This window comes from Brevibacterium sp. ZH18 (assembly GCF_022748595.1).
Classification (GTDB): Bacteria; Actinomycetota; Actinomycetes; order Actinomycetales; family Brevibacteriaceae; genus Brevibacterium.
Window position 1 is genome coordinate 57,672 of sequence record NZ_JALDSX010000010.1, and the last position, 42,481, is coordinate 100,152.

At 64.5% G+C, this 42,481-nt stretch carries 35 protein-coding genes and 3 tRNA genes (1 of these 38 running past the window's edge); 19 read left to right on the forward strand and 19 right to left on the reverse strand.

The window, feature by feature from the left end; translation table 11 throughout:
• Both MPN20_RS06040 and MPN20_RS06045 read left to right on the forward strand, forming a co-directional pair.
• Positions 1–2,108, forward strand: the 3' portion of a protein-coding gene (locus MPN20_RS06040; protein ID WP_242780508.1) for a pyruvate dehydrogenase. 259 nt of this gene lie to the left of the window's left edge; the window shows 2,108 of its 2,367 coding nt (coding positions 260–2,367); its start codon lies off the left edge, out of view; the stop codon is at positions 2,106–2,108.
• A 123-nt stretch (positions 2,109–2,231) separates the two neighbouring features.
• On the forward strand, positions 2,232–3,182 hold the full coding sequence (locus tag MPN20_RS06045) for an aldo/keto reductase (RefSeq protein WP_242780510.1): 951 nt from the start codon (positions 2,232–2,234) through the stop codon (positions 3,180–3,182).
• 48 nt (positions 3,183–3,230) lie between these two features.
• Here the strand turns inward: MPN20_RS06045 and MPN20_RS06050 are convergent, their stop codons facing one another.
• Complete coding sequence (locus MPN20_RS06050) at positions 3,231–4,466, reverse strand: threonine/serine exporter family protein (protein WP_242780512.1); 1,236 nt, start codon at positions 4,464–4,466, stop codon at positions 3,231–3,233.
• Positions 4,467–4,718: 252 nt separating this feature from the next.
• Between MPN20_RS06050 and MPN20_RS06055 the strand changes: the two genes are divergently transcribed.
• Complete coding sequence (locus MPN20_RS06055) at positions 4,719–5,018, forward strand: muconolactone Delta-isomerase family protein (protein WP_242780514.1); 300 nt, start codon at positions 4,719–4,721, stop codon at positions 5,016–5,018.
• Between the two features lie 19 nt (positions 5,019–5,037).
• Here the strand turns inward: MPN20_RS06055 and MPN20_RS06060 are convergent, their stop codons facing one another.
• Both MPN20_RS06060 and MPN20_RS06065 read right to left on the reverse strand, forming a co-directional pair.
• The gene (locus MPN20_RS06060; RefSeq protein ID WP_242780516.1) at positions 5,038–6,231 is read right to left on the reverse strand and encodes an MFS transporter; all 1,194 of its coding nucleotides are present in this window, start codon (positions 6,229–6,231) and stop codon (positions 5,038–5,040) included.
• A 274-nt stretch (positions 6,232–6,505) separates the two neighbouring features.
• The gene (locus MPN20_RS06065) at positions 6,506–7,417 is read right to left on the reverse strand and encodes a LysR family transcriptional regulator (RefSeq protein WP_242780517.1); all 912 of its coding nucleotides are present in this window, start codon (positions 7,415–7,417) and stop codon (positions 6,506–6,508) included.
• A 122-nt stretch (positions 7,418–7,539) separates the two neighbouring features.
• Between MPN20_RS06065 and MPN20_RS06070 the strand changes: the two genes are divergently transcribed.
• The 7 genes from MPN20_RS06070 (at position 7,540) to MPN20_RS06100 (ending at position 16,433) form a co-directional block, all read left to right on the forward strand.
• On the forward strand, positions 7,540–9,252 hold the full coding sequence (locus MPN20_RS06070) for an acyl-CoA dehydrogenase family protein (RefSeq protein ID WP_242780519.1): 1,713 nt from the start codon (positions 7,540–7,542) through the stop codon (positions 9,250–9,252).
• Between the two features lie 24 nt (positions 9,253–9,276).
• Positions 9,277–10,503, forward strand: a complete 1,227-nt coding sequence (locus MPN20_RS06075) for a CoA transferase (RefSeq protein WP_242780521.1) — start codon at positions 9,277–9,279, stop codon at positions 10,501–10,503.
• 1 nt (position 10,504) lies between these two features.
• Entirely contained in the window at positions 10,505–11,701 is a 1,197-nt protein-coding gene (locus MPN20_RS06080) for an acyl-CoA dehydrogenase family protein (protein WP_069599533.1), read from the forward strand.
• Between the two features lie 455 nt (positions 11,702–12,156).
• Positions 12,157–13,188: a 2-keto-3-deoxygluconate permease gene (locus MPN20_RS06085; protein ID WP_009881585.1), complete on the forward strand. Its 1,032-nt coding sequence runs from the start codon at positions 12,157–12,159 to the stop codon at positions 13,186–13,188.
• On the forward strand, positions 13,185–14,477 hold the full coding sequence (locus tag MPN20_RS17485; RefSeq protein WP_242780524.1) for a four-carbon acid sugar kinase family protein: 1,293 nt from the start codon (positions 13,185–13,187) through the stop codon (positions 14,475–14,477). The genes MPN20_RS06085 and MPN20_RS17485 overlap by 4 nt, the downstream gene beginning before the upstream one ends.
• Positions 14,474–15,499 carry a 4-hydroxythreonine-4-phosphate dehydrogenase PdxA gene (gene pdxA / locus MPN20_RS06095; protein WP_009881587.1) on the forward strand — a complete coding sequence of 342 codons (1,026 nt, stop codon included), beginning with the start codon at positions 14,474–14,476 and terminating at the stop codon, positions 15,497–15,499. Before MPN20_RS17485 ends, pdxA begins: the two co-directional genes overlap by 4 nt.
• Before the next feature lie 43 nt (positions 15,500–15,542).
• A complete protein-coding gene (locus MPN20_RS06100; protein WP_242780526.1) occupies positions 15,543–16,433 on the forward strand; it encodes a GntR family transcriptional regulator in 891 nt (296 codons plus the stop codon).
• A 34-nt stretch (positions 16,434–16,467) separates the two neighbouring features.
• On the opposite strand, the gene MPN20_RS06105 is transcribed toward MPN20_RS06100, so the two are convergent.
• On the reverse strand, positions 16,468–17,349 hold the full coding sequence (locus MPN20_RS06105) for an oxidoreductase (protein ID WP_242780528.1): 882 nt from the start codon (positions 17,347–17,349) through the stop codon (positions 16,468–16,470).
• Positions 17,350–17,411: 62 nt separating this feature from the next.
• Here MPN20_RS06105 and MPN20_RS06110 point away from each other — a divergent pair, with 62 nt between their 5' ends.
• Positions 17,412–19,133: an ABC transporter ATP-binding protein gene (locus tag MPN20_RS06110; RefSeq protein ID WP_242780530.1), complete on the forward strand. Its 1,722-nt coding sequence runs from the start codon at positions 17,412–17,414 to the stop codon at positions 19,131–19,133.
• The gene (locus MPN20_RS06115) at positions 19,130–20,932 is read left to right on the forward strand and encodes an ABC transporter ATP-binding protein (protein ID WP_242780532.1); all 1,803 of its coding nucleotides are present in this window, start codon (positions 19,130–19,132) and stop codon (positions 20,930–20,932) included. Before MPN20_RS06110 ends, MPN20_RS06115 begins: the two co-directional genes overlap by 4 nt.
• A gap of 25 nt (positions 20,933–20,957) precedes the next feature.
• Here MPN20_RS06115 and MPN20_RS06120 read toward each other — a convergent pair whose 3' ends face one another.
• Positions 20,958–22,223: a C45 family peptidase gene (locus tag MPN20_RS06120; RefSeq protein ID WP_242780534.1), complete on the reverse strand. Its 1,266-nt coding sequence runs from the start codon at positions 22,221–22,223 to the stop codon at positions 20,958–20,960.
• Between the two features lie 110 nt (positions 22,224–22,333).
• Entirely contained in the window at positions 22,334–23,701 is a 1,368-nt protein-coding gene (mgtE, locus tag MPN20_RS06125) for a magnesium transporter (RefSeq protein ID WP_242780535.1), read from the reverse strand.
• Between the two features lie 102 nt (positions 23,702–23,803).
• On the opposite strand from mgtE, the gene MPN20_RS06130 reads away from it, so the two are divergent.
• Positions 23,804–23,974 carry a hypothetical protein gene (locus MPN20_RS06130; RefSeq protein ID WP_242780537.1) on the forward strand — a complete coding sequence of 57 codons (171 nt, stop codon included), beginning with the start codon at positions 23,804–23,806 and terminating at the stop codon, positions 23,972–23,974.
• A gap of 53 nt (positions 23,975–24,027) precedes the next feature.
• Here the strand turns inward: MPN20_RS06130 and MPN20_RS06135 are convergent, their stop codons facing one another.
• Together MPN20_RS06135 and MPN20_RS06140 are read right to left on the reverse strand one after the other, a co-directional pair.
• Complete coding sequence (locus tag MPN20_RS06135) at positions 24,028–24,405, reverse strand: universal stress protein (protein ID WP_242780539.1); 378 nt, start codon at positions 24,403–24,405, stop codon at positions 24,028–24,030.
• 16 nt (positions 24,406–24,421) lie between these two features.
• The gene (locus MPN20_RS06140) at positions 24,422–25,849 is read right to left on the reverse strand and encodes a sugar porter family MFS transporter (protein ID WP_242780541.1); all 1,428 of its coding nucleotides are present in this window, start codon (positions 25,847–25,849) and stop codon (positions 24,422–24,424) included.
• A 92-nt stretch (positions 25,850–25,941) separates the two neighbouring features.
• On the opposite strand from MPN20_RS06140, the gene MPN20_RS06145 reads away from it, so the two are divergent.
• Entirely contained in the window at positions 25,942–26,781 is an 840-nt protein-coding gene (locus MPN20_RS06145) for an isocitrate lyase/phosphoenolpyruvate mutase family protein (RefSeq protein WP_242780543.1), read from the forward strand.
• A 34-nt stretch (positions 26,782–26,815) separates the two neighbouring features.
• On the opposite strand, the gene MPN20_RS06150 is transcribed toward MPN20_RS06145, so the two are convergent.
• From MPN20_RS06150 to MPN20_RS06160, 3 genes are all read right to left on the reverse strand, one after another.
• Entirely contained in the window at positions 26,816–27,313 is a 498-nt protein-coding gene (locus tag MPN20_RS06150) for a hypothetical protein (RefSeq protein ID WP_242780545.1), read from the reverse strand.
• Between the two features lie 155 nt (positions 27,314–27,468).
• The gene (locus tag MPN20_RS06155) at positions 27,469–28,452 is read right to left on the reverse strand and encodes a patatin-like phospholipase family protein (RefSeq protein ID WP_242780547.1); all 984 of its coding nucleotides are present in this window, start codon (positions 28,450–28,452) and stop codon (positions 27,469–27,471) included.
• 115 nt (positions 28,453–28,567) lie between these two features.
• Complete coding sequence (locus MPN20_RS06160) at positions 28,568–29,416, reverse strand: SDR family oxidoreductase (RefSeq protein WP_242780549.1); 849 nt, start codon at positions 29,414–29,416, stop codon at positions 28,568–28,570.
• A gap of 213 nt (positions 29,417–29,629) precedes the next feature.
• Here MPN20_RS06160 and MPN20_RS06165 point away from each other — a divergent pair, with 213 nt between their 5' ends.
• On the forward strand, positions 29,630–30,472 hold the full coding sequence (locus tag MPN20_RS06165; protein ID WP_242780551.1) for a CPBP family intramembrane glutamic endopeptidase: 843 nt from the start codon (positions 29,630–29,632) through the stop codon (positions 30,470–30,472).
• Positions 30,473–30,528: 56 nt separating this feature from the next.
• Here the strand turns inward: MPN20_RS06165 and MPN20_RS06170 are convergent.
• The 3 genes from MPN20_RS06170 to MPN20_RS06180 all read right to left on the reverse strand — a co-directional run bounded on the left by MPN20_RS06170 (position 30,529) and on the right by MPN20_RS06180 (position 30,874).
• Positions 30,529–30,604: transfer RNA gene (locus tag MPN20_RS06170), tRNA-Phe, on the reverse strand.
• A gap of 68 nt (positions 30,605–30,672) precedes the next feature.
• Positions 30,673–30,746: transfer RNA gene (locus MPN20_RS06175), tRNA-Asp, on the reverse strand.
• Positions 30,747–30,801: 55 nt separating this feature from the next.
• Positions 30,802–30,874: transfer RNA gene (locus tag MPN20_RS06180), tRNA-Glu, on the reverse strand.
• Between the two features lie 138 nt (positions 30,875–31,012).
• On the opposite strand from MPN20_RS06180, the gene MPN20_RS06185 reads away from it, so the two are divergent.
• Both MPN20_RS06185 and ybaK read left to right on the forward strand, forming a co-directional pair.
• Positions 31,013–31,360 carry a metallopeptidase family protein gene (locus MPN20_RS06185; RefSeq protein WP_242780553.1) on the forward strand — a complete coding sequence of 116 codons (348 nt, stop codon included), beginning with the start codon at positions 31,013–31,015 and terminating at the stop codon, positions 31,358–31,360.
• Positions 31,361–31,629: 269 nt separating this feature from the next.
• Positions 31,630–32,130: a Cys-tRNA(Pro) deacylase gene (ybaK, locus tag MPN20_RS06190; protein WP_242780555.1), complete on the forward strand. Its 501-nt coding sequence runs from the start codon at positions 31,630–31,632 to the stop codon at positions 32,128–32,130.
• Positions 32,131–32,147: 17 nt separating this feature from the next.
• On the opposite strand, the gene MPN20_RS06195 is transcribed toward ybaK, so the two are convergent.
• Positions 32,148–32,759 (reverse strand): YigZ family protein, encoded by a 612-nt coding sequence (locus MPN20_RS06195; RefSeq protein ID WP_242780557.1) that lies wholly within the window; start codon positions 32,757–32,759, stop codon positions 32,148–32,150.
• 199 nt (positions 32,760–32,958) lie between these two features.
• Here MPN20_RS06195 and MPN20_RS06200 point away from each other — a divergent pair, with 199 nt between their 5' ends.
• Positions 32,959–34,320, forward strand: coding sequence for an aspartate aminotransferase family protein (locus MPN20_RS06200; RefSeq protein WP_242780564.1), 1,362 nt, complete (start codon positions 32,959–32,961; stop codon positions 34,318–34,320).
• Positions 34,321–34,454: 134 nt separating this feature from the next.
• On the opposite strand, the gene MPN20_RS06205 is transcribed toward MPN20_RS06200, so the two are convergent.
• Together MPN20_RS06205 and MPN20_RS06210 are read right to left on the reverse strand one after the other, a co-directional pair.
• On the reverse strand, positions 34,455–36,086 hold the full coding sequence (locus tag MPN20_RS06205) for an amidohydrolase (protein ID WP_242780558.1): 1,632 nt from the start codon (positions 36,084–36,086) through the stop codon (positions 34,455–34,457).
• Between the two features lie 48 nt (positions 36,087–36,134).
• Positions 36,135–37,901: a thiamine pyrophosphate-dependent enzyme gene (locus MPN20_RS06210; protein WP_242780559.1), complete on the reverse strand. Its 1,767-nt coding sequence runs from the start codon at positions 37,899–37,901 to the stop codon at positions 36,135–36,137.
• Between the two features lie 141 nt (positions 37,902–38,042).
• Here MPN20_RS06210 and MPN20_RS06215 point away from each other — a divergent pair, with 141 nt between their 5' ends.
• A complete protein-coding gene (locus MPN20_RS06215; RefSeq protein WP_242780560.1) occupies positions 38,043–40,898 on the forward strand; it encodes a beta-eliminating lyase-related protein in 2,856 nt (951 codons plus the stop codon).
• Between the two features lie 115 nt (positions 40,899–41,013).
• On the opposite strand, the gene MPN20_RS06220 is transcribed toward MPN20_RS06215, so the two are convergent.
• Together MPN20_RS06220 and MPN20_RS06225 are read right to left on the reverse strand one after the other, a co-directional pair.
• Entirely contained in the window at positions 41,014–42,240 is a 1,227-nt protein-coding gene (locus MPN20_RS06220; protein WP_242780561.1) for an acetyl-CoA C-acetyltransferase, read from the reverse strand.
• A gap of 70 nt (positions 42,241–42,310) precedes the next feature.
• Positions 42,311–42,478 carry an acyl-CoA dehydrogenase family protein gene (locus tag MPN20_RS06225; RefSeq protein ID WP_278189704.1) on the reverse strand — a complete coding sequence of 56 codons (168 nt, stop codon included), beginning with the start codon at positions 42,476–42,478 and terminating at the stop codon, positions 42,311–42,313.
• Positions 42,479–42,481 lie beyond the last annotated feature (3 nt).

Here is a 42,481-nt window from a genome sequence, read left to right on the forward strand (position 1 = left end):
AGACCCAGATGACGACGCTGCGGGAGTTCGGCGGCCTCCAGAGCTACCCGAGTCGCACGAAGGACCCGGTTCCGGCCGACTATTCGACAGGCTCAGTGGGCATCGGTGCGACCGCGCCGATCTGGGGCGCCGTGGCCCGCCGCTACGTCGACTCCAGCCTGCGAGACATCGGCACCGGACGCCAGTACTCACTCGTCGGCGATGCTGAACTCGATGAAGGAGCTGTCTGGGAAGCTGTCAACGATCCCGGGGTCAAGCACCTCGGCGAGATCGTATGGATCATCGACCTCAACCGGCAGTCCCTCGACCGCGTCGTCCCCGACATCGCCGCCGGACGGATCGAGGCGACGTTCGATGCTGCCGGGTGGCAGGTCATTACGGTCAGGTTCGGGCGTCTGCTCGAAGACCTCTTCGCCCGTGAGGGTGGGGATGCACTGCGCCAGCGCATCCTCACGATGTCGAACCCTGAGTATCAGCGGATCCTGCGCTGCACTGCAGAGGAGCTGCGCGATCGTCTGCCCGGTGAAGCAGGAAACGACGGCGACGGTGACAACGAGAGCGGTCAAGCACTGAGGGCCCTCATTTCCGACCTCGATGATGCCACGCTCTTGGCTGCGATCAGGAACCTCGGCGGTCATGACATTCCCGCCCTGCTCAAGGCCTTCGCGCAGATCGACGACTCCCGTCCCACGGCGGTCATCGCGTACACGATCAAGGGGTTCGGACTGCCGAGCTCCGGCCATCCGCAGAACCACTCGGCACTCATCGACGCGGACGAATACGCGGCACTGGCCGAACTCAGCGGTCAGGATCCGCAGGCGCCGTGGTCGCGCTTCGATCCCGACACCCCTGCCGGTCGCATCGTGGCCGAGACCGCGCAGCGACTGGCCCGCCCCGAGTTCGCTCCGACTGCTCCGGTCGAGCTGCCTCATGATCTGGAGCGGACGCATAAGGGGACATCGTCCTCGCAGGCGGCGCTGGGTCGGGTCCTCATGGACCTCAGCCGGCAGTCCCCGGAGACAGCCCGCCGGGTCGTGACCGTCAGTCCCGATGTGTCATCGACGACCAACCTCGGCGGGTGGGTCAACAAGGTCGGCGTGTGGAGCGCGGCTGCGGCGCAGAACTGGTTCGCCGACGGTGCGGAGACGATTCTGCAGTGGAACGAGTCGGCGCAGGGCCAGCACATGGAGCTCGGCATCGCCGAGACGAACCTCGTCGGCCTCCTCGGTGAACTGGGCGCGACGTGGAGTCGCTGGGGTGAGCCGCTGTTCCCGATCGGGGTGATGTACGACCCGTTCGTCAATCGTGCGCTCGAACCGTGGACATTCGGCATCTATGCCGGCGGTCAGTCGATCCTCGTCGGGACTCCGTCGGGAGTGACGCTGGCGCCGGAAGGCGGGGCGCACCAGTCGATCACGACACCGTCGACGGGCATCGAAGTGCCGGGGCTGGTCACCTACGAACCGGCATTCGCGCAAGACGTCGAGTGGTCGCTTCTGCATGCGATGTCGCTCATGGGCAGGCCCGGTGGCGAGTCCGCCTATCTGCGCCTGTCCACGCGCGCCGTCGACCAGAGCCTGGCCCGCGTGCCCGCGGATCCTGCCGCCAGGGAACGTCGCCGGCAGCAGGTCATCGCCGGGGCCTACCGGATCAGGACCTCGGCCCGACCGGTCGTGCAGCTCGTGGGAATGGGCGCGCTCATGACCGAGGTGCTCGCGGCCGCCGATCGGCTCGCGGAGATGGGAATCGAGGCCGACGTCGTGTGTGTGACGAGTCCCGGTCTGCTCTACCGTGCGCTGCGAGCCGGTCAGCGCCGTTCGCCAGCGATGGAATCGGTTGGTTCAGTCGGTGCAGTCGGTTCTGCCGCTGGCGGGAGCGCTTGGATCCTTGACCAGGTGTTCCCTGCCTCGAGCGCGGTGCCCATGGTCACGGTCCTCGACGGCCACCCGCACACGCTGTCGTTCCTCGCGACGATCAATCGGGTCGAGCATGTGGCGCTGGGCGTGAGCACTTTCGGGCAGTCGGGTGACATCGACGACGTCTACCGCTATCACGGCATCGACACCGAATCGATCGTCTTCGCCGCCCTCGACGCCGTCCGCAGCTGAGCGGCACCTCCGCAGGTGCGGTGGGCTGAGCGGCGACTCCGCAGCTGAGCGGCGGAAATAATCCTCCCGCGGTCATCGTTGCACCGTGCAGGCAACCCGACCCCGAGCCGATACAGGAGCATCATGACGCAGCAGGTACAGATCCCCGGCACAGACCTCACCATCTTCCCCATCAACCTGGGGACGAACACCTTCGGCTGGACCGCCGACGAAGCCGGATCACACGCTGTGCTCGACGCGTTCGTCGCCGCCGGCGGCAACTTCCTCGACACGGCCGAGTCCTACCCGGCGTGGGTGCCCGGCAATACCGGCCGCGAGTCCGAGACCATCATCGGCACCTGGCTCGCCGCTCGCGGCAACCGCGACAGTGTCGTCATCGCCACGAAGGTCGGTGACCATCCGGAGCACAGGACACAGGACCCCGAATACATCCGCACCGCCATCGATGCCTCCCTCGAGCGTCTGCAGACAGACCATGTCGACCTCTATTACGCGCACCGCGATGATGAGGTGACCCCCATCGCCGAGGTGGCCCGGGTCTTCGATGAGATCGTCCGTGCCGGTAAGGCCAAGCATGTCGCCGTCTCCAACTACTCCAAGGACCGGCTAGCCGAGTGGCTGGCCGTGGCCGAGAAGGAGAACCTGGTGAAGCCCGTAGCGATTCAGCCCCAGTACAGCCTCGTGTTCCGCCGCGACTACGAGACCGAGCTTCAGCCGCTGGCCGATGAGCACAATCTCGGCGTCTTCACCTACTTCAGCCTCGCCGCCGGATTCCTGACCGGAAAATACCGCACCGAGGCCGACCTCGCAGGAGCCAGCCGCGGTGGCATGGTCCAGGGGTACTTCAACGCCGATGGCCTCGAGGCCATCGATGAGCTGGTTGCTGTGGCGAAGGCCCACGATGCGGCACCGGCAACCATTGCGCTCGCCTGGCTGATGGCCAAGGGTACGACCGCACCGATCGTCTCGGCGCGCACACCCGAACAGCTCGAGGCTCTGATGGCGGCCCCGGCCCTCGAACTCAGTCCCGAGGAGCTCTCACGCCTCGATCAGGCCTCGTCTCCCTTCGCCTGAGCAGCGCCGCTGTCGACCCGAGCCATGGTGTCATGCGCCGCTGGTCTGTCAGGCGACGATCTCGTCCTTGGGCTCGACGGTGTGAGCGACCGCTGCACCGATGACCGTGCCGATGGCGATGGAGAAGAACGTCGCGCCCGCAGCGAGCAGGCTGCCGGCAACCCCGCTGCCCTCGCCGAACTCGAGCTGCGAGGCGTTGAGGAGGCCGAACGAACCGGGCGCGACGATGAGGAACGCGGGGACGAAGCTGATGCGCCAGATCGGTCCGCGCGGCAGGCGGGAGAGGATGACGGCCACGAGCGAGGCGGCCAGAGCACCGGCGAGCCCGCCGACGGCGGCGCCGAACTCGGCACCGATTCCCAGCTGAGCCAGTGCGGCTGCAGCGATGGTGATGACGATCGGCACCGTGTGCTCGAGCGGGGTGTAGAGGTAGAGCATCAGTCCGACGGTGGCGGCGAGGACGCCGAGGGCGGAGAGCTGCCAAGCCGAGTCGGTGAGCTGGGAGTTCCGCATCGCCTCGGCGCCGGTGCCGGTGATCGCGGCCGCGCCGGCGACTCCCGCGATGAACATCGCCAGCTGCACCGAAGCCGAGACGAGTCGGGAACTGCCGGCCGAGAGTGCTCCGGCCGAGATCTCCGTCAGTCCGGTGACCACGGCGCTGCCTGGCAGCAGCAGCGCGAGAGTGGCGACGATCGTGCGCAGGGGGCTTTCGAGCCAGTCGAGTCGGTAGCCGATGAGGACGATGAGGGAGACGATGAACGCCGAGCTCACCGGCAGCAGCGGATTGAGATTGGGCCAGCGGCCGTTGATTGCGAGGACACCGGCGACGATGAGTGAGCCGAAGGCGGCGAAGGCCAGGTTGACCAGTCCGGGTTCGAGCAGCAGGCACAGCCCGATGCCGATGGGGACGGCGCCGAGGTGGGAGAGCCAACCGGGCCAGCGCGGCGGTGCGGCGTAGACCTCGGATTCGATCTTCTGTTTGGCGGCAGGCACCGTGAGTCGGCGTGCACGCAGGGCGTCGACGATGTCGAGCAGATTCGCCGTCTGATCGAATCGCAGGTCGGGGCCGATGCGTTCGAACTTTGTGGAATCCCCGGAACCGGACGTGAGGAACAGCCCGCGAGGAAGGGCTGCGACGCGGAGTTTGCTGATGCCGAGGGTGCGTGCGAGACCCGTCAGGGCGTCCTCGACGTCGACGGAGGAGATCCCGCCCGCGAGCAGCCCGGCGCCGATAGTGACCAGAAGCTCTTGGGTGGCAGCTGGTGAATCGGTTGCTTCGTTCACTCACATACCCCCTCGCTCGCGTGCCGGCCGATGGAACCGAAGACTACCAGCCCTCAACTGCTACCTGACGGCAGCCCAGCAACCTGGCGCCAGGTTGCTGGGCCGCCGTCAGGTAGCAGTTGACTAAGTCAGGGAGCGGTCACTGCCCTGGCGCTCAACGACTTGTCGATTGAGCGGACGATATCCTGGCAGCTTCGGTTAAGGGATTAAGGTGGCAGCCAGACCGCCAATTCGATCAACACAGGAGGCACAATGCTGTTTCTGGCACGCATGGACGTCGTATTCCCCGAATCGATGTCGGACGAGACCAAAGCCGACTTCCAGGTCAAGGAGAAGGCATATTCCGGCGATCTCCAGGAGCGCGGGATCATGAAGGGCATCTGGCGGGTCGTGGGGGAGTACTCCAACTACTCGATGTACGAGGTCGATGACCTCGACTACCTGCACTCGGTGTTCCAGGGCTTCCCGATGTTCGCCTACATGAACGTCAAGGTCACACCACTGGCGAAGCACCCCAATGCGACGACGGACGACTTCTTCCGCCAGCTCTGAGCCTCAGCAACTTTGAGCCTCAGCGCCCGCGCCGGGCCCGCGCATCGACGAAGCTGAGCGCCAGAAGTACGAGGCACAGCCCCACCAACGCCGCAGCGGCGACACCGACCGCTGTTCCCAAGGTGCTGGCGGTGGCGAGTGCGCCCATGCCGATTGCGGTCGCGGCCTGCAGGACATAGGCGACCAGGTAGAGCAGTGACAGGGTCGAACCACGGTGGCGGACCGGTGTGGCTTGGCTGATCACGCCCAGCCCGCCGGTGAATGCAAACGAGTAAGCGGCTCCGCCGACGATGCACCAGGCCAGGAAGATTCCGATTGAGCCGAATGCCGCCGCGGCGGCCATCAGTGCCAAGCTGATGATCGTCAGGAGAGTTCCGACCAGCAGGGAAACGTGCGGCCGAACTCGGGCGAGGAATAGGCCGGTGACCCCGATGGCTGCCGATGAACAGCCCAGCAGCACTCCCACCAGCGCGGTGTCCGTGGTGCCGGAGAACTGGCCGATCATGTGTGCCCCCAGTGACAGGAAGATCGCCCCCGCGCAGTAGGCAATTGACACCGACAGGGTCGCGATCGAGAAGCTCAGCCGCAGTTCGGGGAGAAGGCGCAGCGCTCGGGGTCGCCACTTCTCCGTCTGCACGGGGCGATCGTCCGGGGTCAGAGCAAGTGCGATCACGGTGATGACTGTCAGCGCCACAAGGAGAAGGTAGCTCCAGAGCAGGGGCATGGGTGCGAAGCGAGCGAACACCCCGCTGAGCACGAGTGCCAAGGTGAGCCCGGCAGCGGTGGAGACGGTCGCCAGTGAACTGGCCAATCTGGGATTGCCCGTCGTGTTGTTCTCGACCAGGGACGCAGTCGCGGCGCCCATCGCCAGTCCGGAGCCGGCGCCTTGGAGTACGCGTCCCAGGAACAGGAACGCGACGTTCGGTGCGATGGCGAAGGCAATGGCGGAGGCTGCGATCAGTCCCACGCCCCAGATCATCACGAGACGACGTCCGAACTGATCGGAGAGATTGCCGAACAGCGGAAGAACGACGATCAGCGCAAGCTGGTAGGACGCGAAGACCAAGGTGATGACCGCCGAGTTCAGTCCCCACTTCTCGGCATAGATCGGGTAGAGGACGCTGGGCGCCCCACTCGACCACAGCACGAGCGCCAGCACCGAGGCCGAAGCCCAGAACGCTCCCGTCCTGCCCAGTCTGCGCGGCGCGGGCATCAGCTGACCAACCCGAAACGGGAGCCCGGCACTGCTCCGTGCTTCTCGGGGAAGAGGGCCTTCATGCGGGTGCTCCTATTGGTCCTGGGTGATGGCAGTCTGCTCCCAGTTGTATCAGTACTTCGACTCCAGGCTGCACTCGCCGATGGAATCTCGCCCCTGAATGCGCGACAACCTCGGTTGAATGCGCGGCAGCCTCAGTCCTCGCAGCAGCTTCCGCCGGCTCAGCAACCCTTAGGGCGTTCAGCAATCCCACGACGGGTTGCTGAACTCTCTAAGGGTTGCTGGCTTTGGAAGACACCGCCTCGGGCAGGATCTCCCGCACGATCTCGACGACACGGGCCAGAGCCTTCGATGGATTGTTGCGGCGCCAACCGAGCGCCAAAGTGAACGCATCCCCACCCTCGGCGAGGCGAACATAGGTGACGCCGTCGATGCGGATGTGATTCGAGGACTCGACGACGATCGCGATTCCGACCTGCGCGCCCACGAGCGCGAGCAGACTGTATGGATCCGGCGCCTCCTGCGCGATGTGGGGGAGGTAGCCGGCCTGATCGGCCAGGCGCATCATCGCCTCCCGCACCTGCGAACCGTGTGACGGCGCATATGTGATGAACGGCTGCTCCTTCAGGTCCGCCATGGACACGCTCTCCGCCTCGGCGAGCTCATGGCTGGTGGGGACCGCGACCATGACGCGCTCCTGCCGGATGACGTGGACGGCGATGCCTGCCGGTGCCGGTGGGGAGATGATCCCCATGTCCATCGTCCCGTCGCGAACGGCCAGGGCCGACTCCCCGGAATACGTCTGCGGGTGCAACTCCAAGCTGATGCCAGGTTGTCGGTGGGCAACCTCCCGAGCGAGCAGGGACAGGATCGAATAGCCGCTCGTGCCGCCGAAGCCGATCCGCACCCGACCCACCACGCCTTCCTTGGCGGCGCGGGCGATGCGTCGCGCACCCTCAACCTGCGCCTGGATCGCACGAGCAGGCTCGAGCAGTGCTTCGCCCGACGAGGTCAGTCGCACCCGTCGGGTGGTCCGCTCGAACAACTGGACGTCCAAGTCCTTCTCGAGCGAACGGATCATCTGACTCAATGCCGGCTGGGCGATGTGCAGAGTCTCTGCGGCCCGCCCGAAGTGCAGCTCCTGCGCCACAGCGAGGAATGCCGAGAAGTGTCGCAGCTCCATAGCGGTTGCCTCCGTTTGAGATAGTGACGACACTGCCACCCGTGATTGATAAAGAAACTCAAATAATAACCATGAGATTACGTCTTGGACACCGCGTAATACAAGTGGAACAGTGAGTACCTATGAACTACGTCGATCTCGACCCCGCCCTGCAGCCGCTCATCGAGTCCTACCTCGACGTAGCCGACCGGGAGCTGCTCGCCCCGGTGCTCTCCGCCCTCGGCGCCGACGCCGCCAACAGGCTCGCACCCTTAGCCGACGTTGCGGACAAGAACCCGCCGACGCTCGAGCAGTTCAACCGCGAGGGCGATCGCGTCGACACTATCGACTACCACCACAGCTACCAGCAGCTACAGCGCGCCGCCTACGAGGAATACGGCCTCTCCGCACTGTCGCATCGAGGCCTCCACGGTTGGGACGACGTACCGCCCCACCTGGTGAAGTACATCCTCTCCTACGTCTTCGTCCAAGCTGAGTTCGGCCTGGCTTGCCCGGTCTCGATGACCGACGCCGCTGCCCGAACCCTGCGGAAGTTCGGTGCGGGAGAGGAAATCGCCGAGGCGATCGACCGGCTGATCTCGACCGATCCCAAGCGGCGGTTCACCGGAGCGATGTTCATGACCGAGATCCAGGCAGGCACCGACATCGCCCAGACCTCGACCGTGGCCGAACGCGACGGTGAGAACTGGGCCCTGTCCGGTCGCAAATGGTTCACTTCGAACCCCGACGCCGACATCATCCTCACACTCGCCCGCTACCCCGGCGGAGACGACACCACCCGCGGAGTCGGCCTCTTCATGCTGCCCAAGCAACGTCCGGACGGCACGAAGAACTCCTATGTCATCGACCGACTCAAAGACAAGCTCGGCACTCGGTCCATGCCCAGCGGCGAAGTCACCCTCGACGGCGCCTATGCCGTCCAGGTCGGGACGCTCGACCGCGGATTCCGGCAGATGGCCGAGATGGTCAATACCTCCCGACTGTCCAACGCGATGCGTGCGACCGCCCTCATGCGCCGAGCTGTCAACGAAGCGCTCGCCCATGCCCGAAAGCGCGTCGTCTTCGGCAAGCCGCTCATCGAAGCACCTCTGATGCGGATGACGCTGTTGCCGCTGCAGGCCGAAGCCGAAGCCGCATTGGGTCTCGTCTTCTTCGCCGGCGACACGCTCCAGAAAGCCGACGCAGGTGACGAGTCCGCGGCCGCCCAGATCCGCGTGCTCACCCCGCTGGCCAAGCATTACATCTGCAAACGCGCGCGCTTCGTCACCGGTGAGGCCATGGAGGTCCGCGGCGGCCGCGGATACATCGAAGAATTCCCCGACGCCCGCCTCGTCCGCGACTCCCACCTCGGATCCATCTGGGAGGGCTCGAGCAACGTCATCGCCCTCGACGTCCTGCGCTGCATGCGCAAGCAGAACACCCACCGCCTCCTGGCAGAGACGATGACCGAAAAGTTGAAAACCATGACCACCGCCGAGGCGGCCGCTGACATCCGTGAGCTCCTGACCAGGTGGACGGCGATCGTTGATCGCGGTGACGTGATCCTGAGCGTCGAGTCGGATGCTGCCGAGGCGCTCATCGGCGGCTATGCCGACGATTTGGCGCACCTGATCATGGCTGCCCTGCTGCTCGAGCAGGCCGATGCCGAAGTCAGCCGTGACGACAACTTCCGCAAGCTGCTCGTCGCCAGGGCCTTCATCGGCAGCAACATCACTGCCGATGAGAATGCTGTGGTCGACACACTCACTCATTTCGAAGACATCGTCGATGGCGAAACGGTGCCCCGCGATGCTGTCTCAACCGACGTCGTCCCCACACCCGCACCCGTGGCCTGAAGTCACAGAACACTGGAGTAAGTCGTGAGAACCACAGAAACAGAATCCACGCCCGATACGAGTACCGCGGCAGGTGGGTCCTTCGCAGGCCCTCTTGCCGGTGTGCGCGTCATCGATCTCTCGAAGATCCTCGCCGGGCCCTATGCCACGATGTCTCTGGCTGACCTCGGTGCCGAGGTCATCAAGGTCGAACACCCCGATGGGGGAGACCCGACTCGTGCCTGGGGTCCACCCATGGTCGGTGCCGATGCCACGTACTTCCACGCAGCAAACCATGGCAAGAAGTCCGTGACGATCGACCTCAAATCCGAACGAGGACAGGCCCAGGTTCACGAGCTGTTGGCCGAGGCCGATGTCCTCGTCGAAAACTTCCGACCCGGCAGCTCACTGCAGACGATCTTCGACTACAAGGAACTGGCAGCGAAGTTCCCGCACCTCGTCATCCTCCGCATCTCCGCCTACGGCGATCACGGGCCGATGCGCGACGAACCCGGTTATGACATGGTCGCCCAGGCTCGCGGTGGGCTCATGTCTCTGACCGGTGAGGCAGGGGGACCGCCGATGAAGGCCGGGTTCGCCATGGGTGACCTGGGTGCAGGGCTGTTCGGCATCATCGGAATCGTCTCCGCACTCTTCGAACGCAGCCGGACCGGCAAGGGCCAATACCTGACGACCTCGCTCTACGAAGGACAGCTGGCACTGCACGTGAACTGGGCGACGAACTATTTCGCCGACGGCAATCGCCCACATGCGCTGGGATCCGGGCACCCCAACCTCGTGCCCTACCAGGCGTATCCGGCCGCCGATGACTACTTCGTCATCGCCATTGGCAACGACTCCCTGTGGCAGCGCCTGTGCACCGCCATCGAGCGACCCGACCTCGGCGATGACGAACGCCTGTCGGCCAACCGCGGTCGAGTCGAGCACCGCGAATACCTCAACGAGGAGCTCTCCCGCACCCTGCGCACGAACACCGTCGAGCACTGGTGCGAGAAGTTCTCAACCGCTGGCGTTCCCGCCGCACCGATCAAACACCTCGACGAGGTCTATGCCGATCCGCAGACCGAAGCCCTCGGGATGGTCCAGACGGTCGAACATCCCACCGCCGGACCCATGCGGCAGGTGGCATTCCCCGTTAACTTCAACGGAGTCCGCCCACCCGTGCGCTCCGCACCACCCGAGCTCGGAGCCGATACGGAGGACATCCTCGGCGCCACCGACCACCCACACCCAGCCACCACAGGAGCCTGAAATGACTACGACCGCCACTGCACAGGACACAGTCGACCTCGACAAGTCCGACCTCCTCAACCTCGAAGGCCTCCTCAGCGCGTCCGAGATCGAACTTCGCGACAAGGTGCGGGCATTCGTCGATGAGCGTTTCCGTCCGAACATCGCCGACTGGTATGAAAGCGCGCACTTCCCCGTCGAGATCGTGCGCGAAATGGGCGAGCTCGGACTGCTGGGCATGCACCTTCACGGCTACGGCTGCCCGGGACGATCCGCCGTCGAATACGGCCTCGCAGCCATGGAGCTCGAAGCCGGTGACTCGGGGCTGCGGACCTTCGTCTCCGTCCAGGGATCACTGGCGATGTCCGCGATCCACAAGTTCGGTTCCGAAGAGCAGAAGAACCGGTACCTGCCGGGCATGGCCAAGGGCGAGATCATTGGCTGCTTCGGCCTGACCGAACCCACCGCCGGATCCGACCCAGGATCGATGGCGACGACAGCAACACGCAATGACGACGGTTCGTGGACACTCAACGGGGCTAAGCGCTGGATCGGCCTGGCCTCCATCGCCGATATCGCCGTAATCTGGGCCGCGACCGACGAAGGCATCCGCGGGTTCCTCGTCCCCACCGACACCGCAGGCTTCAAAGCGACCCCGATCGAGCAGAAGCTGTCAATGCGCGCCTCCATCCAGTGCGATATCGACATCGTCGATGTCCAATTGCCCGCCGAGGCGGTCCTGCCCGAGGTGCGTGGACTCAAGGGGCCGTTCTCATGCCTCAACGAGGCCCGCTATGGAATCATGTGGGGCGCGATGGGTGCCGCACGTGACTCCTACGAGGTGGCTCTGAAGTATGCGCAGGAGAGGATGCAGTTCGACAAGCCACTCTCCGGCTATCAGATCACCCAGCAGAAGCTGGTGAACATGGTCCTCGAGATCCAGAAGGGAATTCTTGTGGCACTGCAGACCGGCCGCCTCAAGGATGCCGGGACGCTCGACCCTGTCCAGATCTCGGTCGGCAAACTCAACAACTGCAGAGAGGCCATCGCCATCTGCCGGGAAGCCCGGACGATGCTCGGCGGCAACGGCATCACCCTCGAATACTCACCGCTGCGGCATGCAAACAACCTCGAATCGGTGCGCACCTACGAGGGAACCGATGAGGTGCACACTCTGATTCTGGGTCGTCACATCACGGGTGAGCAGGCGTTCCGGTAGGGCGAGCTTTCCACGCGCGGCAGAGTCGCATCAGGCGGATCTGCAGATGAGGCTTCGGAAACGCGACCACCAATAGTCGAAAGCCTCACGCCGGCGCTGTGCTCGCTCGTCACGCAGCTCCGTCTGCATACGAGCCTCGTCCACGAACAGCTGTGCGCTCTCCATGCTGCGGATCGAACTCCATTGGCACCCGCTGACCATGATCATCGCCCCCTCGCGCTTACTTCCAGTGTACTGCGCGAGGTGGCGCGGGTGATCAGCGATCGCACCCACTGATCGACAGCAGTTCTGATAGCAATCGCAGTTGCGTAGGGGCACAGACGAGATGACGCAACTCGCCTCGTGCACCTCATGCCACGGCAGGAGACTCTTGCCGCTTCGTAAATATGTACGTACACTAAGTACCTACATAGACGACTATGTGCTCACAACTGCTCACACAAAGGGGATTCGTCATGGCTGCCGAATCACAGATCACCAGTCGCGTTCCGCTTTTCGACGGGATGAACAGAATTCCTGGCGGCATCATGCTGATTCCGCTCATCCTGGGATCCATCGTCGGAACATTCTTCCCCGGCTTCCTCGAACTGGGAAACTTCACCTCGGCGCTGTTCCGCGACAGTGCATTGCCTCTCATCGGCATACTCATCTTCGCAACGGGCATGCAGATCACCCTGAAAACCTCGGGCCCCGTGCTTGCGACCACCGGCACGATCCTGTTGACGAAGTCGATCATCCCAGCTGGCCTCGTCGTGTTGTTGGGCCAGTTCGTCGGCATCGAGGGAATTCTGGGCGTCTCAATCTTGGCGCTCATCGTCATGATGGACAACAGCAATGGTGGACTATGGCTTGCCTTCACCGGTCGCTATGGAGACGCACGCGACCGCGGCGCTTACATGGCGTCGGCGATCAATGACGGACCGTTCTTCTCGATGCTCTTCCTGGGAGCAGCCGGTCTGGCCGACATTCCCTACACCCTTCTGCTCGCGGCTGTCATCCCTCTGATCATCGGCATCATCGTCGGAAACCTTGACGCGAAGTGGACCGAGATCATGCGACCGATCCCGAACATGGTCATTCCGTTCTTCGCCTTCGCGCTCGGCACCGGAATCGACCTCGGCAATGTCGTCACCGGTGGACTCTCCGGTCTCGTCGTCGGCGCGATCGCCACGGTCATCACCGGTACCCTTGCCTACTTCGGATACCGCTGGATTCTTCGCCGTGGCAACCAGTCGGGCATCGGCATCGCCTCGGCAACGACCGCAGGCAACGCGATCGCAACGCCAGCCATTATTGCCGGGGCCGATCCGGCCTTCGAGCCCTACATGGAAGTTGCCACTGCTCAGGTCGCCTCCGCCGTTCTCGTCTCAGCAATCCTGGCTCCACTGCTGGCAGCCTGGGTGCTCAAGCGCCAGGGAGGAATCAAGAAACAAGACACCGAATCGGGAGCCGAGGACACGTCACCCCTGAGGTCTGAAGGACTGTGACCCAAGAACTTAAGCCTCAGTCGCCCGATGCGCCTTCTGTGGTGGTTGTGGCCGATGACCTCACCGGAGCCACGGACTCTTCCGTCCAGTTCGCTTACGCTGGGTGGAAGACACAGCTCCTGCTGTCTGAGGACAGCGTGACGCACCGGGAACCTGGCGCCGTCAGCGCACTGGTGACCGATGCGCGAGCTCTCACCCGAGCCGAGGCGCAGAATCGCACACGTGCCGCCGTGTTGTCAGGACACGATGCTGCGACTCGCCTCTACCTGAAGATCGACTCAACCATGAGAGGCACGATCTCATCGCAAATAGATGGCGCTCTCGAAGCCTGGCAACAAGATCATCCAGGAGCATTTGCCCTCGTTTGTCCGGCCTACCCTGCCATGGGGCGCACCGTCAGCGACGGACAGCTGCTGGTCAACGGGACGCCGGTGCAGGACACTGTGATTGGCCGTGATCCCGTCACGCCAGTGTCGACGAGTTCTCTTTCCGAGCTTCTCCCCGGTTCTGCCACCGTGACAAAGCCGCACGGTGAAACGTTCACGGTTGCGGCTTTGGTGGCATCGATCCGAACTGCACGGGCATCCTCGCCGATCATCATCATCGATGCCGGTGAATCGGCAGATCTTGATGTCATCGCCGAGGCGGCTGTCGAATTCGGTGACGACGTCGTCCCCGTCGGGTCGGCAGGTCTCGCGGCCGCGTTGTCTGTCAAATGGGGGACAGGCCTCGTTGCCCCGGCCGAATCAGACCGCACATGCGAGCGAGTCATCATCGTCGCCAGTTCACTCCATACTGTCACTCGAGAACAGGTGCAGGCCCTCGTCGACGTCGAGCCCCCTGAAGTTCAGGCCACCGAGGTTACAGTCCTGACTCCCGATCTGACCGCACTCTCTGACGAGGCGGCTCGGTCTGCTTGGCTGGAGACCGTGTCATCCACAGCATCGACCCCTATCGTCATCGTCGATGCCCCGGAGGAGAGGACGAGTTCCACGGACCTCGTCGCCGACCTGCTTGCCGGAGCGGCCGCAACGCTGATGCGCGATTCCGTTCCCACAAGTCTTATGCTGCTGGGCGGGGAAGGAGCACGCGCCGTGCTCAACCGCCTCGGCGCCGTGAGCCTGCACATCCACTCAACGGTGCGCGAAGGTATGCCAATCGGGGCCATTGAGGGCGGCAGGGCCCATGGCGCAACTGTCATCACAAAAGCCGGAGGCTTTGGCCGCCGATCAGACGTCTTAGAAATCGCAGCAGAGCTTCTGCACAACAACGAAGGATCAACGCAATGACTCTCCCCGTATTGGCAATCACACTCGGCGATGTCGCAGGCATCGGACCGGAGATCACCGCGAAGTCACTTCTCGGCCATGATGATCTGCGCACAAAGTGCACTCCGGTTGTCATCGGTGACATCGCCTCGGTCAAGCGCGGTGTCGCATTCGTCGGCGGTGACGTTGAAGCAGTGCGTGAGATCAGCGCCCCGGGGGAGGCGAAGAACATTCCCGGGACCATCGAGGTTATCCAGGTGGGCCCTTCTCTCGCGGAGGTTGGTGTCGGTGAACTCAGTGCAGCAGCAGGAGACGGTTCCTACCGTTTCGTCGTTGAGGCCTGCCGCCTCGCCAGAGAAGGTGAAGTCGATGGAATCGTCACCGCACCGCTGAATAAGGCAGCCATGCACGCAGGAGGCCATAACTTCCCCGGTCACACTGAACTTCTTGCACATGAGTTCGGCGTCAAAGACTATTCGCTCGTACTTTCAGCCGGCGATCTCTATTTCTTCCACCTCACTACTCACGTTTCAATGAAGCAGGCGATTGAGAACATCACCTTCGACCGCACCTTGAGTGTCCTCAAGCTGGCCGGTGCCTTCGCAGAGTCAATGGGCACACCCGAAGAGCGCATCGGGCTCGCGGGCCTCAACCCGCATGCAGGTGAGAACCGCCTGTTCGGTGATGAGGACGCTGATGTGCTGACTCCCGCAGTCGAGGCCGCACAGGAACACGGACTCAATGTCGTCGGCCCGCTGCCAGGAGACGCACTCATCCCGGCCGCTGTGCGTGGCAACTACAATCTCGTGGTCGTTTGCTATCACGATCAGGGACACGCCCCCTTCAAAGCCGTCTATGGTGATGACGGAGTCAACATCACCGTCGGTCTGCCGGTTGTGCGAGTCTCAGTCGACCACGGCACCGCATTCGACATTGCCGGAGAGGGCATCGCCCGCGAGGCCAGCCTCGTTCTGTCGATCGAGCGTGCTGCGACTCTGGCACCTGAATGGGGCGTCGTCTGGGACGCGGCTCAAGCAATGTGAGACTGTTGTTACGCTGAGTCTGCGCGCATGGAGAGGAACGACAATGTGGATCGATGGCCTACCTTCGGGCGTGCTCGATTCTTCGCAGGACGAGCCTCTTCACCGGCAGCTGAGCGAAGTGATTCGGCAAGGCATAGCGGAAGGTGCGCTTCCTCCGGGCACGCGGCTGCCGACGGAAGCAGACTTCCAGGTTAAGTTCGGAATCTCACGATCCGTCGTTCGACAAGCGATGGCGGCATTGACCAATGACAACCTCATCCAGCGCGGACGTGGTCGTGGCAGCGTCGTTGCTCCGCAGCATGAACACCACCGGGCCGTGCAGAAGATGTCTGGCCTCTCCGCTCAATTCTCGAACTCTGGCGATTCCGTCACGACGGAGATCATCTCGCTCGAACGTGCAGCTGATCCACGTGCCCAAAAGGCGCTGGGTACTTCAGAACTGCTCGCGCTCAACCGCCGCCGCAGTGTCGATGGCGAGTCGATTGCCATTATTCATACTTGGCTTCCGCTCAGCCTTGTGCCAGGACTCGAAGCGAAAGATCTGGTGGACTCGTCTCTGCATGAGACCCTGCGCGCGCGATTCGGAATCCCTGTGACAGCAGGCCATCGTCAAGTCCGGGCTGTATCGGCGTCGGCAGAATTGTCCGCGTCGCTCGCGGTGCCGCTGGCCGCGCCGCTCCTGGTGCTCGAAGGCACCAGTTGTGACGACCAAGGCAATGCCATCGAGTACTTCTGCACCTGGCATCGCGCTGATCGTGTGGTCTTCGACGTTGAGGCGATTTCAGATCCCCCCGGAAGCCGACTTTTATCGACGCCGAAGCAGACTTCACTTCCGCAAAACGGTGCGGCTGATGCGACCGATCTGAGTGAAACAGCACGATCCATCGCTACTCAGATGAATGATCTTGCAAAGCGCATGAGCCGGCTGGGCTGAGCGCGACAAGTTCATCATCAGGGTGTGGCCCGCCTCAGAGTTCGGGGAACTCCACCCCGGTCAGCTCCTCGGACACGGTCCACAGGCGCCGTGCCACCTCGGCGTCTTGCGCCTCGCGAGAGCGGCCGACGAGCTTCGGCTGTCCGAAAGTCTCCTTGAAGCGGCGCGGCCCGACATAGCTGTTGCCGGGGATGTCGGCTGTGGCTGCGCACAGTGTCGGCACAGCTCCTTGCTGTTCGTCTTGCGAGATCAGACCGATCACAGCCTCGGTGACAGACGCGAGCAGGCGGTTGCCCTGCAGCCGGTAGAGGTTCGTCGCCGCCAGTCCCGGATGGGCCGCGACCGCGATGACGGACGAGCCCACCTTGGTGAGCCGTCGCTGGAGTTCGCAGGTGAAGAGGAGGTTCGCCAGCTTTGACTGCCCGTAGGCCGGCATCGGCTTATACGGCCTGCGTTCCCAATTGAGGTCATCGAAGTCGATGGTCCCCATTCGATGTCCGATCGAGGACACGGTGACCACCCGATCTCGGATCTGGGGAAGAAGCAGGTTTGTCAGGGCGAAATGGCCCAGATGGTTCGTGCCGAACTGGGATTCGAACCCGTCAGCAGTGCGCCCCAGGGGCGGGGCCATGATCCCCGCATTGTTGATGAGGATGTCGATCGGGTCGGAAAATTCCTCGGCGAAGGCACGCACCGAAGCGAGATCGGCGAGGTCGAGTTCTCGCACATCGACAGGTCTGCGCATCGACTTCGCCGCGGCCCGTCCCTTGTCCAGGTTGCGCACCGCCAGCACGACATGTGCATCCATGCCCGCAAGCATGGACGCCGTGCCTCGGCCGATTCCGCTGTTGCCACCGGTGATGACGATGGTGCGGTCAGCCGCTGATGCGATGTTGCCATCGAGCCTATTGCCCATAAGGCCATCGTAAGCCCAAGTGAGACGTTCATGACTCCTCGCAAAATGTTAGGGTAGCCTTCGTGCCGCAGACTCCCTCATCAGGTTCGATGCTTCTCCGCAGAGCCGTCCGCCGGCGGCTCGGTCTCCTGTTTCCCGGCGTCATCACGATGTCGCTGTGGCAGGTCTGTGAGGCACTCGTCCCCGTGGCCATCGGCATCGTCGTCGACGTCGCGATCATCCCGCTCTCCCTCCCGATGCTCCTCGTCTCCATCCTCGGCATCGCCCTGCTCTTCACCGTGCTCAGCCTCGGCTACAGATTCGGTGCACGATTGTGCAACTCTGCCCGCGAACATGAGGCGCACGCCCTGCGCGTTGAAATCACCCACGCGGCTCTCACCTCGGCGAACCTTCCACCCGACCGCGCCTCCGGTGAGGTCCTCTCGATCGCCTCGGCGGACGCGGACACGGCGGCCCAGTCATTCGCCCAGCTGGGACGGGGAATCGCCTCGGTGCTGGGCATGATCACAGCCGCCGTCTGCCTCCTCATCGCTGACCCCGTGACCGGACTCGTCGTCCTCATCGCAGTGCCCATCGGGCTGCTCATCGTGGCACTGCCCGGTCGATCCGTGTCCGCCAAGGCCAACGCACAGCTCGAGGCCGTGGCGCGAGCCGGCCGGTCGGCCTCCGACCTCATGCACGGGCTGCGCGTGATCAAGGCCATGGGTGGGGAAACCTGGGCCGTGGACCGCTACCGTCACACCTCGGACGAGGCCGCGACCGCCGGCATCGCCACCGGTGAGAGGACCGGCCGCCTCGCCGGCCTCGGAGCACTCGTCATGTCGGTCGTGCTCGCCATCGTCCTCATCGTCGCCGGCCTGCGCCTCATTGACGGACAGATGAGCGTCGGCGCACTCATCGGCATCCTCGGCATGACCGCGTTCCTCACCGAGCCGATGCGCGCTCTGGCCGAGATCGTCGGCCTCTTTGCCCAATCCCACGGAGCCGCCCAGCGGATCACCCAGCTGCTGACCGACATCGACGATACCGAGTCGATAACAGCACCGAACGACGTTGCTGAGCCGACGACGCCTGCGACCGCAGTCGTACCGACCGTCGATATCGACGACGAGGCGATCAGCATCCGCGATTGGGCTGTGGGGGAGGAGCGCACGGTCGACGTCACCACCAGCTTCGGCACCCTGACCTGCATCGTCACAGAGGACCCTGCACCGGAATCGGCGCTCCTGGCCGCGCTGAGCACCCACGCCCGCGGCACCACGGTGGACCAGATGCTCGTCTCACCGCACACAGTTGACCTGTTCGAGGGCACCATCCGCTCCAACATCACCATGATCCTCGGTGCCGGCGATGCCCCTGTGAGCGCCGAGGTGCTGGCCGCTTCGGGTGCCGACGAACTCCTCGATCTCGTCGAGAATGGACTCGATCACCGCATCCAGGAACTCGGCGGGAACCTCTCTGGTGGGCAGCGCCAGCGGGTGGCCCTGGCCAGGGCCCTGCACGCCGACCCTCAGGTCCTGGTCCTCCACGAACCCACGACCGCGGTCGACGCCGTCACCGAGGCACGCATAGCCTCCGGTCTCCAGGACCTGCGCAGCTCACGCGGTGGTGCCGCAACGCTCATCTTCACCAGCTCACCGGCCTTCCTCGCGGCCGCCGACTCGGTCGTGTTCGTGCCCACCACCGGCCCCAGCCTCGTGGGCAAGCACGCCGAGCTCCTCGCCGCCGCGGACGACTCTGCTGCAGACGCCGCCGCAGCCTACCGAAACGCGGTGACCCGATGAGCGAACAGTCTCCGCAGACCACACTGGCGATCGCCTCCCGGCGTCGCTCATTCGGCCACTTGGCTCCGCTGCTGCGGGCTCGCTGGAACTGGCTCATCGTCCTCTTCCTCGCTGGCATCGCCAACGCCGGTGCTGGGCTCGTGGGACCGTGGGCGATCGGCCGCCTCGTCGACGAACTCCCTGCCGGAGCCGGATCAGATGTCGTCATGACGTGTGCGATCGCCGTAGCTATTGCCGGCGTGGTCATGGCCTTGGGCACCTGGATCAGTGCGTGGGCGCTGGCCCATATCGCGATGCCCGTTGTCGCAGATCTGCGCACACAGGTCGTCGAGTCCGCGCTCACCCTCGAAGCACAGCGGATCGAATCGACGGGAACGGGTGACCTGGTTTCGCGCGTCGCCGACGATTCCCGCAAGATCAGTGAGGCCGCAGCACAGGTACTGCCCCTCGTCGTCGAATCGCTCCTCATCGTTATCGTCTCCGCTGTCGGTCTGGCTGCGATCGACTGGCGCCTGGGTATCGTCGGTCTCGTCGCTCTGCCGATGTACTGGCTCACCCTGCGTTGGTATCTGCCCAGGTCGGAACCGCTCTACAAGGAGGAACGCGCTGCCTTCGGGCGCCGTGCCGGTCGTCTCCTCGGCGGGCTCACCGGTGCCCGAACCCTGCGTGCCTACCGCGCGGAATCCGGGGAGCTTACCCGCATCGACTCCGCCTCCGGGCAGGCCCGGGACCTCTCGATCGGCGTGTTCAGCTTCCTCACCCGCGCCTTCTCACGCAACAACCGCGCCGAGGCTGTCGTGCTCTCCCTGCTCCTCATCGCCGGATTCGCCCTTGTCTACTTCGGGGAGACGACCGCCGGTGCCGTGACCACCGCGGCACTGGTCTTCCACCGGCTGTTCAACCCGATCGGTGCCCTGGTCGGCCTCTTCGACCAGGTCCAATCCGCAGGTGCCTCACTGACCCGCATGGTCGGCGTCATCGATGAAGCAGCAAGCTCGCCGAGGCGGACGAACGACATCAGCATCGACCGTCCGTCCCTGGTGCTGGAGGACCTGTGGTTCTCCTACGATGAGGATCCCGAATCGAGCAATCATGTCCTCAAGGGTGTGAGTCTGCGTCTGAACCCCGGTGAGGTCGTCGCCGTCGTCGGCACCACCGGGGCCGGGAAGTCGACGCTGGCCCGGATCGCTGCGGGACTTTCCGCACCCACCCGCGGCCGATCTGAACTCGCCAGGGGCACAACCACCTCGGCGGGGGAGACGGAACGGTCGGTGTCACTGACCGAGCTGCCCGACGACAGGCTGCGCGGGCACATCACGATGGTCGCCCAGGAGGTGCACACGTTCACCGGGACCCTGCGTGAGAACGTGGCGCTGCCGGTCCCGGCGGCCACGGATGAGCAGATCATCGCGGCATTGGACACGGTCGGTGCCAGCTGGGCCACCGCACTGCCGCACGGGCTGGACACCGAGGTCGGTGACGGCGGCACACGCCTCAGCGCCGTTGAGGACCAGTCGATCGCCCTGGCCAGGCTGGTGCTTGCCGACCCCGACTTCGCGATCCTCGACGAGGCGACCGCGGAGGCCGGATCCGCCGGCGCCCACGTGCTCGAAGCATCTGCCCGTTCCGCCCTCGCCGGACGTGGTGCCCTCGTCGTCGCCCACCGCCTCAGCCAAGCCGAGACCGCTGATCGGGTTCTGGTCATGGAGCATGGACGGGTCGTCGAAGAGGGCCCGCACGAGGACTTGGTCGCGGCAGGTGGCCGTTACGCCCAACTGTGGTCGGCGTGGTCGGCGTGATGTTGCGGCCGGGGCGCGTGGACGCTCAGCGCCAGCGCTGCCAGGCTGCCTGACGGCTGACGTCGGCCATCTCGGCCACCCGGGCCCAGGAATTGTGCTCGGCCATCGTGCGAGCACTGGTCCCCAGGGCCTCACCGACCTCGGCGGAGAGGCTGAGCAGCGCCGAAAACGCCTCGGGGTCCGGCGAATGGGACAGATCGTGGACGGCCTGCCGTGCTGTGTCGACCAGATCGGCCACAGCGGGGCCCGCGAATTCCCTGACCGGGTCCGCGATCGGCTGGTTCTCGGGCTGCCCGTCGACAGGCAACGGTTCGGGACTGTCTTCATCGAGGGTCACGATGATCATCTCCTCGGGTGAGTTCAGGCTGCGGGTCCAGCTTTGGTTGTGCCAGCGGTATTCGACTTCGCCGCGCAGCGGCAGATAGACGGCAGTGTACAGCGTACCGAAAGCGTTGTCGTAGTCGTCGCTGAATACTCCCGGGGCGAGCATCGTCTCGGCCATCTCCTGCGCATCACATCCCCGTTCCATCGCCTCGGTGAGCAGGTCCTGTCGCTCAAGGCTGCGGAATCGTCGAGCATGGTCGGGGAACTCCGGGTGGCGACCGCGGTGGTTCGTAGCCACCGGATCGTCGATGACTTCAGGGGCCATCCCCGGACCGACGTAGGCCGTCACCGACGTGCCTTCGGCATCGATCATGGTCAGGTTGTAGAACATGGACACCGGTATCGTCTCGAGTCGGCGCAGAGCCTCTGGCACGGAGCTGGCGACCTCCAGGAGGAAGCGCACGACCAGTGGAGCGGCGAAGCCGTCACCGTCGCCGGGGCGCCCGCCGAAGGCCAAGGATACGGCGAGCCCGTCCTCGTTCATCCCGTCGAGTAGGCCCCACAGGCAGTCCGAGGTCCCGATCACCCGGCGTGAGCCGAAGCGAGTGGAGGCGTGGACCTGCTCGAACAGTTCCAACCCGTAGTCGTAGTTGCGCACCAGCGCGGGCTCAGGAGATTGCAGGGCAACCTGTGAGCACCCGGGTAGGAAACGCGGCGGATTCCAGAGTGTGAGCATGCGCGCCGCGGTCTCGTCCCCGCGTGCGAGTTCGACCAGGCGCTGCCAGGTGGGGACGAGTTCGGGCATGTGTTCGCGCAGTTTGGCCTCGGCCGTGGCCAGGCTGGGGCGGGCGAGGTCCCCGTCGCGGAGATACCACGCCCGGTAGCCAGGCCATACGGCATCGAAGAGTTTCTGCCAGCGGGTGGAGGGGTGGTCTTCGGTGATTGCAAAGAATTCAAATGAGGTCATGTGTCAACCATAGGTTGACACATCGCGTGTGTCAATGAAATCTTGACAGTCCTTGGGGTCTGGCGTCTGGGGTCTGGCCTCTGGCGTTTGGGCTCGGGTTTCGGTGGCTCTCAGCTGAGCCCGAGCACCGTCGTCGCAATGGTGAAGTAGATGATCAGGCCGGTGGCGTCGCAGAACGTGGAGATGAACGGGTTGGAGAACACCGCCGGATCTGCACCCACGCGCTTCGCGATGATCGGCATCAGACCGCCCACGGTGGCCGCCATGATGCACACAGACAGCAGGGTGAGGCCGATGACCAGCCCGATTGACCACCCATAGACGAGACCGGCGACGGTGAATCCCAGGAGCCCGAGCACGGCTCCCAGCAGAGCGCCGACCCGCAGTTCGCGCCAGATGACTTTTCCGAGGTCGCGGATCCTCACCTCGCCCACGGCCAGCGCCCGAGTCACGGTCGTCGCAGCCTGGTTGCCGGTGTTGCCTCCTGTGCCGGTGAGCAGTGGGATGAAAAGGGCGAGGATGACGACCTGGTCGAGCCGGTCCTCATAGACTTCGAGGACCTGCACGGTCAGAATCGCGGAGACCGCGAGGACCAGCAGCCAGACGATGCGGCTCTTGACCAGCCGGAAGATGGTGCTTGAGAGGTAGGAGCGGTCGAGTGGTTCGGAACCGCTGGACCGGGCGATGTCCTCCGCGTCTTCCTCATCAACGATGTCGAGGACATCGTCCATGGTCAGGATCCCGACGAGGCGGTCCTCCTTGTCCACGACCGGCATCGCAATGAGCCGGTGGGAGAGGAATTCACGGGAAGCAACCTCTCGATCGGTCAGCGCCTGCGTGCTGATCGATTCTCGCACCAAGTCCCCGACGAGAGCCTCGGGTTCGGCAGCGATGAGGTTACGCAGGGACACCACCCCCAAAAGGACACGACCGACGCCGACGACGGGCAAGAGGTAGACGGTCTCGGGACCGTCGATGCGGGCACGCACGACCTCCATCGCCTCGGCGGCGGTCCAGTCCTCGTGGAGGCTGAGGACCTCGGGTGACATGTATCGGCCGATCGCCTTCTTCGGGTATCCGAGGACCGCAGTGGTCATCTCGCGTTCCTCGGAGTCGAGGCCGCTCATGAGTCTGCGGGTGACATTGGCCGGCAGCTCACCGAAGAGCTCTGCGCGGTCGTCGGGGTCGAGGCCTTCGACGATGTGCGCGACCTCTGGTTCGCGGAGATTCTGGATCAGTTCTGCTTGGTAGCCCGGTGTCAGATTCTCGAAGACGGCGAGTGCCTCGTCCTTGTCGAGGACTCGGAAGAGGACGGCTGACTGCAGCGGCGTCGTTGTGTGGACGAGGCGGGTGAGCTCGGGAAGGGGCACTTGGTGGGCGAGTGTCGAAACCGTGTCTACGGCGGACCGGTCGATCCGTCCTGAGAGTGCGGACTCGAGGCGATCTGCCGCCGAGTTCTCCACCGTCATGTCAGTCATGGCTGCTCCTCTGCGCGTACGGCCTCTCCGTTCGCCCCCACCATATGCGACAGTGAGACGACCAGCCCAAACCAGTCCGATGCTGCCAGGTACGATCGTCCTATGGTGGGGCAACAGAACTATGCGATGACATTCGAAACCGGAACCGTCACCAAGCGGATCCGACGCTCGACGCTGATCGCGACCGCTGTGCTCTCAGTCGTTCTGCTGGCCGCAGGTCCTCAACTTCCCGGTCGTCGTGACCGAGGCGAACGCGCAGCAGATCTTCCGTGAGTCGGAACGGATGATGGTGTGGGTGTCGGCGTCGCTGTTCAGCCCTTCGCTGCTCAGCGTTTCTTCGCAGCCTCCGGCACCTGCACGGTGAGCACCGGGACAGGGGAGCGAAGGATGAGGCGTTGGGCCACAGACCCGAGCAGGACCTTGCCCACACGGGATCGACTGCGCACACCGAGAACAAGGCGATCCACCTCGGCGACGTGATCGCGAAGCTCATCCAGGACCGCGGTGACGGGATCACGATCCCCGCGCCCGGACCTGTTGATCAGCGTCACCTCGAGGTCACGAGGAATCTCATCATCGGTGAAGTCATGGAGAGTGAGATTAATGAGGAGCAGGCCCGTGTCCAGAGCCCGCGCTTCGGCGACGGCACTCTCCAACGCTGTGCGACCCTCAGGGCTGTCGGTGACGGCTACTGCAACTGACATGGTGGCTCCTGTTCTTTCATTTCCGCCCGTACTTCGCTTTGAAATCCCGCTCGAACTGCGCCAGATCCTTGTCCTTGGTCTCGGGCAGAAGGAGGAACAGGAAGATGAAGGCGATTACGGCACAACCGGCGAACATGCTGAATGTCGCCGTCATTCCCATCGCCTCGATGAGCGGTGGGAAGAACTGGGCGACGATGGCATTCATGATCCACAGCACGAACACGCAGATGCCCATGGCGAAGCTGCGGATCTTCATCGGGAAGATCTCGGAGAGCATCAACCAGGTCAGCGGCCCGACCGTGCCCTGCATCGAGAATACGAAGAGGACGAGGAACACGAGGACCGTCCACGCCTGAGCAGGTCCTGGCGGGATGACGACGGCGGTGAGCGCGATGAGGACGTGGAAGAACGCGATGAGGGCGTAGCCGGTGAGGAACATGACCCGACGCGGCAGCTTGTTGAGCAGGAACATGCCCAGCGAGATGCCCAGCAGGGAGAAGACTCCGTTGGCGATGTTGCCGATGATCGCGACACCGGAATCGAGCCCGGCATTGGTGAGCAGCTGCGTGCCGTAGTACATGACCGAGTTGATGCCGGTCAGCTGCTGGAAGAAGCCGAGGCCTGCGCCGATGATGACCAATCGCAGCACCCAACGGGTTCCGAGATCGGAGAGTCCACCGGTGGCCTGCTTGGCGTCTTCGGATGCGAGGTGGGTGACCTCGGCGACCTCCGCCTCGGCGCGTTCGGGGGAGCGGACCTGCTTGAGCACCTCGAGAGCCTCCTCGGTGCGGCCCTTCGAGATCAGCCAGCGGGGGCTCTCCGGCTGGAAGATCATGCCCACGAGCAGCGCAATGGCCGGTGCGAGGGCGACGAGGAGCATCCAGCGCCAGATGGAGTCGACATGGCCCCAGACGTTGAAGATCACGGCGTTGATGATGAATGCTGCGAGCTGCCCCGCCACGATCATCAGCTCATTGCGGGTGACGAAGGAGCCGCGCTTCTCTGAGGGGGCGATCTCGCCCAGATAGACGGGGACGGTGGCGGAGGCTCCGCCGACCGCGATGCCGAGAACAAAGCGGGCACCGATGAGGAACTCCGCGCCCGGGGCCAGCACACAGCCCAGCGTGCCGATGATGAAGACACCTGCCAGCAGGAGGATCGTGTGACGCCTGCCGTAGGCGTCGGCGACGCGACCGCCGAAGACCGCACCGAATGCGGCACCGATCATGAGGCTGGCGACGACGAGTCCCTCGGACAGCGGCGTGAGACCGAAATCTTGGCTCAGCGGTTCGAGGGCACCGTTGACGACGCCCGTGTCATAGCCGAAGAGGAGCCCGCCGAAGGTGGCCACGGTGGCGATGACGCCGAGGCGATGCACAGGCCGACCCACACCCGCATGCGGCAGGTCGAACTGCTTCTCGGAGCGATAAGGCGAAACAGACATGGATGACTCCCTTCTCCCTCTCGTTTCTAACATAGTCAGTCGTCGTGTGCTGGAGTGAGGGGTGAGGCGAGCGCGAGACCTAGCATGGGGGTATGAGCGATCAGATCCTGGCCTCCGAGCGTCAGCCCTCCCGCAGCCAGTCGTTCCACCGACTGCACCGTCCGGGGGAGCCGTTCCTTCTGCCGTGCGCCTGGGATGTGGCAAGTGCCCGATTGTTCGCCGAGGCGGGTCACCCGGTTGTGGGCACGACCAGTCTGGGTGTGGCTGCCGGCATCGGCGCTGCCGATGAGGACCGTGAAACCCTGACCGCTATGCCCGATCTGATCGGCAACATCTCCCGAGCCCTGCCCGAAGCGCTGCTCACCTGTGATTTCGAAGATGGCTACAGTGACGATCCGGCTGAGGTCGTCGATATCCTGCGGGACGCAGTCTCATCGCGAGGGGACGCCGGGCTCGCGGTCGACGGAATCAACATCGAAGACTCTGTTCGCGGACAGATGGTCGCGCCGGACACGCTGGTCGCCAAAGTGCGCGCAATCAGGGATGCGGTTCCCGATCTGTTCGTCAACGCACGGATCGATACGTTCTGGATCGGGCAGGACAACCTCGGCGAGGTTCTTGAGCGCATCCGCACCTACGCCGATGCCGGTGCCCACGGAATCTTCGTGCCCGGCAATCTCGATCTGGATGTGATCGAGACGATCGCCGCTGCCAGCCCGCTGCCGCTCAACGTGCTCGCGAGCCCGCGCTTCTCGCGGACTCAACTGGCAGAGGCCGGAGTCGCGCGGATCAGCACGGGTTCGCTGCTCTACCGCACGGCGGTCTCGGCCGCTCTGGCGGCGTTGGATGGGCTGAACCGCGATCTCCCGGCAGACGCTGAGAATGTGCTGTCCTATCAGGACATTGCGGGGCTGGATTCGCAGCTCCCGTAGGACGCTCTGGCCTCAACCCTCGCCGAGGCTGGCCTCAGTCTTCGTCGAAATTGTCGTCGATGATCTCGGGCATTCCGTCGATGATTGCGACCTCTTCGATCCCATCATCGGCAAGGGCATCGACGTCGAGGTCGTCGCCGGAGAGCTGAGCAACCTCCGACTCATCTTCGTTGTCGGAGACCATCTCGTCTCCGGGGCGATTGCTCAGCTCAGCGGCGGTCATGGAATCTGACGAGTATTCCCCCGAGAGCGCAGGGGCATCGGCCTCGTCCTCCCAGCCGGCGTCTTCGATGAGAGCGTCGTCGGCGCCCTCGGTTCCGGTCCCCTCCGGGCCTTCGGCACCGGGTTCGACGAACGGATCGGATGCGGTTTCGGGCACGGTGCCCAGGTCGGCGTCGATATCGTCGGCCTCGTCCTCGGCGGCGTTGAGCTCCGGGTCGTCGAGTTCAGCGGCCGTCGGCTCTTCGAGCGTGGGGTCGTCTGTCTCCAGGCCGTCCTGCCACTGCGTCGGTTCGTTGGAATTATCGCTCATGATCTCTCCTTCGCTCGTGGTCGACGTGGTCTCATCGTCGATGCCCACATTGTTGCACGGGCAGATGCACCTCCGCAGTCCCCGTTTCGGTCACAATTGTGGTCATCCGCCGCCTGATCCCAGCCCACTGTTGCCTACTGTCTGACGCCTGTCGATCACGCCCGGCCGTAGTGTTCCTTCCACTCCTGCCAGTCCCAGGTGCTGAGGAATTCTCGTCCTGCGTCCTCGCCCGACTCGATGAGAGCGGCTTTGTCCTGCCGCGTCAACGCGAAGTTCGTGCTGCTGTAATGGGCCGTGTCGACGAAGATCGTTCGGTCGGTGATCGAGGGCTCATCGATATGGCGCCGGTCGTGGGCATTGATCATGGTCGACAGGAGCGAGACGGCGTACTCGTAGGTGTTCGCATTCGGTCGCCACTCTGACTCGGCTGTCGTTCGGGCCGAGAGCATCACCCCCAGCGTGGGCCAGCGGGCAGGCTGGGCATCCTTGCGGTCGAAGATGTCCACGGGAAAGTTCGAGAGCAGCCCGCCGTCGGAGCCGAGTACCGAGGCACCGCCTGCCGCGCTCGGGTCTGCTCGCAGCGATCGGGGCCGGAAGAAGAACGGTGTCGCGGCAGAGGCGCAGACCGCCTCGGCGACCGACTGAGAATCCGGATCGACACCGAGAGCCGAACGGTAGTCCCAAGGCAGGCGCAGCATCCGACCGCGGGAGACATCGGAGACGATGACGACGAGGCGGTACTGCCGCTCCGGAGGCAACGCGCTCTCCGGGTCGTGCAGGCGGAGGTCGCCCCAGGTGCGGATGCCCTGCGCGGAGAGAATATCGTCCAGGAAATCGTGGAGGGCAGTACCGAGGTACATTCCCTTGTGGAATAGGAGTCCTTGAATCTTCCCGAGCCACGGCGCGAGGCTGAAAGCAGGGGAGAGGTCCTCGAAGTCGGTGAAGTCTTTGCCGAGGATCGTCTCGATGAGCTGCTCCGGTGGAATGCCCGCGGTGGTCAGCGCGCCCACGATCGCACCGGCCGATGTTCCGGCAATGCGGTTGAAGGAGTAGTCGGCCGAGGTCAGCTCATTGATCGCGCCGATGAGTCCGGGAAGTTTGGCTCCTCCGCCTTCGAGGACCAGATCGGTGAGGGCCATGGCGTCCTCCTTCTCAGCAGCCTCGGTGTGCTGGTGACCACCGCGTCGATGCTCCTCCTCTCATTGTCCACCCAGTAGACGTGGAGGCAACGAGGGAAGGAGCTCGCGTCCCTCGTCAGCGCCGTGCGGGGGAGGGATCGGCTTCGGCGGCCACGGGCCGTCGACCGGTGAAATGATCCATGGTCTTGTTGACGCCGAGGAAGTCCAACGCTCGGTCGAAGACCCGCGTCGGCAGCATCCGCATAGCCGGCAGCAGGCGAACCAGTGCGGGCATGATCAGCTGTTCTCGTCCTGCTTCGATGGAATCCAGGACATTGGTGGCGACGTAGTTCTCCTCGAGGATGGGCAGGAGGCGAGGGAACTTCGTCGTCACTCCCTCGAACATGCCGGTATTGATGTAGAACGGGCACACGACGAGAGTTTCGACGTTGCTGCCGTCGGTGCGCAGCTCGTTGCGCAGCGACTCGGTGAAGCCCAGGGCGGCGAACTTGCTGGCCGAGTAGTCGGTCTGTTTGGCCACGCCGGTGAGGCCTGCGGCGCTGGAGATGGTGACCACGCTGCCGCGGTCCCGTTCGAGCATTCCAGGCAGGAAGGCACGTGTCGTCCAATACAGGGCGAAGACATTGACGTCGTAGACACGTCGAACGGCGTCCTCGTCGGCTTCCAGCAGCTTCTTGCCGGTGACGATTCCCGCGCAGTTGATGAGGACATCCACTGGTCCGGTATCTTCTGCGGCGGCTGCGACCTGGCTGGAGTCACCGACATTGACTGCAAAGGAGCGGGCCTGCGATCCCTTCGCCACGAGCTCATCGCGAACGGCCTGGCCGGTCTCAGCCGAGAGGTCCCAGATGAGAATCTCTGCGGCTCCGCGGGCCGCAGCGTCCAGGGCCATCAGGCGTCCGATTCCGCTGCCTGCACCGGTGATCAGCACTCGTGCACCTTTGATTTGGGTACCGCGGGTCATATGTCTGCTCCTTTGCATCGTGAGTCTCAGCGCATGGTTCGACTGGGAAACCTGTTACCGACATCACACTACTTGCCATGGTTACCGATGCGTAACCAGTTTGTCTCATCTGTTTTCACCCTCCAGAGTGATGTCGGCCCAGGCGAGTGCCCCCTATCGTCACGGATGGCCGAGGCAAACGCTTCCGGTCATCCTGTGAATGGAGTTGATCTCGTGCGTCTCATCAAACAGCTAGTCGCCGTCGTAGCAGTCACCGTCCTCGGCGGAGTCGCGGCAAATATCGTCGGAGGAAACGGGGTGTTGGCTCTCCTGGCAGGGCTCATTACTGCAACCCTTACGCTCCTCGTCTACCGCGTTGTCGTGCGGCGCACGGAGAATCGCCCGGTCGCCGAGGTGTCGCCGACAGGTGCGGTCCGGGCGCTGGGCCTCGGAGCGCTCATCGGCATCGGCCTGTTCTCTCTTGCGATCGCCGCCATTGCGCTCCTCGGCGGGTACGCGGTCGATGGACTCGGATCTCCGGGAGCGCTGTTGGGGCTGCTCGGTCTTATGGCGGCAGCCGCGGTCACTGAGGAAGTGATCTTCCGAGGTGTCCTGTTCCGAGTCGTGGAAGAGCGGACCGGGTCATGGATCGCCATGGCGATCACCGGACTGGTGTTCGGCCTCATGCATCTGCTCAACCCCAACGCTTCACTCTTCGGTGCGATCGCCATCGCGGTCGAGGCCGGCTTCATGCTCACCGCCGCCTACATGGCGACAAGACGGCTGTGGGTTCCGATCGGTCTGCACTTCGGCTGGAACATAGCTGCGGGCGGAATCTTCAGCACTGAAGTCTCTGGAGCCAACACACCACAGGGGCTGCTGGACGCGACGATGTCAGGCCCGGTGCTCCTTACCGGCGGAGACTTCGGTCCCGAAGGCAGCGTGTTCTCCATTGCAATCTGTATTCTCGCAGGCGCGATCTTCGTCTGGATGGCTCATCGACGCGGCACAATCCTTCCATCGCGCAATCGGCGGCAGGTGCTCGAGGATTCCCGGCCGGTGCTCGCCGAGGGCTGAGTCCGGAGACGCAGAGAACCCCCGGATTTCCGCAGAAATCCGGGGGTTCTTCTTGGTGGTGGCTCCGACCGGCGTCGATCCGGTGACCTTTCGATTTTCAGTCGAACGCTCTACCAACTGAGCTACAGAGCCAGGCCGCCAACATACCGAAGTATGTTGAGAGAAACAAAGGCCCTTCCGAAGAAGAGCCTTGTGCTCCGCGACCCTGACCGGACTCGAACCGGCGACCTCCGCCGTGACAGGGCGGCGCGCTAACCAACTGCGCTACAGGGCCAAACTGGTGTAACTGGTGATTCTATTGTGTGTTGAACCATTACAATCCTACACCGTACCCCCAACGGGATTCGAACCCGTGTCGCCGCCGTGAAAGGGCGGTGTCCTAGGCCTCTAGACGATGGGGGCCCAGGTTGACCTCGGATTCCCCGGGGCAACGACGTTAAGCTTATCCCAACCATTTCGCAGAGTGCAAACCGGTTTCCCGTGTCCTCGGTCACACTGGTTTTGGGGCCTGCGGGAGAGCGCCCAGATAGGCTGTCAGGTATGGATGACCTCAGCGCAGAAGAGTTCGAAGCGATCCTCGACGAGGCGATCGACCTGCTCCCCGCGGGTGTGACCGACGAGCTCGACAACGTCGCGCTCTTCGTTGAGGACCAGCCTGAGGACGGGAACACTTCGCTGCTCGGCCTCTACGAAGGGACCCCGGTGGGGGAGCGCGGCATCTCCGGGCTGGAGATGCCGGACAACATCTTCCTCTACCGTGACAACCTCATTGCCTTCGCCGAGGACCGCGATCACCTGCGCGACGAAATCGTCATCACCATCGTCCACGAGATCGCGCACTTCTTCGGGATCGACGATGACCGCCTCCACGAGATCGGCTGGGGCTGAGCAGGCGTCGGCGGAAACGGTCATCGCGGCAGGCTGCGCGCGCGTGCTCCGTGTGCCGCTGAAAAGGCTTCAGCGGAAGTTGTCAGCGGGTTTCATCAACCGTCATTGATTGGCGCTCAAGCCTGGACTTCGCCTATTGTGGGCGGGTACCTATCAGCATTCGATACAACATTCCGTCCGTATCGACGCGGGAACACTGGGGTCCTCACCCCGGGCAGAAATGCTCCATGTGTCCCCGCTGAGTTACGGGCAGGAGGCACGACCCCTTTATGACAGTGGCATCCAAACCGACAAGCGCGGCTACCCCGGCCGTTCGTGTTCTCAACCTGGCGGGCATCGATTACAGCCTGCACAGCTTCGATCACGACCCCAGCACGCGACGTTACGGCTCCGAAGCCGCCGACAAGCTCGGCGTCGGCTCCGACCAGGTGTTCAAGACCCTCATGATCCAGGTCGACGGTGAACCGGTTACTGCACTGGTCCCCGTCTCCGGTCAGCTCGACCTCAAAGGCCTCGCCTCCGCGCGCAGTGCCAAGAAGGCGCAGCTGGCAGGCGTCGCCGAGACCGAACGTCGCACCGGCTACCCGGTTGGTGGAGTCTCCCCATTCGGCCAGCGCCATGCCGTGCCCGTCGTCATCGACCGCACCGCTCTCGAGCATCCCTCGGTCTACGTTTCCGCAGGCCGTCGCGGCCTCGAAATTGAGATCCGTCCTGAGGATCTCGTCATGCTGACCAACGCCCAGGTCGCGAAGATCGCCGCCCTGGACTGATCACACAGAACTGAGCGTCACACCCATTCGACGTCCCCGACCTCGGGTTCTGCCTGCCCGGCTGTGAGGTCGGCGTACGTCGCCAGGGCAACATCCACCTCGGCGACGGGGACCATCATGTCCAACGCCACGTCCGCGCCGTACTGGGCCCGCGTCGACCATCCCCGGTTGCCCGCCGCCCTGTCGAGGGCATTGGCTTGGGCGTAGTCGACGTTCGCGCTCACCGGCACCAGCTCATGCTTCGTCACGATGCGTGCCGCATCCACCGCCGCCGAGGTGGCCTGACCGTACGCGCGCACGAGTCCTCCCGCGCCCAGCAGGGTTCCCCCGAAGTACCTGGTCACGACCGCGACGACATAGGTCAGATCATGGCCGGAGACGACGTCGAGGATCGGCGCCCCGGCCGTTCCCGCAGGCTCACCGTCATCGCTGAAGCGCTGCGTGCGCGAATCCGGGTCGAGGACGAACGCCGTGCAGTGATGACGGGCCTTCGGGTGGGCGTTGCGCCGTTCGGCGATGACCTCTCTGGCCTCAGCCTCGGTGGCGACCGGTGCGAGGTACCCGATGAAGCGGGACTTCTTGATTTCGATCTCGGCTTCGGCGGGGGCAGCGATCGTCCGGTAGGGCATGCGAATCACTCTACCGAAGGCCGAGTGTGCGGCGGCTTTCGGTGCCGAACCAGGAGTGTGTCGCCCACGGTTCGGTCGTGCGGTCGGCAATCGCTGGAATGTGATCTACGATGAGCGGACACGCGCACAATCTGCGCGACGAATGACCGCGCACAACGGGCGCGGCATCGGCCTTCTCAACGATGAAAGGGTGACGAGCATGCACCAGCTCAGCGATGCTGAAATCTCAGCGATCAAGGACGAATCCGCCCGAGCCTACGAACTCGACCGAGCACACGTCTTCCACTCGTGGTCGGCCCAGGAACTCATCGATCCGATGACCGTCTCCAGGGCCGCAGGCTCGACCATCGTCGACGGCCAGGGACAGTCCTTCCTCGACTTCTCCTCGCAGCTGGTGAATACGAACATCGGGCATCAGCATCCGAAGGTCGTCCAAGCGATCAAGGACCAGGCCGATCTGCTGTGCACGATCAGTCCCGCCACGGTCAATGCCGCCCGGTCGGAGGCCGCTCGCCTCATCACTGAACGCACCCCTGCCGGGCTCGACCATGTGTTCTTCACCAACGGCGGCGCCGATGCCAACGAGCACGCGATCCGCATGGCACGGCTGCACACCGGCAAGCACAAGGTCCTCTCCCGCTACCGCTCCTACCACGGTGGCACGGAGACGGCCGTCAACGTCACCGGCGACCCCCGTCGCTGGTCGAACGATCGCGGCGATTCCGGCGTCGTCCACTTCTTCGGTCCCTTCCTCTATCGAACCGAGTTCTCGGCCACCACCGAGGCAGAGGAGACGGAGCGCGCTCTGCGCCACCTCGAGCGCACCATCGAACTCGAAGGCCCCTCGACGATCGCCGCGATCATCCTCGAGACCATTCCCGGCACCGCCGGCATCATGCTGCCGAGCAGTGAGTACATGCAGGGCGTGCGCGCACTGTGCGACAAGCACGACATCATCTTCATCGCCGACGAGGTGATGGCCGGGTTCGGCCGCAGCGGCAAGTGGTTCGCGTTCGAGCACTTCGACGTCGTGCCCGACATCATCACCTTCGCCAAAGGCGTGAACTCCGGGTACGTGCCGCTGGGCGGAGTGATCATGAACGAGGCGATCTACGGCTCGTTCGCGCAGAAGGCCTATCCCGGCGGACTCACCTACTCCGGCCACCCGCTGGCGTGCGCGGCAGCCGTGGCCACGATGAAGGCCATGGACGAGGAGGGCATGATCGAGCACGCCGCTCGCATCGGCGAAGAGATCATCGGACCTCGGCTGCGGGAGATCGCGAAGAACTCGAAGCACGTCGGCGAGGTCCGCGGGGTCGGCGCATTCTGGGCCATCGAACTCGTCTGGGACAAAGAATCCCGCGAGCCGCTGGCACCGTATGGCGGAGGCTCACCCGAGGTCGCCTCGGTGGTGTCATCGCTCAAGGAACTCGGCGTCGTGCCCTTCAACAACTACCACCGTCTCCACGTGGTCCCGCCGATCAACATCAGCGAAGAGGACCTCGAGAGGGGACTCAACGTCTTCGAGAAGGTGCTCACCGACCTCGACTTCTCCCGCTGAAACTCAGAGGGTTGCCACCACAACTCCGATCGAGCAACCCTCCGGGCGCTCAGCAACCCGTCTGCGGGTAGCTCGATGCCCGGAGGGTTGCTGAATCCGCAGGCGGCCGCAGACGTCCGCAGACAGCCCGGGCCTCAGCGGGCGTCGTGCGTGAACTTTCCGCCGAGGACAGTGGCGCGGACGGGAATCTGCGCGATCTCCGCCGGGTCCACATCAGCAGGGTGGGCGTCGAGGGCGACGAAGTCCGCAAGCTTCCCGCGTGAGAGTGTGCCCTTATCCTCGCCCTGCCCCGAGGCGGTCGCAGCGACCGATGTATAGGCGGCGACAGCCTCGGCGGGGGTGAGGCATTCGGCGGCTGATCCCATGACGTCGCCGTCACGGGTCGTCCGGGTCACATAGGCCCCGATTCCGCGCAGCACATTGCCCTCGGCGCAGGGGCGATCCGAGCTGCCGGCGAGCATGACGCCCGCGTCGACGAAGGACTTCGCGCGGTAGAGCAGGCGACGGCGGGCAGGGCCGACCGAGGCGTTCATCCCGTCGCCGATGCCCTCGGCGAAGGCGGCCTGTGGGGTCACGACGATGCCGTTGGCAGCCAGGGTGGCCACGTGCTCGTCGTGGACGATGCCCGCGTGCTCGATGCGGTTGGGCACGGCTCGACGGCCGAAACGGGCCTGGGCGTCGACGATGTTCTTCACCGCTGCGTCGACGGCTGCGTCGCCGATCGCGTGGACGGCCACGGACCATCCGGAGGCGTAGGTGTCGAGGATCTGCTTGCGCAGCACCTCAACGTCGGCCTGTAGGTAGCCGGGGTGATCCTTGCCGGTGTAATTCTCGCGCAGGGCTGCAGTCTCCCCGCTCAGGGCACCGTCCATGAAGAACTTCACCGGGCCGATTGAGACCAGATCATCGCCGAGGCCGGTGCGCAGTCCGGCGTCGAGGCCGATCCCGAAGCCGTCGGCGGAGTTCGCCGCGATCGTGTGGAGGCCGTCGGCCTGCGGCAGGAGTTGGGCTCGAGCGTGGAGCTTGCCCTCCTCCTGGGCGCGGAGGTAGGCGGAGATCTCGATGGGGGAGTGGCCGATCCACCCATAGGCGATGCCGCATTCGCCGAACGAGGTGATGCCCTCCTTCGCGTAGTACGTGGTCGCGAGGTCGAGTGCTTCGACGATCGTATCGAGCGAATAGGGGCGGATGAGGTTCTGGACGAGCTCCTGCGCGGTCTCCTCGAGCAGACCTGTCGGATGGCCGGCAGGATCGGTGACGACCTTGCCGCCGACGGGGTCGCTGAAGTCCGGTTCGAGGATTCCCGCGCGGCGCATGGCCTCGGTGTTGACGATGGCCGCGTGGCCGGAGGTCTGGCGCATGAACAGCGGACGGTCGCCGGTGATCTCGTCGAGGCGGGACAGCTCAGGGTACTGCCCGTCGTAGTCGCGGTGGGCGTAGCCGGTGGCGTTGATCCATTCGCCTGCCGGAGTCGTCGCTGCCGCCTGTTCGAGGGCCGCGTAGACATCGGTCAGGCCGCCCGGCAGCGCGGTGACGTCGATGGATGCCAGGGTCAGCCCGAACCAGGCGGTGTGGCAGTGGACGTCGTTGAAGCCGGGGAGCACCGTGGCCCCGCCCAGCGATTCGACCCGATCGGCGGTGACGCCGTCGAGCTCCTCGTCGAAGCCGATGATGCGTCCGGCGAAGACCCCGATCTTCTGCGCCCGCGGCCGGTTTGGGTCGAGGGTGTGGGCGTCGAGATCGGTGAAGATCGCGTCGATGTTCATAGAGTCACCTTATTGTTCGTGGGGTTGATCGGGGTGGGGCACCTGCCCTCACACGCGGGCTCCGCGGATCGCGGGGTCGGTGAGGCAGTGGACGAGCGCGGGTCCCTTGTGCGCAAGTGCCTGTTCGAAGGCGGCGCGGAAGTCCTCGGTGCGTTCGACCGTAATGCCGAGACCGCCGAAGGCCGTAGCCATGGCTGCGAAGTCGGGGTTGCGCAGAGTCGTTCCCGTCGCGCGGCCCGGGTACTCGCGATCCTGGTGGCCGAGGATCGTGCCGTAGACCGAGTTGTCGTTGACGACGATCGTCAGGTTCACCCCGTACTGCGCTGCGGTCGCGAGCTCTTGGCCGTTCATCAGGAAGTCCCCGTCGCCGGCGATGCAGAACACTGCCCGCTCGGGGTGGACGAGACCAGCGGCGACAGCGGCGGGGAGGCCGAAGCCCATCGACCCGTTCCGCGGGCCCAAAGCCGAGGGGAAGCCGTGAGTGGGCAGGAACCTGGTGGCCCAGCCCGAGAAGTTTCCCGCCCCGTAGGTGATGATCGCGTTGTCCGGCAGCAGCTCCTTCACATGGACGAAGGCCTCGTCCATGTCGACAAAGCCGTCCTCGTAAACGTCAGAACCGGACCCCACCGAGGCGGAGCTCCGTTCACCTGACCCCGCCGAGGCGGTGCTCCGGGGGACCGGGACTCTCCAGTCCTCGAGCTCGGCCCGGGCGTCGCGAATCCACTCGGGCAGCGGCACTGGTTCGTCGTTCGATGTCAGGTGCTCATCCCCGGGGGCAGGCTCGTCGATGGACCCGTCCGAGGAGACCGAGTAGGCGCGGATCCCGTCCTTGGTGAACAGGGCCTGTGCGAATCGATTGACCGAGGTGACGATGTGCTGGTCGAGGCTGCCGAAATGTCCGTGCGCGTCAGGATCGGGCCCGATGACGACGGTCTTGGCCTCGGTGCCGATCGTGAAGCCGTTGGTGGCCACATCGGTGCGGACGCAGCCGAGGAAGATGTGCAGGTCCGCTTCGGCGAAGGTCCTCTTCGCGACTTCCGAGGCACCGAAGCCGAGGATGCCGAGGAAATTGGGGGAGTCGTGGTCGATGCCGTCATAGGCGCGGAAGGTGCCGATCACGCCGAGTCCACGGTCGCGTGACCACTGCGCGATCCTCCGCGAGGTCGCCGGTGACCAGTCTTCGCCGCCGATGATGAGCACGGGACGATCGGCTTGGAGGATGCGGGCGCGCAGCTCGGTGACGTCGCCGGAGTACGGGGCGGCGGATCCATGTGTGCGCGGCGGCAACACCTTTCCGGCGCTCGCCTGCACGAGGATCTCCTCGGGCAGACCGACGACGACGGGACCCGGCCGGCCGGTCACGGCGGTGTGCATGGCATCGGCGACAACCTCGGCGGCTTTGTCGGGGTCGTCGAGGGTCAGAACCTTCTTCGTCGTGGTGGAGAACCAGCCGTTCAGGTCGAATTCCTGGAAGGACTCCCGACCGCGTTGCGCGGTGGGGATGAGCCCGACGAAGACGACGAGCGGGGTCGCGTCCTGGAAGGCGGTGTGGACGCCAACCATGACGTTCGAGGCGCCGGGCCCGCGGGTGACCATGGCGATTCCGGGAATGCCCGTCATCCGGCCCTCGGCGACGGCCATATAGGAGACCCCGCCCTCCTGACGGCAGACGATGGGTTTGATGGTCGAATCGTGGAGGCCGTCGAGAACGTCAAGGTACGATTCGCCCGGGACCAGGTAGGCACGCTGGACACCGTGGGCTTCGAGCTCCTTGACGAGGAGATGGCCGGCGGAAAGTGGCTCGGTGTTGTCCATGGCTCCATGCTTATCACTCTTTTGTCTCAAGTGGGCGGACCGATGAACATTCGAACGACGAACGCCGTATGATCTGTGCACAACGGATTCCCCAAGGGACTTGCTCGGCAGAGAGGTTCTACACCGCCAGGAGGCTCAAGTATGACCGGCATCGACTCCGACGACCATTCGGCACAGGCGTCCTTCACGCCCGGGCCGGCAGCCGCCGGAGGCAGACGGCGGGCGCGCTTGGACTCCGATCGCAGCTCAAGCTTCCGCTCTCGACCGCAGAAGTCGAGGCTCGAACGCGATCCCGGCATGCCGGCGAGCACGTGGCGACTGCGCTCGGACGCCTGGGAGTACCTGAAGTTCGCGATCAAACGGCTGGCCATCAGCGGCGGTGACTTCTCGATGATCGCCGCAGACGGTGAGGTCTGGCGCTCGCTGCGGTCACTGAAGACGATCGAACTGTACTGGGGCGGCTTCGGCCAGCGCTATGTCGAAGACATCGCCGAGCTGCTCTCCGACGGTGAGTTCGACAAGGCCCACGACATGATCACGCGGGCCGTCTACCGTCTGCGCGGGACAACGGTCCCCGATGTCCAAGAGGACAGCCTGTCCGAGGACGAGCGCGCCGAGCACAAGGACCGCCAGGATCCACGTCCCCGCTTCGAGGTCCTCATCGTCGACGAGACGACCGAAGGCGGCCGCGATGAGCTGCACACGGACCTGCTCAAGCTGCGCAGCGCCTCGGACCAGTTCATCTACGACTACGTCATCGTTCCCACCGCCGACGACGCGGTCGTCGCGGCGCTGACGAACCCGAACCTCCTCGCTTGTGTCATCCGTCCCGGCTTCACCGACCGCACCCGACAGGTACTCAGCCGCGATCTGCGCAATGCCGTCCAGCTCGCCCACGAAGGCACGACCGATTCGCCGACGATGCCGATGAGCCCGCTCAACTCGGTTCGCCGAGTGCTGCGTCTGGCCGACACCCTGGCCGGTCTGCGTCCCGAGCTCGACCTCTACCTCATGGCCGGTGCCCACATTGAGAGCCTGGCCGGGGCGCTGACTCATCGGTTCCGCCGTGTCTTCCGCCGCGAGGACCAGTTCGAACTCCACCTGTCTCTGCTGCGCCGTGTCCAGCACCTTTACGACACTCCGTTCTTCACCGCGATTCGCGAGCACGCCCGCCGCCCGGCCGGCGTCTTCCACGCTCTGCCCGTCTCCCGCGGCGGTTCGGTTGTCGGATCGAAGTGGATCAGCGACTTCGTCGACTTCTACGGCCTCAACCTGCTGCTCGCGGAGACCAGCGCCACCTCGGGTGAGCTCGATTCCCTGCTCGCGCCGGTCGGCACGATCAAGAAGGCGCAGTCGCTGGCGGCGAGGGCCTTCGGTGCCAAGCGCACCTATTTCGTGACGAACGGGACGTCGACGGCGAACAAGATCGTCCATCAGGCCGTCGTCTCGCCCAACGAAGTCGTCATGGTCGACCGTAACTGCCACAAGTCGCACCACCATGCGCTGATGCTCACCGGTGCCAGGACCGCGTACCTCGAGGCGTACCCACTCAACGATGTCGCGTTCTACGGTGCGGTCCCGCTCAACCGGATCAAGCAGCTCCTGCTGGACTACCGGGCTGCCGGCCGCCTCGACGAGGTCCGGATGATCACGCTGACCAACTGCACGTTCGACGGCATCGTCTACGACCCGGAGAAGGTCATGGCCGAGTGTCTGGCGATCAAGCCAGACCTTGTCTTCCTCTGGGATGAGGCCTGGTTCGCCTTCGCCCGGTTCCATCCGGTCACCCGCAAGCGCACGGCCATGGTCGCGGCCGAGCACCTCGAAGCTCTGCTCGATACCGACGCGCATGCCAAGGCATATCGGGAACAGCGCGAGCGGCTCTTCGATCCGGAGACCGGCGTGCCGGCTCCCGACGAGGTGTGGCTGAACGAGACTCTGCTGCCGCCGCCCGATGCGGTCCTGCGCGTGTATGCGACTCAGTCGACGCACAAGACGCTGACCTCACTGCGGCAGGGCTCGATGATCCACGTCTTCGATCAGGAGTTCTCCCACGGTGCGGAGGAATCGTTCCACGAGGCGTACATGACGCACACGTCGACGTCGCCGAACTATCAGATCCTCGCGTCCTTGGATCTGGGACGCCGTCAGGTCGAGATGGAGGGCTTCGCTCTCGTCCAGAAGCAGCTGGACCTGGCGATGAGTCTGGCCTCTGCTGTCTCTCGCCACCCGCTGCTGAAGAAGACCTTCAAGGTGCTCACCGCCGCCGACCTCATCCCCGAGGAGTACCGGGAGACCGAGCGTACGATGCCTCTGCGCGATGGTCTGGCGACGTTCTGGCACGCGTGGACGACCGACGAGTTCGTCGTCGATCCCAGCCGCATCACGATCGAGATCAGCGGAACCGGAGTCGACGGGGACACCTTCAAGCACGATTTCCTCATGGACCGCTACGGCATCCAGGTCAACAAGACGAGCCGCAACACGGTGCTGTTCATGACGAACATCGGCACCTCGCGTTCGTCCGTGGCTTACCTCATCGAGGTCCTCGTCAAGATGGCCGAGAAGTTCAACGATCGGCACGAGATCCAGTCCGAGTATCCACTCGACGAGCCCGCGGCGATCATGCCGCCGCTGCCCGACTTCAGCGCCTTCGCCCCGGCATACGCCGCCGAGGTGCCTGCCGAGGATCCGTCGAAGCAGCTGCCCGACGGCGACCTGCGCACCGCTTACTACGCGGGACTGCGCCGGTGGAACATCGAGCATGTCCTTCCGGAGGAGCTGGGGCGCCGGGTCGAGTCGGGTGAGAAGCCGGTCTCCGCCGGGTTCGTCACGCCGTACCCTCCAGGATTCCCGGTGCTCGTGCCCGGACAGATCATCACCGCCGAGGTGCTCGACTTCATGTCCGCGCTCGACACTCGTGAGATCCACGGCTACGACGCCCGCCTGGGCTACCGCGTCATCCTCGAGAAGGACCCCGTGGAGTCGAAGGCCTGAGGGCCGGGCCGCGCGGCAGCATGGCTCTCCTCCGAGAGGACCACTTACCCTCGAGCGGACCAGTTATAACTAACCCGCTCGACGCTAAGTGGTCCGCTCGGTGTTCGGTCGAGGATCAGCCGGCGAGGTTTTCGAAGACTGCTGCCATGCCCTGGCCGCCGCCGATGCACATGGTCTCCACGCCGTAGCGCGAGTCGCGGCGCTTCATTTCGTGCAGCAGGGTGGCCAGAATGCGCCCGCCAGTCGCGCCCACAGGGTGTCCCAGCGAGATACCCGAGCCGTTGACGTTGAGGCGTTCGGCGAAGTCGCTCTCGCTCAGCTTCCACTCGCGGGTGCAGGCCAGTGCCTGCGATGCGAAAGCCTCGTTGAGTTCGATGAGGTCCATATCGTTGAGGCTGAGCTCGGCACGTTCGAGTGCCTTGGCCACCGCCGGCACGGGACCGATGCCCATCGTCTTCGGCGGAACGCCGGCGACGGCCCAGCCGACGAGGCGGGCGAAGATGCGCAGACCGAGCTCACGAGCCTTCTCTTCGGTGGCGATGATGCAGAGCGCGGCACCGTCGTTCTGGCCGGAGGCGTTGCCTGCGGTCACAGTCGCCTCGGCGTCGGAGGATCCGAGGATCGGACGCAGCTTGGCAAGGGATTCCACGCTCGCGTTCGGGCGGATGTGCTCATCGGTTGTGATGACCTGTTCCGGGGTCTTCCTGGTCGCCGGGAGCGTGATGGGCACGATCTCGTCGTTGAACAGTCCGGTGTCGCGGGCCTTGGCCGCCTTCTGGTGTGAGGTGACAGCGAATTCGTCCTGCTCTTGGCGGCTGATGCTGTATTCGGCGCGCAGGTTCTCTGCGGTTTCGATCATGCCGCCGGGCACCGGGTAGTTCGTGCCGCCTGCGGTGACGCGGCCACGAGCCAAGCTGTCCTTGAGTTCGACTCCTGCGCCCTTGATGCCCCACCGGATCTCTTCATTGAAGAAGGCACCGCGGCTCATGGTCTCGACACCGCCGGCGATGACGACGTCGGCGAAGCCAGCGTTGATCATCGCGTGTCCGTCGGCGATGGTCTGGAGGCCGGATCCGCAGCGGCGGTCGATCTGACGTCCGGGTGTGGTGATCGGCAGACCGGCGTTGAGCGCGACGACACGGCCGATGGCCGGAGCTTCCATCGTGGGGTAGCAGTTGCCGAGGATGACGTCGTCGACGACGTCGACATTCAGCCCGGACTTCGTGATGAGAGCTTCGAGGACCTGACGGCCGAGCTCTTCGGGCGGCAGGTTCTTGAACTGTCCGCCGAATCCACCGACGGCAGATCTCACGGGCTCACAGATGACTATATTCTTCGACATTCTTCCTCCTGGGAAGGGATTAGTTGGTTTCAGTGTCTCAAAAGTGGTGGCTCAGCGCCCAAGGAGCTCTCTAACGTCCAAGCAGCTCGTCGGAGATGATGCGCATCTGGATCTCTGACGAGCCTTCGAAGATCTTCGTCAACCTCGCGTCACGCCAATGACGCTCCACCGCGAAGTCCTTCGTGTACCCGGCACCACCATGGATCTGCACGCCCTCAGAGGTGACCTTCTCCGCCATCTC

Bases quoted from the DNA above. Each gene is read 5' to 3' on its own strand.
- MPN20_RS06105 (WP_242780528.1), bottom strand. From the start codon at position 17,349: ATGGGCAATAGGCTCGATGGCAACATCGCATCAGCGGCTGACCGCACC.
- MPN20_RS06070 (WP_242780519.1), top strand. From the start codon at position 7,540: ATGAACTACGTCGATCTCGACCCCGCCCTGCAGCCGCTCATCGAGTCC.
- MPN20_RS06065 (WP_242780517.1), bottom strand. From the start codon at position 7,417: ATGGAGCTGCGACACTTCTCGGCATTCCTCGCTGTGGCGCAGGAGCTG.
- MPN20_RS06120 (WP_242780534.1), bottom strand. From the start codon at position 22,223: ATGACCTCATTTGAATTCTTTGCAATCACCGAAGACCACCCCTCCACC.
- MPN20_RS06210 (WP_242780559.1), bottom strand. From the start codon at position 37,901: ATGGACAACACCGAGCCACTTTCCGCCGGCCATCTCCTCGTCAAGGAG.
- MPN20_RS06200 (WP_242780564.1), top strand. From the start codon at position 32,959: ATGCACCAGCTCAGCGATGCTGAAATCTCAGCGATCAAGGACGAATCC.
- MPN20_RS06145 (WP_242780543.1), top strand. From the start codon at position 25,942: ATGAGCGATCAGATCCTGGCCTCCGAGCGTCAGCCCTCCCGCAGCCAG.
- MPN20_RS06225 (WP_278189704.1), bottom strand. From the start codon at position 42,478: ATGGCGGAGAAGGTCACCTCTGAGGGCGTGCAGATCCATGGTGGTGCC.
- MPN20_RS06140 (WP_242780541.1), bottom strand. From the start codon at position 25,849: ATGTCTGTTTCGCCTTATCGCTCCGAGAAGCAGTTCGACCTGCCGCAT.
- MPN20_RS06115 (WP_242780532.1), top strand. From the start codon at position 19,130: ATGAGCGAACAGTCTCCGCAGACCACACTGGCGATCGCCTCCCGGCGT.
- pdxA (WP_009881587.1), top strand. From the start codon at position 14,474: ATGACTCTCCCCGTATTGGCAATCACACTCGGCGATGTCGCAGGCATC.
- mgtE (WP_242780535.1), bottom strand. From the start codon at position 23,701: ATGACTGACATGACGGTGGAGAACTCGGCGGCAGATCGCCTCGAGTCC.
- MPN20_RS06045 (WP_242780510.1), top strand. From the start codon at position 2,232: ATGACGCAGCAGGTACAGATCCCCGGCACAGACCTCACCATCTTCCCC.
- MPN20_RS06185 (WP_242780553.1), top strand. From the start codon at position 31,013: ATGGATGACCTCAGCGCAGAAGAGTTCGAAGCGATCCTCGACGAGGCG.
- MPN20_RS06215 (WP_242780560.1), top strand. From the start codon at position 38,043: ATGACCGGCATCGACTCCGACGACCATTCGGCACAGGCGTCCTTCACG.
- MPN20_RS06085 (WP_009881585.1), top strand. From the start codon at position 12,157: ATGGCTGCCGAATCACAGATCACCAGTCGCGTTCCGCTTTTCGACGGG.
- MPN20_RS06155 (WP_242780547.1), bottom strand. From the start codon at position 28,452: ATGGCCCTCACCGATCTGGTCCTCGAAGGCGGAGGAGCCAAACTTCCC.
- MPN20_RS06195 (WP_242780557.1), bottom strand. From the start codon at position 32,759: ATGCCCTACCGGACGATCGCTGCCCCCGCCGAAGCCGAGATCGAAATC.
- MPN20_RS06100 (WP_242780526.1), top strand. From the start codon at position 15,543: ATGTGGATCGATGGCCTACCTTCGGGCGTGCTCGATTCTTCGCAGGAC.
- MPN20_RS06060 (WP_242780516.1), bottom strand. From the start codon at position 6,231: ATGCCCGCGCCGCGCAGACTGGGCAGGACGGGAGCGTTCTGGGCTTCG.
- MPN20_RS06130 (WP_242780537.1), top strand. From the start codon at position 23,804: ATGGTGGGGCAACAGAACTATGCGATGACATTCGAAACCGGAACCGTC.
- MPN20_RS06135 (WP_242780539.1), bottom strand. From the start codon at position 24,405: ATGTCAGTTGCAGTAGCCGTCACCGACAGCCCTGAGGGTCGCACAGCG.
- MPN20_RS06205 (WP_242780558.1), bottom strand. From the start codon at position 36,086: ATGAACATCGACGCGATCTTCACCGATCTCGACGCCCACACCCTCGAC.
- MPN20_RS06160 (WP_242780549.1), bottom strand. From the start codon at position 29,416: ATGACCCGCGGTACCCAAATCAAAGGTGCACGAGTGCTGATCACCGGT.
- MPN20_RS06150 (WP_242780545.1), bottom strand. From the start codon at position 27,313: ATGAGCGATAATTCCAACGAACCGACGCAGTGGCAGGACGGCCTGGAG.
- ybaK (WP_242780555.1), top strand. From the start codon at position 31,630: ATGACAGTGGCATCCAAACCGACAAGCGCGGCTACCCCGGCCGTTCGT.
- MPN20_RS06080 (WP_069599533.1), top strand. From the start codon at position 10,505: ATGACTACGACCGCCACTGCACAGGACACAGTCGACCTCGACAAGTCC.
- MPN20_RS06055 (WP_242780514.1), top strand. From the start codon at position 4,719: ATGCTGTTTCTGGCACGCATGGACGTCGTATTCCCCGAATCGATGTCG.
- MPN20_RS06220 (WP_242780561.1), bottom strand. From the start codon at position 42,240: ATGTCGAAGAATATAGTCATCTGTGAGCCCGTGAGATCTGCCGTCGGT.